Annotated in this window: 47 protein-coding genes (1 of these 47 only partly in view); 41 read left to right on the forward strand and 6 right to left on the reverse strand. The window is 40.4% G+C overall.

All coding sequences use genetic code 11. The features are described from left to right. The first annotated feature begins 34 nt into the window (after nt 1–34). The 21 genes from V7266_RS24120 (at nt 35) to V7266_RS24220 (ending at nt 30,446) form a co-directional block, all read left to right on the forward strand. Nucleotides 35–1,057, forward strand: coding sequence for a LacI family DNA-binding transcriptional regulator (locus V7266_RS24120; protein ID WP_335471674.1), 1,023 nt, complete (start codon nt 35–37; stop codon nt 1,055–1,057). A gap of 100 nt (nt 1,058–1,157) precedes the next feature. Next, on the forward strand, nt 1,158–2,384 hold the full coding sequence (locus tag V7266_RS24125) for an ABC transporter substrate-binding protein (protein ID WP_335471675.1): 1,227 nt from the start codon (nt 1,158–1,160) through the stop codon (nt 2,382–2,384). A 162-nt stretch (nt 2,385–2,546) separates the two neighbouring features. Then, a complete protein-coding gene (locus V7266_RS24130; RefSeq protein ID WP_335471735.1) occupies nt 2,547–3,383 on the forward strand; it encodes a carbohydrate ABC transporter permease in 837 nt (278 codons plus the stop codon). Further along, entirely contained in the window at nt 3,383–4,204 is an 822-nt protein-coding gene (locus tag V7266_RS24135; protein ID WP_335471676.1) for a carbohydrate ABC transporter permease, read from the forward strand. Before V7266_RS24130 ends, V7266_RS24135 begins: the two co-directional genes overlap by 1 nt. A 22-nt stretch (nt 4,205–4,226) precedes the next feature. Next, nucleotides 4,227–6,428, forward strand: a complete 2,202-nt coding sequence (locus tag V7266_RS24140; protein ID WP_335471677.1) for an alpha-galactosidase — start codon at nt 4,227–4,229, stop codon at nt 6,426–6,428. Between the two features lie 377 nt (nt 6,429–6,805). After that, entirely contained in the window at nt 6,806–8,602 is a 1,797-nt protein-coding gene (locus tag V7266_RS24145) for a sensor histidine kinase (protein WP_335471678.1), read from the forward strand. Then, on the forward strand, nt 8,577–10,169 hold the full coding sequence (locus tag V7266_RS24150) for a response regulator transcription factor (protein WP_335471679.1): 1,593 nt from the start codon (nt 8,577–8,579) through the stop codon (nt 10,167–10,169). The genes V7266_RS24145 and V7266_RS24150 overlap by 26 nt, the downstream gene beginning before the upstream one ends. Nucleotides 10,170–10,206: 37 nt before the next feature. Continuing rightward, a complete protein-coding gene (locus tag V7266_RS24155; RefSeq protein ID WP_335471680.1) occupies nt 10,207–11,538 on the forward strand; it encodes an ABC transporter substrate-binding protein in 1,332 nt (443 codons plus the stop codon). Nucleotides 11,539–11,781: 243 nt separating this feature from the next. Then, on the forward strand, nt 11,782–12,684 hold the full coding sequence (locus tag V7266_RS24160) for an ABC transporter permease (RefSeq protein ID WP_420491496.1): 903 nt from the start codon (nt 11,782–11,784) through the stop codon (nt 12,682–12,684). A 24-nt stretch (nt 12,685–12,708) separates the two neighbouring features. Beyond that, nucleotides 12,709–13,593 carry a carbohydrate ABC transporter permease gene (locus V7266_RS24165; RefSeq protein WP_218011287.1) on the forward strand — a complete coding sequence of 295 codons (885 nt, stop codon included), beginning with the start codon at nt 12,709–12,711 and terminating at the stop codon, nt 13,591–13,593. A 39-nt stretch (nt 13,594–13,632) separates the two neighbouring features. After that, nucleotides 13,633–15,267, forward strand: a complete 1,635-nt coding sequence (locus tag V7266_RS24170; RefSeq protein WP_335471681.1) for an ABC transporter substrate-binding protein — start codon at nt 13,633–13,635, stop codon at nt 15,265–15,267. 94 nt (nt 15,268–15,361) lie between these two features. Further along, on the forward strand, nt 15,362–16,351 hold the full coding sequence (locus V7266_RS24175) for a carbohydrate kinase family protein (protein ID WP_335471683.1): 990 nt from the start codon (nt 15,362–15,364) through the stop codon (nt 16,349–16,351). Continuing rightward, complete coding sequence (locus V7266_RS24180) at nt 16,348–17,823, forward strand: glycoside hydrolase family 32 protein (protein ID WP_335471685.1); 1,476 nt, start codon at nt 16,348–16,350, stop codon at nt 17,821–17,823. The genes V7266_RS24175 and V7266_RS24180 overlap by 4 nt, the downstream gene beginning before the upstream one ends. Before the next feature lie 160 nt (nt 17,824–17,983). Continuing rightward, the gene (locus tag V7266_RS24185) at nt 17,984–19,108 is read left to right on the forward strand and encodes a Gfo/Idh/MocA family protein (protein WP_335471686.1); all 1,125 of its coding nucleotides are present in this window, start codon (nt 17,984–17,986) and stop codon (nt 19,106–19,108) included. A 59-nt stretch (nt 19,109–19,167) separates the two neighbouring features. Then, nucleotides 19,168–22,959, forward strand: coding sequence for a GH32 C-terminal domain-containing protein (locus V7266_RS24190; RefSeq protein WP_335471687.1), 3,792 nt, complete (start codon nt 19,168–19,170; stop codon nt 22,957–22,959). Nucleotides 22,960–23,173: 214 nt separating this feature from the next. Continuing rightward, nucleotides 23,174–24,259 carry a Gfo/Idh/MocA family protein gene (locus V7266_RS24195; protein WP_335471688.1) on the forward strand — a complete coding sequence of 362 codons (1,086 nt, stop codon included), beginning with the start codon at nt 23,174–23,176 and terminating at the stop codon, nt 24,257–24,259. A gap of 309 nt (nt 24,260–24,568) precedes the next feature. Continuing rightward, the gene (locus V7266_RS24200) at nt 24,569–25,582 is read left to right on the forward strand and encodes a LacI family DNA-binding transcriptional regulator (protein WP_335471690.1); all 1,014 of its coding nucleotides are present in this window, start codon (nt 24,569–24,571) and stop codon (nt 25,580–25,582) included. 11 nt (nt 25,583–25,593) lie between these two features. Then, nucleotides 25,594–26,907 (forward strand): ABC transporter substrate-binding protein, encoded by a 1,314-nt coding sequence (locus tag V7266_RS24205; RefSeq protein ID WP_420489959.1) that lies wholly within the window; start codon nt 25,594–25,596, stop codon nt 26,905–26,907. A 211-nt stretch (nt 26,908–27,118) separates the two neighbouring features. Next, the gene (locus V7266_RS24210; RefSeq protein WP_335471741.1) at nt 27,119–28,348 is read left to right on the forward strand and encodes an ABC transporter permease subunit; all 1,230 of its coding nucleotides are present in this window, start codon (nt 27,119–27,121) and stop codon (nt 28,346–28,348) included. Between the two features lie 42 nt (nt 28,349–28,390). After that, a complete protein-coding gene (locus V7266_RS24215) occupies nt 28,391–29,218 on the forward strand; it encodes a carbohydrate ABC transporter permease (protein ID WP_098530819.1) in 828 nt (275 codons plus the stop codon). 151 nt (nt 29,219–29,369) lie between these two features. Further along, nucleotides 29,370–30,446 (forward strand): Gfo/Idh/MocA family protein, encoded by a 1,077-nt coding sequence (locus tag V7266_RS24220; protein ID WP_335471692.1) that lies wholly within the window; start codon nt 29,370–29,372, stop codon nt 30,444–30,446. A gap of 342 nt (nt 30,447–30,788) precedes the next feature. Here the strand turns inward: V7266_RS24220 and V7266_RS24225 are convergent, their stop codons facing one another. Further along, the gene (locus V7266_RS24225) at nt 30,789–31,562 is read right to left on the reverse strand and encodes an AraC family transcriptional regulator (RefSeq protein WP_335471693.1); all 774 of its coding nucleotides are present in this window, start codon (nt 31,560–31,562) and stop codon (nt 30,789–30,791) included. 126 nt (nt 31,563–31,688) lie between these two features. Between V7266_RS24225 and V7266_RS24230 the strand changes: the two genes are divergently transcribed. From V7266_RS24230 to V7266_RS24250, 5 genes are all read left to right on the forward strand, one after another. Continuing rightward, entirely contained in the window at nt 31,689–32,456 is a 768-nt protein-coding gene (locus V7266_RS24230) for a sugar phosphate isomerase/epimerase family protein (protein WP_335471694.1), read from the forward strand. Nucleotides 32,457–32,562: 106 nt separating this feature from the next. Then, entirely contained in the window at nt 32,563–33,288 is a 726-nt protein-coding gene (locus tag V7266_RS24235; protein WP_335471696.1) for a ThuA domain-containing protein, read from the forward strand. Between the two features lies 1 nt (nt 33,289). Beyond that, a complete protein-coding gene (locus tag V7266_RS24240) occupies nt 33,290–34,318 on the forward strand; it encodes a Gfo/Idh/MocA family protein (protein WP_335471697.1) in 1,029 nt (342 codons plus the stop codon). A 95-nt stretch (nt 34,319–34,413) separates the two neighbouring features. Next, complete coding sequence (locus tag V7266_RS24245; protein WP_335471698.1) at nt 34,414–35,382, forward strand: sugar phosphate isomerase/epimerase family protein; 969 nt, start codon at nt 34,414–34,416, stop codon at nt 35,380–35,382. 49 nt (nt 35,383–35,431) lie between these two features. Next, nucleotides 35,432–37,102 (forward strand): glycoside hydrolase family 13 protein, encoded by a 1,671-nt coding sequence (locus V7266_RS24250; RefSeq protein ID WP_335471699.1) that lies wholly within the window; start codon nt 35,432–35,434, stop codon nt 37,100–37,102. A 65-nt stretch (nt 37,103–37,167) separates the two neighbouring features. Here V7266_RS24250 and V7266_RS24255 read toward each other — a convergent pair whose 3' ends face one another. Next, complete coding sequence (locus tag V7266_RS24255) at nt 37,168–37,686, reverse strand: DoxX family protein (protein WP_335471701.1); 519 nt, start codon at nt 37,684–37,686, stop codon at nt 37,168–37,170. 297 nt (nt 37,687–37,983) lie between these two features. Here V7266_RS24255 and V7266_RS24260 point away from each other — a divergent pair, with 297 nt between their 5' ends. Continuing rightward, nucleotides 37,984–40,218, forward strand: a complete 2,235-nt coding sequence (locus V7266_RS24260) for a sensor domain-containing protein (RefSeq protein ID WP_335471702.1) — start codon at nt 37,984–37,986, stop codon at nt 40,216–40,218. A gap of 15 nt (nt 40,219–40,233) precedes the next feature. Here the strand turns inward: V7266_RS24260 and V7266_RS24265 are convergent, their stop codons facing one another. Beyond that, entirely contained in the window at nt 40,234–41,595 is a 1,362-nt protein-coding gene (locus V7266_RS24265; protein WP_335471703.1) for an MATE family efflux transporter, read from the reverse strand. A 198-nt stretch (nt 41,596–41,793) separates the two neighbouring features. Beyond that, nucleotides 41,794–42,183, reverse strand: a complete 390-nt coding sequence (locus V7266_RS24270; protein WP_335471705.1) for a hypothetical protein — start codon at nt 42,181–42,183, stop codon at nt 41,794–41,796. Between the two features lie 155 nt (nt 42,184–42,338). Between V7266_RS24270 and V7266_RS24275 the strand changes: the two genes are divergently transcribed. Both V7266_RS24275 and V7266_RS24280 read left to right on the forward strand, forming a co-directional pair. Further along, entirely contained in the window at nt 42,339–42,683 is a 345-nt protein-coding gene (locus tag V7266_RS24275) for a YnfA family protein (protein WP_335471706.1), read from the forward strand. Between the two features lie 82 nt (nt 42,684–42,765). Next, nucleotides 42,766–43,737 carry a bile acid:sodium symporter family protein gene (locus V7266_RS24280; RefSeq protein ID WP_335471708.1) on the forward strand — a complete coding sequence of 324 codons (972 nt, stop codon included), beginning with the start codon at nt 42,766–42,768 and terminating at the stop codon, nt 43,735–43,737. A gap of 37 nt (nt 43,738–43,774) precedes the next feature. Here the strand turns inward: V7266_RS24280 and ade are convergent, their stop codons facing one another. Together ade and V7266_RS24290 are read right to left on the reverse strand one after the other, a co-directional pair. Next, nucleotides 43,775–45,517, reverse strand: coding sequence for an adenine deaminase (gene ade / locus V7266_RS24285; protein WP_420491495.1), 1,743 nt, complete (start codon nt 45,515–45,517; stop codon nt 43,775–43,777). Between the two features lie 18 nt (nt 45,518–45,535). Continuing rightward, complete coding sequence (locus V7266_RS24290) at nt 45,536–46,006, reverse strand: nucleoside deaminase (RefSeq protein WP_335471710.1); 471 nt, start codon at nt 46,004–46,006, stop codon at nt 45,536–45,538. 426 nt (nt 46,007–46,432) lie between these two features. On the opposite strand from V7266_RS24290, the gene V7266_RS24295 reads away from it, so the two are divergent. The 12 genes from V7266_RS24295 to V7266_RS24350 form a co-directional block, all read left to right on the forward strand. Then, nucleotides 46,433–47,503, forward strand: coding sequence for an XdhC family protein (locus tag V7266_RS24295; RefSeq protein ID WP_335471712.1), 1,071 nt, complete (start codon nt 46,433–46,435; stop codon nt 47,501–47,503). Next, complete coding sequence (locus V7266_RS24300; protein WP_335471742.1) at nt 47,496–48,368, forward strand: FAD binding domain-containing protein; 873 nt, start codon at nt 47,496–47,498, stop codon at nt 48,366–48,368. Before V7266_RS24295 ends, V7266_RS24300 begins: the two co-directional genes overlap by 8 nt. 13 nt (nt 48,369–48,381) lie before the next feature. After that, nucleotides 48,382–50,649: a xanthine dehydrogenase subunit D gene (pucD, locus tag V7266_RS24305; protein WP_335471714.1), complete on the forward strand. Its 2,268-nt coding sequence runs from the start codon at nt 48,382–48,384 to the stop codon at nt 50,647–50,649. Between the two features lie 12 nt (nt 50,650–50,661). Next, nucleotides 50,662–51,201 (forward strand): (2Fe-2S)-binding protein, encoded by a 540-nt coding sequence (locus tag V7266_RS24310; RefSeq protein WP_335471716.1) that lies wholly within the window; start codon nt 50,662–50,664, stop codon nt 51,199–51,201. 8 nt (nt 51,202–51,209) lie between these two features. Next, nucleotides 51,210–52,610 carry an allantoinase AllB gene (gene allB / locus V7266_RS24315; protein WP_335471718.1) on the forward strand — a complete coding sequence of 467 codons (1,401 nt, stop codon included), beginning with the start codon at nt 51,210–51,212 and terminating at the stop codon, nt 52,608–52,610. A 22-nt stretch (nt 52,611–52,632) separates the two neighbouring features. Continuing rightward, nucleotides 52,633–52,935, forward strand: coding sequence for an urease subunit gamma (locus V7266_RS24320; protein WP_335471720.1), 303 nt, complete (start codon nt 52,633–52,635; stop codon nt 52,933–52,935). 158 nt (nt 52,936–53,093) lie between these two features. Continuing rightward, on the forward strand, nt 53,094–53,429 hold the full coding sequence (locus tag V7266_RS24325; protein ID WP_335471722.1) for an urease subunit beta: 336 nt from the start codon (nt 53,094–53,096) through the stop codon (nt 53,427–53,429). Further along, entirely contained in the window at nt 53,419–55,131 is a 1,713-nt protein-coding gene (ureC, locus tag V7266_RS24330; RefSeq protein WP_335471723.1) for an urease subunit alpha, read from the forward strand. The genes V7266_RS24325 and ureC overlap by 11 nt, the downstream gene beginning before the upstream one ends. Nucleotides 55,132–55,242: 111 nt before the next feature. Then, nucleotides 55,243–55,689 carry an urease accessory protein UreE gene (gene ureE, locus V7266_RS24335; protein WP_335471724.1) on the forward strand — a complete coding sequence of 149 codons (447 nt, stop codon included), beginning with the start codon at nt 55,243–55,245 and terminating at the stop codon, nt 55,687–55,689. Beyond that, a complete protein-coding gene (locus V7266_RS24340) occupies nt 55,682–56,368 on the forward strand; it encodes an urease accessory protein UreF (protein ID WP_335471725.1) in 687 nt (228 codons plus the stop codon). Before ureE ends, V7266_RS24340 begins: the two co-directional genes overlap by 8 nt. Nucleotides 56,369–56,394: 26 nt before the next feature. Next, nucleotides 56,395–57,006: an urease accessory protein UreG gene (ureG, locus tag V7266_RS24345; RefSeq protein ID WP_335471726.1), complete on the forward strand. Its 612-nt coding sequence runs from the start codon at nt 56,395–56,397 to the stop codon at nt 57,004–57,006. Next, nucleotides 57,007–57,671, forward strand: partial view of an urease accessory protein UreD gene (locus V7266_RS24350; protein WP_335471728.1) — the 5' portion only. 154 nt of this gene lie beyond the right edge of the window; only the first 665 of its 819 coding nucleotides appear in the window; the start codon lies at nt 57,007–57,009; the stop codon falls past the right edge of the window.

Consider the following 57,671-nt stretch of genomic DNA (forward strand, 5'->3'; position numbering starts at 1 on the left):
GTTAATTTAACTAAAAGAGATTGATGGTGAGAGAATGGCGACAATAAAAGATATTGCCGATCAGGCAAATGTATCGACAGCAACAGTTTCCCGGATCTTAAATAATGATTCCACACTTTCCGTATCTGATGATACGAGAAAACGGGTGATTGAAATCGTCAATGAGTTAAATTATAAACCATTGCGAAAAAAGAGTGGGAAAACGGATAAACCTAATGAGAATTTTAATATTGGCGTCATCATGTTAAATGATGAAACGATTGATCCATACTTTCAGTCGATTCGCCTTGGTGTAGAAAGTACCTGTAATCAATATTCTCTATCTATCGCTACGACGATGATGGTAGGAAAAAGCAACATTACAGCAGAATCTTTGAGCGGACTGGATGGGCTGATTGTTCTTGGAGATGTTGATATAGGAGATTTAAAAGAAGTTTACTATGAAAATAACCATATAGTCGCGGTGGACTATTTGCCTCAAGATTCACATGTGGATGTAGTAATTTCAGATTTTGAAGGGGCAACTCAAAAAGTTCTGGATCATTTGCTTGAGCTTGGTCATACGGACATCGCTTTTCTAGGCGGAAGAGGAATGGTATTTGGGGTAAGCCGCCAAAAGTCGAAGGAAAAAGAAGACACAAGAAAAATGATCTTTGAAAAAGTCATGAAAGAAAAAGGATTGTACAACCCAGATAAAGTCTTAATTGACGAATGGGGGCCAACAAGCGGATACACATTAACCAAACAGTTAATTGAAAACGCTCAACTGCCAAGTGCGATTGTAGTCGGCAGTGATCCGATGGCATTGGGCGTGCTTCGTGCCTTACATGAGGCAAATGTCAAAGTACCTGACGATGTTTCAGTGTTCAGCTTTGATGATATCGAAGCAGCGGCCTTTATGAATCCACCCCTCTCAACCGTAAAAGTTTATGGAGATGAAATGGGGAAAACGGCAGTAAAGCTGCTATATGATCGTTTGAAGGGAAGAACAATTCCGCTGAAGGTGACCATTCCAACGGAACTTGTTTTACGTGATAGTGTAAGCGTTAAAAAATAATAAAAGTGCTAGGGGCGGTTAAAGGTTTTTCTTGTGACCGCTCGCCAATCCTTTTGTTAGTTTAAATATTAAACTATTTAAAAATTATGGAGGGTTTTCTATGAAAAAATCAATCTCGTTAGTAGCAACTGGTATGATCGCACTTTCTGTTCTAGCAGGCTGTGGGAGTAACGACGAGGCTTCAGGCGGTTCAAATGGCAAGGTGAAAATTGAGTTTTTTCAGTATAAATCAGAGGCAAAAGGTACGTTTGATGAACTGATTAATAAGTTTGAAAAAGAAAATCCAACCATTGATGTCGTTCAGTCTCAGCCGCCTGATGCTAATACAGTATTAAAAACACGTGTTGCAAAACGAGACCTTCCAGATGTCATCGGAATGGGCGGAGATGTATCGTATGCAGAAATTTCAAAGGCGGGAGCCTTTAAAGATGTTTCAAAAGATAGTGCTTTAAATGATGTACAGCCTGCGTATGTTGGCATGTTAAAAGATATTTCAAAGCAAGAAAAAGTATATGGAATTCCATATGCAGCAAACGCCGATGCTGTTATTTATAATAAAACTATTTTTAAAGATTTAGGTATTGATGTACCGACAACATGGGATGAATTCATCGCTGCTGCGGAAAAAGTGAAGGCGGCTGGTAAAATTCCATTCTACTTTACTTTTAAAGATGCTTGGACAGCCCTTCCTGCTTACAATGTACTTGCAGCCAACACTCAAGGAGAAGACTTTTTTAAAGACCTTGATAAGGGAAAAACTACATTTTTAAAAGGACATAAGGAAGCAACTGAAAAGCTATTAACCTTACTTAAATATGGTCATAAGGATCAGTTGGGTAAAGCATATAACGATGGGAACGTTGCATTTGCAAAAGGTGAATCTGCTATGTATCTTCAAGGGATTTGGGCAATTCCCGAAATTAAAAAAGCAAATCCTAATATTGATTTAGGTGTATTTCCTTACCCAATTAATGATTCAAAGGTTGTTTCAGGAGTTGATTTACTACTAGCTCAATCTGCAACTAGCAAGCACCCGAAAGAAGCCAAAAAGTTCATCGATTTTCTATTAAGTGATGAAAATATGAAAACATATCTAACAGAGCAAAATGCTTTTGCTGCTAAGAAGGGTGTCGTACAGGAAGCACCTGAACTAGAAGGTTTAAAAGCAAGCTTTGACAAGGGTAATGTCGTTGACTTTCCTGACCACTATGTACCAACAGCTGTTGCTCTTGACAAACAATTGCAAGTGTTAACACAGAAAAAGAATGTTGGAGAGTACTTGAAAACATTAGATAGTGAATGGGAAAAAGTAGCAGACCGTAAATAATAATTATGGAGAAATTGGGGATCCCAATTTCTCCAGGTTTAAAAATAGGGAGTGAAAGCAATGAGCAAAGAGGATATTGCCTTGAAAAATCCAACGATTTCTTCCGCTAAAACAAAAGAAAAGAAGACAAAAATCAAACTTAAAAACGTCCCCTTTTATTTAATGACGATTCCTGCGTTTCTTCTTTTCCTCATTTTCCATACCTTCCCAGCCCTTCAGGGTATTTATTATTCTTTTACAAATTGGGACGGTTTAAGTTTTACGTATGACTTTGTAGGTTTGAAGAATTATTTGAACTTATTTAAAGATGGAAATATCCTAAACTCCTACTTATTTACTTTTAAATTTGCAATTGTTTCCACGATTCTTGTGAATGTATTGAGTCTTTTAATCGCAATGGGGCTCAATGCCAAGATTAAAGGTAAGAATTTTTTCAGGGCGGCTTATTTCCTGCCTAATGTACTTGGTGTGCTAATCGTTGGTTTTATCTTTAACTTTATTTTTTCTAATGTCATCCCACAGCTAGGAGACAAATTGGATATGGGGTTTTTATCCACCAATATCTTGGGAAGTGAAAAATTTGCTTGGTTAGGTATCGTCATTGTAGCGGTTTGGCAGGCATGTGCCTTTAATGTCATTTTATACTTATCCGGCCTGCAAACCGTTCCATCTGAATTATACGAGGCATCAAGCCTTGATGGAGCGAATAAGTGGCAGGAATTTTGGAAAATTACTTTTCCAATGATCGCCCCATTCTTTACCATCAATATGGTACTTTCGATGAAGAACTTCTTAATGGTTTTTGACCAGGTTGTTGCCTTAACAGGAGGCGGACCGGGAAGAGCGACAGAATCGATTTCCCTTTTAATCTATAAAGGTGGATTTACTGGGGGAGAGTTTGCATACCAATCAGCAAACTCCGTAGTCTACTTTATTGTGATTGTTGTAATCTCTGTTTTTCAAATTAAGGTTCTCCAAAAAAGGGAGATGGATATGTAATGTTAAAACAAAAGATAAACTGGCCTGTTACGATATTAATTGCTTTAGGGTCTCTATTTATTCTTATCCCTTTGTATATTGCGGTTTCGATTGCGTTAAAAACACCGGATGAAATGGCCAAATCGGTCTTTTCACTTCCAACAGGGTTTCATTTTGAAAATTTTACCCGGGCCATCGAAGCAACTAACTTTTTTGCAGCATTCAAAAATAGTGCGGTCATAACTGTGGTTACAGTAGTTTTTACCATCTTGACAAACTCAATGGTTGCATATGCAATCGCAAGAAATATGCACAAGAAATTTTTCAAAGGACTCTATTACTATTTTGTTAGTGCTATGTTTATCCCGTTTCCAATCATTATGCTGCCACTGGTTAAACAGACTTCATTACTCAATATGGATAATCAAGGCGGACTGATCTTTTTATACATTGTCTATGGGGCGGCATTAAACATCTTTATTTATACAGGATATATTCGTTCAATTCCAAAGGAACTAGAGGAGGCAGCAATTGTCGATGGCTGCAGTACATGGGGAGTTTTTTGGAAAGTTATTTTTCCGCTGTTAACACCAATAAATGCTACAGTGGGAATTCTAACATGCTTATGGGCGTGGAACGACTTTATGCTTCCATTAATTATTCTAAACGATCCAGCGGATGCTACTCTTCCATTAGTTCAGTATATTTTCCAGTCTCAGTTTGGTACGGACTTTAACTTAGCATTTGCATCATATCTATTAGCTCTATCACCGATGGTTATCGTCTACATCTTCGCACAAAAGTGGGTTATTGGCGGTGTGGTAAAGGGAGCTATCAAATAGCCGATTTAGGAGTTGGAGATTCATGGGAATTCATTTTTGTTCAAAAAATAAAACCTTTCACTTGCAGGCAAAGGATACAAGCTATGTTATGGAAATAGTCCGTGACGGCTATTTAGTCCACAATTATTGGGGGCGGAAAATTAGAAGGTATAGCCATTCAAATTTTCTGCAATCGTTAGATCGCGGTTTTTCCGGGAACCCTTATCAGCATAAAGAGGATCGGACCTTCTCCCTGGATACTCTTCCGCAAGAGTATCCACAGTACGGAAACACCGATTTTCGGAAGCCGGCCTATCATATTCAGCTCGAAAATGGCTCAACGGTTACGGACTTGAAGTACCGATCCCATATCATTTTTAAAGGAAAAGCACCTTTAGAAGGACTGCCAGCAACATATGTAGAGAGTGAAGATGAGGCGGAAACGCTCGAAATTACGATGGAGGATTCACTTATCGGCTTAAAAGTAATCTTAAGTTATACTGTTTTCGAACAGTTTAATGTGATTACCCGTTCAGTCCGCTTCGTAAATGAGGGAGAACAATCATTAAAGCTGTTAAGTGCATTAAGTGTGAGTGTCGATTTTCGAGATGCGGATTTTGAATTTTTACATCTTCATGGTGCACATGTTAAAGAAAGACATATTGAGCGCCAGACGCTTCGTCATGGAGTTCAGTCAATTGAAAGTACGAGAGGTGCAAGTTCTCATCAGCATAATCCGTTTATAGCACTGTTAAGAAAAGGTACAACCGAAGATACAGGTGAAGTTTATGCGTTCAACTTTGTGTATAGCGGTAATTTCTTGGCACAGGCGGAGGTAGACCAGTTTAGTAATACCCGTGTCACGATGGGAATTAATCCATTTGATTTCAGCTGGAAGCTGGAAGCGGGTGCGGTGTTCCAAACACCGGAAGTAGTGATGGTCTATTCCTCTGAGGGTCTTGGCAGTATGTCACGAACATTCCATGAACTTTATCGTACACGTTTGGTAAGAGGAACATACCGCGATCAAGAGCGGCCGATTTTAGTGAACAACTGGGAAGCGACATATTTTGATTTCAATGCTGATAAGATCCACGAGATTGCCAAAGCAGGAAGCGAATTAGGGATTGAATTATTTGTCTTGGATGATGGCTGGTTTGGGAAACGGGATAATGATAAGTCTTCTTTAGGGGATTGGTTCGTTGATCGTCAAAAGCTCCCTGAAGGATTAGATAATCTTGCGTTAAATGTGAAGGATATGGGGATGGAGTTTGGAATCTGGTTTGAACCGGAAATGGTTTCGGTTGATAGTGACCTTTATCGTGAGCATCCAGACTGGTGCCTGCATGTTCCAGACCGCCTTCGTTCGGAGAGCCGCAATCAGCTTATTCTCGATTTTTCAAGAGAAGATGTCTGCAATGAAATTACCAAACGAGTTAGCGATATTTTAGCAACTGTTCCAATCTCTTATGTGAAATGGGACATGAATCGCCACATGACGGAAATCGGTTCGGCAGCCCTGCCTGCGGACAGGCAAAGGGAAACGGCACATCGATATATGCTCGGTTTGTATAAAGTAATGGAAACAATTACGACTTCGTTCCCACATATTTTATTTGAGAGCTGCTCTGGCGGCGGAGGCAGATTTGATCCAGGGATGCTCTTCTATATGCCGCAGGTGTGGACTTCGGATAATACCGACGCAGTTTCACGTTTAAAAATTCAATATGGTACGAGTCTTGTCTACCCGATTGTTACTATGGGCTCCCATGTATCCGCGGTGCCGAACCATCAGGTGCATCGGAGCACTTCAATGGAGATGCGCGGTAATGTCGCGATGTCTGGGAATTTAGGGTATGAGCTAGACTTAACCAAGATAACAGGCGAGGAAAAAGAAATCGTCAAACAGCAGGTTGCTCACTATAAAGAAATTCGTAAATTAATCCAGTTTGGTGATTTTTACCGGCTGCAGAGCCCGTTCGAAGGAAATGAAACAGCTTGGCTTTTTACTCCTAAGGACAAGTCTGAAGCCATTGTCTACTATTTCCGGGTATTAGCTGAACCAGCTGCACCAACATCTGTATTAAAGCTAAAGGGAATTGATGATACGAAACAATACCAAGTGATCGGAACTGATAAAGTATTTGGCGGGGATGAGCTGTCATATGTGGGTCTAAGTATACCTGCTAACATTCATGGGGATTTCCAAAGTTACGTTTGGCATTTAAAAGCGTGCAGTGAATAAGAGTCGTATCGTAAACGGTGAACAACAGAAGAAATGTTGTTCATCGTTTTTATGTAATGACCAACTTGTGTAGGGAAATAAATCATCCTTAGGTAGTGGTAAGTTCTTGAGAACTTTTGTAAAAAAAGGGAATTCATCACCTGCTTTTTTGATACATTTTAAAATATTACTCCGTAGACCCAAAAGGATTGTTTTACCTTTTGGGTCACTTTTATTTTTCAGTTAATAAAAAATATTAGGAGAAAAACTACTAATATAGCAATTAAATTACAATGGTATGATGAGAAAGGATATGTTAAATTGAATTAATAATAAAACTAGATTAGAAAAAATGCATAATACTGTAAGGGTTTACTTAAGCCTTCAGGGGGACTGATATGTTTTTTTCCTTACGTAATCGTTTATTTATCGTATTTACTTGTTTATTAACAATCCCGTTAATTATATTGTCCTTTATCATACCAAGCTGGTTTACATCTATCATTGAGGAACAGACTCAGGAACTGACAGTGGAGGCTATGGACCAATATTCGCTTTTTATTGATTCCATCACAACGCAAGCGAAAGATTTAGGGAATCAGGTACTCGTAAACCAAACGACACAAAAATGGATCAAACTAGAAAGCAAGAATGCCAATATATCCGATGGACAGAGACTTCTACAGAAGAATCAACTCAAAATGTTGTTATCGTCGATGATGGTAAACAATTCAAATGGCATGTCGATTTCAGTTGTTTTGAATGATGGCACAGGGACCTGGGGAAATATCTCAAACTTAAATCAAGTAGATTGGTATAAAGACTATTCTCAAAATAAACAGCGATATATTAAGTCGCATATTGATCCATTTCAGCCAACCCAAGGTAACATTAATAGCTATATTTTACCCCTCTTCGATATGAATACATTTGTTTCGTATGGAATGATTAAGGTGAATTTTCCTTCAGAGTTGCTTGAAACATCGTTGAATAAAACCAAGATTGGAAAAAACGGACATGCTTATTTGATCAATCATAATGGCGAGAATATCCTGCCTGGAAAGATCCGAACCCCTAAAAAGGTTTTGAAACAAACCTTAATTAAATTAAGCGATGATAAAAATCAAAAGGGATTAGTCGAAACGGATGATCATGGAGAAAAATATTTAGTTTTTTATCAAAAGTTAGGGGTAGGCGATTGGATTTTAATTAGTGAAGTAACTAAGTCTGAATTATTCGCTAAGGTCACCCGTTTACAACGGAACCTGCTGTTAACTAGTGCGATCGTGTTTTTAATAACGATTGTAGCTTCTTACATGATTTCTTCGAATATTGTTAGCCCCTTAGGTAAGTTGGCAAAAGCTATGAGGTATATAGAAAGTGGAGATTTTTCCGGAGCCAAACGCTTTATGCCGACAATAAAATCAGCTAATAATGAAGTGGGTTACCTAATAACCGTTTTTAATCAGACTATTGATCGGTTGAAGAATTTAATTGAAACCGAATATGAGGCAAATTTACGCCAAAAAGATGCGGAATATAAAGCCTTATTATTACAAATCAATCCACACTTTTTAAATAATACGCTTGAAATTATTGGTGGATTAGCTATGCAAGGAAAAAATAAACAAGTTATGGATGTAAGTATTCACTTAGGCCGAATGATGAGATATTCCTTGAACACGCACAGTGATGTAGTAAATTTGGGAGAAGAGTTAAAGTATATCCGCAGTTACACTGAAATATTAAAGCTAAGATATGAAGATGCTATATCAATTGAGATTGAAGAAGATTTAGAGACAAGAAGTCTTCCTATTATTAAATTTATTTTACAGCCTCTCGTCGAGAACGCAGTGAAATATAGTTTTATCGAAAAAACGTCAGCAGAAATTTTTATTAAAACCAAGCAAAGTAATCATTTAGTATTTATTGTTATTGAAGATAAGGGGATCGGAATGTCTGAAGAAGTGATCTCCGATCTAATGAGTGTCCAGACGAAGAATGATATAAATAGTGTCCTCATGAGTAAAGGAAGCAGCATTGGACTAAGGAATGTACTAAGTCGCTTGAAGCTTAACTATGGTCCAAATTTCTCGTATATGATTGAATCTGAAAGGAATGCAGGCACACGGATTACGTTATGCCTCAATACAGATCGGGGTGATAGACATGTTGAAGGTAATCATCACAGATGACGAGATTCAAATTCGTAAAGGCTTACGGATGAAAGTGAACTGGGAAGAACAAGGATTCCAAATAGCAGGTGAGGCGTCCAATGGGGTAGAAGCGCTTGAATTGCTTCGCGATTTGAATATCGATGTGGTTATTACGGATATGAGGATGCCGATTATGGATGGAATTGAATTAGCGAAACGTTGTCAGCAAGAATTTCCGAACGTAAGGGTAGTTGTTTTATCGGGTTATTCTGATTTTGAATATGTAAGAGGTTCATTGAAAGAAGGGGTAAAAGACTACTTGTTGAAACCCGTTGCCCCTGATGAATTAGTAGAGGTATTGAGTAAGATTCGTAAGGAAGTGGAAGAAGAGAAGCGGATCCAAGCGGAATCAGCTCGATTGCGCAGGCTTGTTCATTCTCAGCTTCAAGAAGTTCAGGAGCAATATTTACTCTACCTTGTAAAAGAGGAATGGCTGGAGCTAAACAAGGTAACAGAGAGATTGCGCCAATTGCAGTTAGAAGATCTTGTAAATAATGACGGAGAAGTACAATTTGTTACGGTAGAAATAAGAGAGAAAGAATACAATCCGAATCGATTAAAGGAACTATGGCTTCCCTTTCAGATGTTATGTAAGGAAATTGCAAAAGATCATCCCAAAACGTATTCGTTTTATGACCCTAATTATGCAAATATGATTCACTTTTTACAGCTTCTCGATTCCGACAATAGAGACAGTCCTTCAAGGCTAGTAAAAGAAATACAACAGACGATTAAGAGACTCTTGAAATTAGAAACGGTTGTTGGAATTGGAAATGTGACTTGTGGAATTACAAATTATAAGACAGGTTATATCTCTAGTTTACTTGCATGGAGTCAAAGTCAACTCGGCTCACAATCACAGGTATTGGATGGGTCGAATGTAAAAGAAGAAGTATTTGAGTTTTCACCTGAGATTGAAAGAAAGTTAACTAATGGAATTGAAAGTGTCAATTACGAGGCATTTAAAGAGAATATATACTTTTTATTGGAAGGGGACCGAAACCTCTCGATTATGTCCTTTACCTTTGCTGCTAATCGTGTGTTGTTTTTGTTAGGCTCACTCGCAAGAAAATATAATATGGAAACAAACGATTTTCAAAAGGTAATGTGGAATTGTCAGCAAAGCATTTGGGAACTCAATTCGCAAACTAAAGTAATCGAGCATCTTCTTCAATTAGCGAAGCTAATTATCGAGAAGGTCCGTGTAGCGCGTTTTTCGAACGGAAAAGTTATCGTAGCTAGTGTTCAGCAATATTTGGAACAGCATTACGCAAGTGAAATTTCCCTTTCCATGCTATCGGAACTCTTCCATATCAATAGTGCACATTTATCCGAAACGTTTAAACATACTGTTGGACAGAATTTCAGCGATTATCTTGTTCAATTACGACTACAGAAGGCCCGACAGTTCCTGAAAGATAAACAGCTTAAAATAATTGATGTGGCAAACTTGACTGGCTTTTCTAACTCAGGGTATTTTAGTACCGTTTTTAAAAAGTATTTTGGACAAACCCCTGTTGAGTTCCGAAACTCACTAGATTCATAAGTTTGATTTTTTAAAGCAGGAAGGTGAGGGAATGTAGATGAAAAAATGGTTATCTTTGATTATTTTTGCCATTTTACTTATAAGTAGTTCCTTGTATGCGCTATCTTTCCTTGGTACATTCTCTAGTAGTAAAACAGAAAATGTTGAAAAACCAAATAAAACCAACCCAATCGTGCTAACCTTCTGGCGCAATAATGGAAATGCAGCAGAAAATAAAGCATATGAAAAATTAGTTTCTTCTTTCGAAGCAGTTCATCCTACTATTAAAGTTCATATGAAATCATTTCCTTATAGTGATTATGAAATAAGACTGCGAACCGAGCTTGCCACTGGAAACCCTCCGGATGTGCTGACAATTGACAGCCCGACCTTGGCGCTTTATGCCAATACAGGTTCATTATTATCACTCGATTCATATATGAGAAACGAGGGAAATATTGAGGATATTCCTGAATCAACATTAAAAGGAATGAGTTTTCAGGGGGACATTTACTTGGCTCCTCTCGTTGAATCTAGTATTGCATTATTTTATAATAAGCGGCTTTTTAAAAGCGCAGGCATACCTTTTCCTTCAGGCGATCCCAATAAGCCAATGACATGGGAGGAAGTGCTGCAGATTGCCAAAAAACTAACCCATCCTGAAAAGGGAGTGTATGGGATTGATCCAGCACAGGGCTTTAATGATGGCGAGTCTCCTGCTTATTTTAAAATGCCTCTCCTTTGGCAGTTTGGAGCGGACGTGCTAAGTCCAGATGGTACAACTGCAAGCGGGTATTTGGATTCAAAAGAGGCATTAAAAGCCCTGCAATTTTATCAAGATTTATATTATAAAGATAAAGTGGCCGGTTTTGAATTACCGCCAGACCCATTTATAACAGGGAAACTTGCGATGACTGTTCTTGGATCTTGGACATTGAAGGATCTGGAAAATAGTTCTGAATTTAAATTAGGTGAAGATTTTGGAGTTGCCCCTTTGCCAGAAGAGAAGTATCAAGTTGTGCCAAATGGAGGATGGGCCCTCGGTATTTCCTCCAAGACTAAATACTCAAAGGAAGCTTGGGAGTTTATCAAATATGTTACAAGTTATGAAGGGATAAAAATGTATGTGGAGGAAACCGGTGATATACCTGCTAGGTACTCTGTTGCTAAAGACTTTCCTGAATTTAATCAGTATCCTAAAAATATCTTTTTACAACAAGCACAAAGATTTTCTAAAAACCGCCCGGTTACCCCAGCTTATCCTGTGATCAGCGATGCCCTAAAGACCTTATTTGAAGAAGTTGGACTTGGCGGAAATGATGTAGGGGCTTCTGCAAAGGAAGCCGTGGAGAAAATTAACACTAGTTTAAAACAAATACAGAATCCATAAAAGGTATCCTCTAGTTCAAAACTAGAGGTTTTTTTATTTGTTAAAATTGTAACCGATTTCAAAGTGCCGAAAATATTAAACACCTTAAACCAAAAATATTGAAATATTCATTAGAGCCATTTTGTTAAAGTAAAGCCAGAAGAAGAAAATACCCCCAGAGAGGAGGAAGCAATTGTGGAACAGATATACCAGAAAGTAGAGAATGGTCCAAACGAAGTAATGAAAGCAGAAGTGGGCACTAAAATGTCGAGGAATTTAAAGTATATGAAGAACAATTATCAATTATATCTCCTTGTTCTTCCAGCGTTAATCCTGCTTATTATTTTTAAATACGTACCCATGTATGGAGCCATTATTGCCTTCAAAGATTTTAATCCATTACAAGGAATCATGGGAAGTCCGTGGATTGGATGGGAAAATTTTGAGAAGTTCATGAGCACACCAGATTTTATGAATCTCTTAAAGAACACCCTAAAATTAAGTTCCTTTGGATTAATATTTGGCTTTCCTGTACCTATTATTCTAGCACTTATGATTCATCGAATTAAAAGAGTGGCCATTAAGAAAAATATTCAATTAGTCTTATATGCTCCAAATTTTATTTCAGTTGTTGTTGTAGTCGGGATTGTTTTTATTTTCCTATCTCCGGTTGGACCTATTAATCGATTCATCACTTTTTTTGGTGGAGACAGTATCTCCTTCATGACAGAACCTAGTTATTTCAGGACGATCTATATTATAAGTGATATTTGGCAATTTGCGGGCTGGGCATCGATTGTTTATTTAGCATCACTTTCCAATGTAAGCTCAGACTTAATTGATGCCGCGAAAATAGATGGAGCTAATATATTGCAGCAAATACGTCATATCGATTTGCCAACGATTAAACCGATTATGGTAATTCAATTTATTTTAGCTGCCGGAAACATCATGAGCCTTGGGTTTGAAAAAGCGTATTTATTGCAAACATCAATGAATCTTCCTACATCTGAAATATTGCCTACCTATGTTTATAAAATTGGCTTGCAGATGGGGGATTATGGTTACTCAACCGCAATTGGGCTTTTCAACGCCGTGATTAATGTCATCTTACTAATCAGCGTTAACCAAATCGTAAAACGGTTAAACGAAGGAGAAGGTATATAAATCTACATGATGGAGGTGAGAGGTATGTTTAAGCATCAAACGAGGGCAGATAAAGTCATTTTAACAACAAACGGGGTTATCTTGGCCTTAATCGTATTTGCTATTTTAATCCCATTAATTTATGTCATTATGGCATCGTTTACAAATCCAGCAACTTTGTTAAACAGTGGGATTACCCTTAATCCATCCAAATGGACACTTCAGGGATACTCACGAGTATTTAAAGATGGATCACTATTAATAGGTTTTAGGAATTCACTTTTTTACTCCACTGCTTTTTCGCTTATTTCAGTTACAATCACGTTATTCGCTGCTTATCCATTATCAAGGAAGGATTTTGTCGGCCGAAAACTGATGATGGCTCTCTTTATTATTACAATGTTTTTTGGCGGGGGATTAATCCCAACCTATTTGTTAGTCAAAAATTTAAATATGCTGGATACCATTTGGGCCATTTTATTACCAGGTGCTGTAAATGTATGGAACATTATTTTAGCAAGAGCCTACTTTCAAGGCATCCCAAACGAATTACGAGAAGCCGCTATTGTTGACGGTACATCGGAAATCCAGTTTTTCTTTAAAATCCTGCTTCCATTAAGTAAACCAATCATAGCGGTATTAGTGTTATATCAATTTGTCGCACAATGGAATTCTTATTTTGATGCCATGATTTACTTGAAAAGCGAGAATTTACAGCCCTTACAAATTGTCCTTCGATCAATTCTTGTTCAAATGCAGCCTAGACCTGGCATGATTCAAGACGCACAAAACACTGCCCAGCTGCAGCAAATTGCTGAAATGGTCAAATATTCAAGTATTGTCATTTCCAGTTTGCCGCTAATAATAATTTATCCATTCTTCCAAAAGTACTTTGAAAAAGGAGTAATGGTGGGCTCAATTAAGGGTTAAAAAATAAATTTTTAAACTATTAAATGGGGTGAAGGGATTATGAAGAAAAAGAAAAAAATGAGTTTTTTAGTAACAGCAGCACTCGTTACAAGTATACTAGCTTCAGGTTGTTCCAATTCAGCCAGTTCGAAAAAAGAGGCTGATGGGGCCAATTCATCACCAAAGTATGAATTGAAGAATATCAATTTTCCATTGGATAAAAAAGTGACCTTAAAGTTCTTAACACAAAGCTCTCCAATTGCTCCAAAGGATCCCAATGATAAATTAATTTGGCAAAGAGTAGAAAAGGATACAAATGTTCATATCGATTGGACGAATTATCCTTGGGAACAATTTGGAGATAAACGAAACTTAGAACTTGCCAGCGGCGACCTGCCGGATGCCGTTTTTCATGCTGGATTAAGTGATAACGATATTTTGAGATATGCAAAACAAGGAGTTATTGTCCCTGTAGAAACTTTAATAGATAAATATATGCCAAATTTCAAGAAAGTTTTAGATACTCGCCCGGAATATAAAAAATTAATCACTGCTTCAGATGGACATATCTATTCCTTCCCATGGATTGAGGAACTTGGAAGCGGAAAAGAAGCTATTCAAGCATTAGATGATATCCCTTGGATTAATAAGAAATGGTTAGATGAGCTAGGTTTACAAATGCCGACAACCACTGAGGAATTAGAAAAAGTATTGCTTGCTTTTAAGGAAAAGAAACCAGAGGGAAAAAATGATATCATTCCGATGTCGTTCATGATCAACCATGGCGGTGAAGATCCAGCTATGCTCTTAGGTGCCTTCGGGTCAGGTGATAACTATGATCATTATGTGGTATCAGAGGATAAGAAAGTTGTCTATACCGCAAACCAAGAAGGATACAAAAAGGGAATCGAATGGCTTCACCAGCTGCAACAAAAAGGTTTAATCGATAAAGAGGCCTTTACACAAGATTGGAATACGTATGTGGCAAAAGGAAAGAACGGCCGCTACGGCTTATACTTTACGTGGGACAGAGCCAATATTTCTGGTAATAATGAAGATTACGTTCCACTTCCTCCATTAAAAGGACCTGATGGGCAAATCAATGTAGCAAGGACCAATGGTTATGGTTTTGATAGGGGCCGAATGGTCGTAACAAGTGCAAACAAGAATCTTGAATTAACAGCAAAATGGATTGATAAGGCTTATGAACCAATTCAATCTGTACAAAATAACTGGGGTACTTATGGGGATAAGAAGCAACAAAATATCTTTGAACTTACCAGCAATGGTTCTCTAAAACATTTACCGCTTGGTTCCACCTCCCCTTGGGATTTAAGGCAAAAAACAAATGTTGATGGGCCTTTGGCAGTTTTAAATAACTACTATGGAACGGTAACAACCATGCCAGACGATGCTGCTTGGAGACTTGATATTTTGCATAAGATATATGTCCCGTCTATGAAGGCCACTTATAATTATCCGCCAATTTTCTTAGATAAAGAGGATCAAGATCAATTAACACAACTTGAGACGGTAGTAAAACCATATGTAGAAAGAAAGAAAGCGGAATGGATTTTAAAAGGCGGTATTGAAAAACAATGGGACGACTATTTAAAACAATTGGACAAAAACGGCCTTCCAAAACTATTAGACATTAAACAAAAAGCATTAGATAAGTATAATGCCGGGGAATAAGTTAGTAGATTATTAAATTAGGGAATGACCATCCAAGCCGAAACAGAATTTCGTTTCTGTTCGGCTTATTTTTCATAAAGTTAGGTGAGTAGACATGTTCGATGTAACGGCACTGGGTGAAGTATTGATTGATTTTACGCCAGCAGGGAAATCAGAAAGTGGTGAAGTTCAATTTGAAAGGAATCCAGGAGGAGCACCAGCAAACGTTCTGGCAGCACTAGCTAAGTTAGGAAAGAAAACTGCGTTTATTGGTAAGGTAGGTAATGATCAGTTTGGTCATTATTTACATTCTGTATTATGTAAGAATAACATCAACACGAAGGGCCTTGTGTTCTCGAATGAGACAAATACGACACTAGCTTTTGTACATTTAGATGAACAAGGGGATCGGTCTTTCAGTTTTTATCGTAATCCTGGGGCAGATATGATGTTAAAGGAGCAAGAAGTCAATCTAGATTTATTAGATCATACGCGTATCTTCCATTTCGGAACGATATCAATGACACATGAACCTGCAGCATCTGCCACTTTAATGGCGATTAAGTATGCGAAAGAAAAGGGCCAACTCATTTCATTTGATCCAAATTTAAGAGTTAATCTTTGGGGAAATCTGATCCGTGCAAAGGAGATGTTTACTATTGGTTTGCGATATGCCAATATCTTAAAGGTCTCTGAAGAAGAGCTTGAATTTATTTCCGGCTCGAAAGATCCTCAAAGGGGTACGGCTTTTATCTATGATCGGTTTCATACCGAATTAATCTTCGTTACCATGGGAGGAGAAGGCTGCTTCTACCGTTTGGGAGAAAAGGTGGGAAAATGCAGTGGCTATAAAGTTGAGTCAATCGATACAACAGGTGCAGGAGATGCCTTTTTAGCAGGCGTTCTTTATCAAATTCTTGAGTTTAATCGTTCGCTATCTGAATTGACTTTAAATGATGTAAAACAAATAGTATTATTTGCGAATGCCGTAGGAGCCTTAGCAACAACGAAAAAAGGGGCAATCCCGGCAATGCCATTAATGGAAGAAATTAGCGCATTAAGAGACAGCCAAGTTTTAATTAAAAGGGGAATGGAATCATTATGATAAACGTTGATATGAAAGAAAAGTTTCGTCCGCAGTATCATTTTTCACCCGAATCGAACTGGATGAATGATCCAAATGGAATGGTTTATTATGCCGGGGAGTATCATTTGTTCTATCAGTACCATCCTTACGGTACGACATGGGGGCCCATGCATTGGGGGCATGCTGTAAGCAAAGATTTAATTCATTGGGATCACCTTCCAATCGCTATGGCACCTGATGAGCATGGAGACATATTTTCTGGCAGTGTGGTGGTCGATTGGAATGATTCAACAGATTTTTTTAAAGGTGCATCTGGACTTGTAGCCATTTTTACACATGCGGATCAATATCCGGATTCAGACCGTCCAAGACAAAGGCAGAGTCTTGCCTATAGTACAGATCGTGGACGTACTTGGACTAAATATGAAGGAAATCCCGTCTTAGTGGAGGAATCAATTACAGATTTCCGTGATCCAAAAGTATTTTGGCATGAAGAAACCAATAAGTGGATTATGATTCTTGCTGCAGGAAACCATGTTCGGTTCTATACTTCACATAATCTAATGTCTTGGGAGTTTGCAAGCGAGTTCGGTTCCCAATCCGGGTCCCATGCTGGTGTATGGGAGTGTCCTGACATCTTCAAATTACCAGTTGTCGGAGTTGAAAATACCAGCAAGTGGGTAATGATCGTTAGTATTGGCAACGACTCCGATTATATCGAAGGATCAAGAACGCAGTACTTTATAGGTCAATTTGATGGTATATCGTTTACAAACGGGAATACGGATGACACTGTTCTTTGGCTGGATCATGGAAGAGATAATTATGCCGGCGTAACTTGGTCTGATATCTCGCGTGAAGATGGACGGCGGATCTTTATTGGCTGGATGAGTAATTGGAAATATGCAAATGAAACACCAACCGTCGGGTGGAGAAGTGCCATGTCCCTTCCGAGGGAGTTAACATTAAAAGAAACCTCTGATGGCGTTAGACTTATTCAAACTCCGGTGGCTGAGCTTGAAAAAATCAGACGGGAAAAACGGACATGGAATCAGCTCATCCTAGAACCAGAGAAAAATGTATCACTTGACGTTGCTGGAGAACAGTTAGAAATTATAGCTGAATTTGAACTGCAGTCAGCAACAGAATTTGGTATCAAAATTCGGAAATCAGATTCGGAGGAAACCATAATAGGATATGACACTGTAAATGAATTCCTATTTGTTAATCGGATTAACTCGGGAGTTACTGAATTTAACGAATATTTTCCTTGTATGCATGGAGCCTCATTAAAAACAGAGAATAATTTACTGAAACTGCACATTTTTGTTGATCGTTCATCCGTCGAGATTTTTGCGAACAATGGCCAAGTGGTAATCACGGATTTAATCTTCCCTGACCCTAAAAGTACAGGGATTGAATTATATACCACAAATAAGAATGTTAAATTAGCCTCGTTAGTCATCGTTCAATTGGCTTCGATTTTTTAATGACTACATCCAGTCTTGTTTTTTCTGAACTGTTGAAGTTAATTGTTATTTCAAATTAAATGTAAATGAATTATTTGAGTAAGGGCAGATTTCAACCTGAGTGAACCTGCCCTTTTTCAGCCATTAATTGAGTATAAAACACTTAATAGGAGGGTATTTCATGCAAATAGGCTTTATTGGATGTGGAGTTATTTCAATTGAGCATGTTGAAGGATTAGCGGAGTTAAAGAACAAAGGACTGGAAACATTTGAATTGTCAGCAGTCTGTGACATTCAGGTTGAAAGAGCTGAAAATTTTTCTATAGAGGTGGAAAAAAGGTTAGGTAAACGCCCTGCTGTATATTCTGATTATCGTGTGATGTTAGAAAAAGAACAATTAGATGCCGTTTCTGTTTTGATTAATCATGATTTGCATCATTCAGTAGCTGAAGATTGCTTTGCTGCGGGAGTAAATGTGCAAATGCAAAAGCCCTTAGCAATTTCCCCTTCTTTTGGTCAGAAAATGATTTCTGATGCCAAAAAGTTTAATCGTGTTCTAACAGTTTCAGAACCAAGTGTGTTAGGTGCAGCAAATATTGCGATGGTGAATGCTGTAAAAGATGGAATAATTGGTTCTGTTTCTTTAATTATGGATTATGCGACAGTTTCTTTAAATCGAGGATTTTTCGCGGGTACTCCGTGGAGGCATATGAAGGGTAAGGCTGGGGCTGGCTGGATTAATGATCATGGTGTACATCGAACACACTTCTTCACTGAAATTAATGGTGCGATTAATGAGGTTTTTGCTTATAAAGAAATTTTTGAAAAAGAATTAAGTAATGGTGAGGTGACAATTAAACCTACTGGAGAAGATACTGCGGTTACTGTATTTAAATTTAATAATGGGGGACTTGGACATTGGATGTGTGCCACATCGGCTCATGGTGAAAGAACCGGAGGTGTATGGATTTATGGGAATAAAGGATGTCTTCGTCCAGGACAGCATGTAGCACTTGATGATGGAAGAAGAATTTTGATACCAGAATTAATAGAAAGATATGCATCGGATATTGTTAAACATCCATTTGCCCATTCCTATGTGGAATTATGGGATGCAATAGTTAAAAATAAGACACCTATTTCTAGTGCTCAAAGAGGCCTAGAAGCATTGGGCGTTGTATTTGCTGCACTAGAATCCGCAACAATTGGCCAGCCAGTCAAAGTTAAAGACATCCTAAATGGTAAAAAGCACAAGTATGAAGATACGGTTTTTGATGAGATGGAATCTAGAGAAGTGAATTTATAATCGAGCTCTAATAAAAATATGAATCTAGTAATTAATGTAATTGGAAGAGAGGGCAAAGGATGAAATCGACTTTGGAAAAATGGACTTTTGTATTTTTGTCAATCGTGCTTATTACGGCTGCAATGGGAACGATTTTTACTCATCCTACGACAGGCAGGGCAACTGAATCGACAGAAAGCGGGGAGGGTTCAACTATTATTAAAAACACAACCAAAGCAAATACGAATCTAACAGACTGGCAAGTGAAAGGGAAAGGCACATTAGAAGACACAGAACAGGGACTTTTGCTCACTTCAGAATCTAAAGAAAATGTCATGGCGATATCGGGTGTTACAACTGAAGATTTTATTTATGAAGCAGATGTAAAAATCATCGACAAGAACGCAGACGCCACAATAGTGTTCCGATCAAATGAAGATGGGTGGGACTCGTACATGCTGCAAATCGTGCCAAATGCGGGGATTATTCGTCTTCGTGATGCTCGTGATGAGTCGAGATTAAAAGTCGAACACCAAGTGAACCTGCAAGAAGGAGAGATCTATCATCTGAAGGTAAAGGCGGTTGGTGAACATCTCCAAGTTTATTGGGGGGATCATTATGCTCCTGTCATTGATGTTCATAACGATTTATACAAGAAGGGGTTACTTGGTCTTAACGTATGGGATGGATCTGCCTTATTCCAAAATGTAAACGTTAGCAAACTATCTAGTAATCTAGGCTCTTCTCAATATAAGGAAGGAAGCTGGGAACCAGCCATCAAAGGTCTAAAGGGAATGGCCGTTGATGGGGGGGAAGCCAAGCAAATCTATAATAAGAGTGAAAGCGACTTTGTTCTTGAAGGAAATATATCATTTGACCAAGATCTATCGGAAGCTGGCCTTTTATTTCGCACAAATGAGCAAGGAACTACGGGTTATCTAGCGGTACTTATCAAAGAAGGAAACTCGGTCAAAGCTCAATTGGAGAAAGCGGACGGTACTGTACTTAAAACATCAGACCACATTTATAAAACTCAAGAAGGTACCATACACCATCTTGAAATTATCACAAACGGCAATCAAATTGAACTTTATGTTGATGGGGATACGGATGCAGCAGTAAAGGCGACGGATGCGAGTTACAGCACAGGCTTTGCTGGTTTTACCGTTGTATCAGGGACTGCATACTTCCAAGATACTTATCTAGTTCCAGCATCAAGCTATTATACGGAAAAATATCGGCCAGACTATCATTATACTCCGGCTCGTGGATCTGTAAGTGATCCGAATGGACTCGTTTATTACGAAGGAGAATATCACTTATTCCATCAAGATGGAGGAACTTGGGCTCATGCAGTAAGTAAAGATTTGATAAATTGGAAGCGCCTTCCTATTGCTTTGCCATGGAATGATTACGGACATGTATGGTCTGGTTCTGCCATAGCAGATGTAACAAATGCCTCCGGTTTATTCACTAATGCTGGTGGTAAAGGGCTGATTGCCTACTATACTTCATTTAACCCAGATGGACCTAATGGTAATCAGCGGGTTGGTCTTGCTTATAGTACTGATCAGGGACGTACTTGGAAATATTCAACAGAGCACCCTATCGTTATCGAAAACCCGGGCAAGAATGGCAACGATCCAGGCGGCTGGGATTTCCGTGATCCGAAAGTTGTTCGTGATGATGCAAACAATCGGTGGGTAATGGTAGTATCCGGAGGAGACCACATTCGCTTTTTTACATCTACAAATCTAATTGATTGGAAGCTTACGGATAATTTTGGTTATGGAGATTATGTTCGTGGTGGTGTCTGGGAATGCCCTGATCTCTTCGAACTTCCGGTCGAAGGTACAGGAGAGAAGAAATGGGTTCTGATGTTCAGTACAGGTGCCAATCCGAAGACGCAAGGATCCGATGCAGAGTATTTTATTGGTAATCTAACATCTGAGGGTAAATTTATTAATGATAATCCAGCGGGTGCAGTACTGAAAACGGATTACGGGAAGGAGTTCTACGCCTCGACGTCCTTCACTAATATGCCAGATAACCGTCGTGTGATGTTGGCCTGGATGACTAACTGGGATTATCCATTTGCTTTCCCAACAACAGGCTGGAAGGGACAACTGACCATTCCGAGAGAAGTAAGATTGGTGAAAACAGACAAAGGGATAAGACTTGCACAAGCTCCGATTAAGGAACTACTGTCGATTCGAAATACTATTTTCCAGACAGAGAACAAGGTAGTCAATCCGATTGATGCTTCAAACGTGCTGAAGGGAATCTCTTCAGGAGCTTTCGAAATAGAAGCTGAGATCGAAATCCCTGCTGACAGTAAAACTAGCGAATTTGGATTTCATGTTCGTGTAGGGGCTGGCCAAAAAACGGTTGTTGGGTACAAAACAGAGGACAAACAATTATTTGTTGATCGTGCCGAGTCAGGAGAGACTGATTTCTCTAGCCTTTTTTCTACTTTACATGAAGCACCTTTAAAACCAAATAATAAACGTATCAAACTGAATATATTTGTAGATGATTCTTCGATTGAGGTATTTGCTAATGATGGCAAAGTAGTTTTATCTGATGTCATTTTCCCTGATCCATCGAGTCGCAGCATGAACTTCTACACAAAGGGTGGAGAGGTGCAGGTTGTATCCTTAAATGTACACTCGTTATCCAATATTTGGAATCCGTACGATGATGATGATACCAGTATTGTCATGGATTCAAATCAAAGAGAGATGAATATTGGTGATTCTCTCACTTTATTTGCTTCCGTGAAAAATGGAAAAGGAAGGGGAACTAAGCCACTTGAGTGGAAATCGAGTAATCCGAATGTAGTGAAGGTTGCCTCCGCAGCTGACTCCAAAGCCGTGCTTAAAGCAGGAAGCAAAGGAGAAGCGACAATTACCGCCACTTTACCAAATGGAAAGGCTTCTGCAAGTGTAGTGGTAAGAGTGTACGATGGTGAATTTAATACAAACCTGACTGGATGGAAATCTGATCTTTCAGCCTCTCACTGGACCGTTACCGAAAATGGAATTCGTGGTACGTATACAAGTGATGCAAACTATGTGGCAAAGGAAGCAGCGGGAGACTTTACGTATGAAACAGATATGATGCTGGGACAATCGGGCGGAGCAGGTTCTATTCTTTTCCGGGCAAGTGAGGATGGCAGAAGCGGTTATTACTTCAATATTGATCCTAATATGAAATCGTTCCGTCTTTTTTACAAGATTGACGGCCGATTTGAGGATCGTATGATCATTGCAAAAGTCCCCACCTTTATTCAACCTGGAAAAACGTATAAGGTGAAAATCGAAGCAAAAGGTCCTCACATCCAGATTCATGTAGATAGTCAGAAAATTATCGATTTACAGGATGGGACCTATGCAGAAGGTCATTTTGGTTTAAACGTGTTTGGAGGTCAAGTTTCCTATCAGAATGTGAATGTCAGCAATCTGTCTTCAGCAGATTTAACTGTTACAAGCTTTACAAATAAAGTGCTAGGCAAAGCGCTTTTTACAGGTAAGTCAGAGAACGGTGAGCCTGTGACAATAACTGATGCCGACAAGGCTACAGATTGGACTTTAATTCCAACTGGTGACGAATACGGTTCTTATTCGATACGTACTGAGGAAGGCAGGGCACTTGACCTTGATACGGGGCAAAATAAAGTTCAGCTCTATAATTATCTGGGCTATAACAATCAGCGCTGGATTCTTACAAAAAATAAGAATGGGACTGTAACAATTACATCTGTTCATAACGGGAGGGCACTTGAAATATCCGCAGAGGGGTTGTTGACACTAAACGATTGGAATCCAGATTTGGAGCGCCAGCAGTGGACCCTTTCATCTGCAATTAGATAATATCCAAAAAAAAGCATTCGAAGTGCGTACCGCGCGGGATGCTTTTTCTTTTTCGTTCGTAGAAAGCTGATGCAAAAATAGCAAAATAGTATATGTTTTCATTAGATGGTCTATGTTTTATTTTCGTTACACGAGATAAGATATGTTTATGATTTTAAGCGCTTACTTAGTAGGAATAGTATAGAGGATGAAAATGGGTTGGGAGGAATAGAACATGACAAAAAAATTACGCGTTGCCATCATCGGGTGCGGTGGAATTGCAAAGGGAAAGCACTTGCCAAGTCTGGCAAAGCTTTCACAAATCGAAATGGTGGCTTTCTGTGATATTGAAGAGGATCGTGCTGTTGAGGCAGCTTCAAAATATGGAACCGAAGATGCTGCGATCTATGTGGATTATCTAGAATTGTTAAAGGACGAGACCATCGACGTAGTCCATGTATGTACGCCTAATGATTCTCATGCAGATATCACCGTCGCAGCATTGGAAGCGGACAAACATGTTATGTGCGAAAAACCGATGGCCAAAACAGCATCAGATGCCAGAAGAATGGTAGAGGCAGCCAAGCGGACTGGGAAGAAATTAACAATCGGTTACCAAAACCGTTTCCGTACTGACAGTCAATATCTGCAAAAGGTATGCGAACGCGGAGATTTAGGAGAAATCTATTATGCGAAGGCGCATGCGATTCGCCGTCGTGCGGTGCCTACATGGGGAGTATTCCTTGATGAAGAGAAGCAAGGCGGAGGCCCGTTAATCGATATCGGAACGCATGCGCTCGATTTAACCCTGTGGATGATGAACAACTATAAGCCCAAAGCAGTTTTAGGAAGTACATTTCATAAGCTTGGGCAGAAGAAAGATGCAGCAAATGCCTGGGGATCTTGGGATCCAGAGAAGTTTAAGGTAGAGGATTCAGCCTTCGGTTATATTACGATGGAAAATGGTGCAACCATCATGCTTGAATCCAGCTGGGCCATTAATATGCTGCAGACAGGAGAAGCCAAATGTACGCTGTGCGGGACAGAAGGCGGAGCAGATATGTGGGATGGCCTTCGCATCAATGGGGAAGATTTCAGCAAGTTGTATACAAATCAAATCAATTTAGATGCAAAAGGTGTTGATTTTTATGACGGGGAAACGGAGGGTGCAGCCGATCTAGAAGCAAGACTGTGGATTGAAAGTATCTTAAATGATACCGAGCCGGTCGTAAAACCTGAGGAGGCACTAGTAGTTACTGAGATTTTAGAAGCTATCTATAAATCGGCGCAAACTGGAGAGGCCGTTTATTTTAATAAATAAACAAGCAGCTGGAGGGAACTCTTACAACCCATTTTTTTAAATCAGTAGCAAGAAGAATTATTCAAAATTAATAGAATTGTAATTAAAAGAAAATGACACTGGTTTGCTTGTTATCAAACTGGGGTCATTTTCTTTTATTTCTAGCTAGATTTTAAAGCATAAAAATATTTTTTGAAATCTATAACTTATCTGAAAATATGTATTGCAATCGGAAGAGTAATCTATTAAAGTAAAAATGTAACCGCTTACTGAAATCGATTACAACTAGAGAGAATATTTTTTAAAAGGAGGGAAAAGGGGGGATTTTGTTTGGCAACAATTGCCGATGTAGCAAAAAGAGCAGGACTTTCAAGGGCTACCGTTTCAAGGGTGCTTAACAACCATCCAAATGTTACAGAAGATAAAAAAAGGTTAGTTCGTGAAGCAATGGAGTCGTTAAAGTATGTTCCAAATACAACTGCTCAGCGGCTCCGGAACCAAAGAACAGACACCATTGCCATACTAGTTCCAGTTCTTACAAATCCATTTTTCGCCTATTTGCTGGAAGCGATGGATATGGTAGCAACTAAGAACCATCTTCAGTTACTTATTTGCCAAACGAGGTATAGCAAACAGAAGGAAATGGATTTTTTAGAGCTATTAAGAACAAAACAAGTAGATGGTTTAATCTTAACTTCCTATGAAAACGAGTGGAAACAAATTGAGCCATATTCAGCGTTTGGCCCCATGGTCTTATGCAATGAATATGAAAGAAACACAAAGGTGCCAATCATTCGTATGGATCAATTTGAGGCAAGCTACATAGGAACACGGCACTTGATTGAACAAGGCCATATAAGAATTGCATGTACCTGTGGTGATAAAAGTAATTTAGCAAAGGATAGACAAGCTGGGTACAGAAAAGCACTTGTGGAAACAGGAATTTCGGTTCAAGAGGACTGGATCTTCTCTAATGTATTCGACATCGAAGACGGTAAAAGGGTATTAAGAACGATTATGAATTTGAAAGAAGCACCTACAGCCGTTTTTACAGGAAGTGACCAGGTGGCAGCCGGAATGATTATGGCTGCCAAGGCGTTAGGTAAAAATGTACCTGATGATATCGCCATCATTGGTTTTGATGACCAGCCGATTGCCAGGGTGGTAGAGCCGGCTCTTACAACCATTAGACAACCAATCGAAGAACTTGGAAAGACAGCAATGGAAGTAATGATTGATTTCATTGCCTTTAAGAAAGAAGTCAACCACCAGGAGATTCTATTACCCTATGATTTGGTAATTAGAGATTCAACTATGTCAAAATTGAAATCGATTTCAATATAGGGGGAATAACGTTGAAAAAGTCGAAAAAAGCAAAACTTCTAGCCGTATTTGCTACATTATCCTTGGCACTTGCTGCCTGTAGTTCCGATCAAACCAGCACAAAGGAAAAGCCAGCTGGCGACAAAACAAAGACAGCAACTGAGCAAAAAGTAAAAATTGTCTATGCACGCGGGAAGGATGTAACTAAAGGAACTGAAAAAGTGGTGGAGGCTTTTGAAGCAACACACCCAAATATTGATATTGAGTTCCGAGAAATGCCCTCTGATACCGGAAAGCAGCATGATGCATATATAACGGCTTTCAATGCAAAATCTTCCGAAATTGATGTTATTGATATGGATGTAATTTGGCCTGCTGAATTTGCCCAGGCTGGCTATGTGCTTCCACTTGACCGTTTTATCCAGCAGGATGGAATTGACCTAAATGAATATAACCAGGGAGCTCTTGGTGCAGCCCAGTTTAACGGGAAACAATGGGCCCTTCCTAAATTTGTTGATGCAGGTCTACTATACTATCGAAAAGACTTAGTTAAAGAAGACGAAGTTCCAAAAACATGGGATGAGTTATTGGCAAAAGCAAAAGACAAGAAGGGACAAGGCAACACAAAATTTGGTTATGTTTTTCAATCGAAACAGTACGAAGGGCTTGTATGTAACGCTGTAGAATTTGTCGCCTCATATGGCGGAGCGTTTATCGATAAAAATGGGAACGTAGCCGTGAATAGTCCAGAAGCAATCAAAGGTTTAAAGAAATTAGTTGAAGTTGCCAAGTCTGATGTAGTACCTGGTAATGTCACAACCTTTACTGAGGTTGAATCAGACCAAGCCTTTATTGAAGGACAAACCGTATTCTTACGTAACTGGCCATATGAATATGCTAGTGCAAATGACAAAGAGAAGTCCAAGATTGTAGGTCAGGTAGGTGTAGCTCCGCTTCCAGCAGGTGACAAAGGATCTGCTGCGGCACTAGGCGGTTGGATGGCTGGTATCAATAAGTATTCCAAGCATCCGAAAGAGGCTTGGGAATTCTTAAAGTTCATGGCGGGAGCAGAGGGTCAAAAGATTGATGCAATCTACGGCGGACATGCTCCAACAATTACAAAGCTATACCAAGATCAAGAGATTCTTAAAGCGAACCCAACTTTTGCTGATAAAGGCTTCGTAGATGGTTTAAGTGCAGCAGTTTCTCGACCGGTCGCTCCTAATTATCCAGAAATTTCAGAGATTATTCAAATTAATATTTCAAAAGCAATTGCAGGGGAACAAACTGTTGAACAAGCGGCTCAAAATATGGAAAAAGAAATGAAGGCAGCCCTTAATAAATAATATTTAAAAGCTAGGATTAGCCTTTTCCTTGGGGGGGGCTAATCCGTTTAAATCCCTAAAAAAAGGAGGGGTTAACGTGAAAAATAGTGCCCTTAAAGTAGAAACTGATGACTATAAAGCATCGGTTAGAAAGACTTCTTTTACCCCGAAAAAGAAAAGAAAAAAACTCTTTACTGAGAAAACGGCCGGGTATTATCTTGTGGCACCTGCTATGATTTTAATCTTCCTCATTGCCATTTGGCCCGTCTTGCAATCTTTTTATTTCAGTTTGTTTGATTTAAGATTAAACAATCCCACTAAATCGGAAGTCCATTTAAGTTATAATCTCGACCTAGAAAGATATCTGAATAACTATCCGTTTTTAATCGGAACCATTGACAATGAAATAAAGAGTGGGAATGGCGCCGAGGAGCTTCAGCCCATAAAAGATCAACTGCAATCCATAGATAAGATGATTCGCAGCAGATCTGAGATCAGCACAAAATATGATTCCGTAAACGATAAGTTAATGAATTTTGAGCAGGTGAACTCTGAGCTTAGCATTGCAAAAATTGATAAAAAAATGGCAAAAGAATATGAAAATACTTCTGAAATTATTAATAATAAAATGAAGAAATTGTCCGGCAATGTTAAGTTCACTCAAGAAAAGAAACTCCTGGGTTTAGCCGCAGGATATGGAGATGCGCTTATTCAGCCTAATTTTATCGGTTTGCAACATTACAAAGATAATTTAACAGCTATCAGAATGTGGAAGGCGATTGGAAATACTACTACATTTACGATTATCTCTGTCCTTGTGGAGCTTGTTCTTGGACTAGCGATTGCCCTTTTGATTAATAAGGCTTTCATTGGACGCGGGCTTATTAGGGCGAGCATTCTGATTCCTTGGGCCATTCCGACTGCGGTATCCGCCCTTATGTGGAAGTTTTTATATGATGGGCAAAATGGCATTGTCGCCAAAATTTTTGCAGATATCGGGTTGGTGGATAAGATGGAAAAACTTCTTGTAACTGACACCGGTGCCATGTTTTCAGTCATCTTTTCTGATGTCTGGAAGACCACTCCATACATGTCTTTGCTGTTATTGGCCGGGCTTCAAACCATTCCAGACTCACTTTACGAAGCAGCTTCCATTGATGGTGCAGGTAAATGGAAGCAATTCATGAAAATTACATTGCCTTTGTTAAAGTCAAGCATACTTGTTGCACTGCTATTTAGAACACTAGACGCTTTTCGTGTTTTTGACTTAATTTACGTTCTAACTGGCGGCGGTCCTGCTAACTCTACTGAAACCATTTCTATCCTCGCTTATAAGGTGATGTTTTCTCAAACTAATTTTGGTGACGGTTCTGCCCTTTCTGTCATTGTATTTATATGCGTAGCCATTATTTCAATGATTTATATTAAGTTTTTGGGCAGAGATTTACTAAATGACAGATAAGGGAATTCGACAGTACACCATTTTTTAGGGGGGAATTTTAACATGCAGAAAAAAGCAAGCCCATTCTTTTATGTGTTTCTTATCGTGTTTGTATTTGTTGTAATGTTTCCATTTTTATGGATGCTGATAAGTTCAATAAAACCAGCTACTGAATTGTTCGGGGACAAGGCATTTACTCCCTACACCTCCCATCCGACAATGGAAAATTATAAATCCGTTTTCTTTGATCATCCGTTTTTAAGATATTTATGGAATAGTACGGTGGTTTCAACTATTACAACTGTGTATGCCGTTACAGTTGCGTCATTTGCTGCTTATGCCATTGCGAGGCTTCAATTTAAAGGAAAAACTTTTATTCTTGGGATTGTACTATCTGTCTCGATGTTTCCACAAATCGCAACCATTACACCAATTTATATCTTTTTAAAGAACCTTGGACTCACCAATTCCTATTTAGGATTGATTATTCCTTATTCAACCTTTACGCTGCCGTTGTCTATTTGGATATTAGTAACCTTTTTCCGCAAAATACCGCTAGATCTTGAAGAAGCGGCAAAAATAGACGGAGCTACTTTAATGCAAACTTTTTGGAAGGTCATCATGCCGCTTGCAGTACCAGGAATATTTACAACCGCTATCCTTGTTTTCATTGCAGCATGGAATGAGTTCTTTTTTGCCCTTACCATCAATACAGATGATAAGTATAAGACGGTACCGATTGGGATTGCTATGTTCCAGGGACAATTTACCATTCCATGGGGTGAGATTGCAGCCGCTACAGTTGTAGTAAGTGTTCCACTGGTTATTATGGTGCTAATCTTCCAACGAAGGATTGTATCCGGTTTAACCTCGGGTTCAGTTAAAGAATAAATAGCAAAATAGTTCATCTTTTAACTATATAATCTATGTTTTAATTCGCATATCCATAATAAGATGGAATCAAATAAGAAATGTTTTTATAAGTTTATGAAAATACCAAAAATGCATGTAGGAGAATAGGTGCAAAAAAGGAGAAAATAAGATGACGAATAAAAACTATCATTTAGTTATTGTTGGTTATGGTGGTATGGGGAGCTATCATGCAAAGCTATTAAAAGAAAACCAAAACATTGAGGTCGTTGGAACCTATGACCTATCTGAGGATAGAAGAACAGCTTCTTTGGCAGATGGCTACAAGGTCTATGAAAGTTTATCTGCTGTTTTGTATGACGATGTTGTTGATTTTGTTCTAATTGCTACCCCTAATGATGTACATAAAGAAATTGCCATCGCAGCTTTGAACGCAGGTAAGAATGTAATTTGTGAAAAGCCGGTGACTATTTACAGTGAAGAGTTACTTGAAATTATGGAAGCGGCAAAAATTAATGACCGTGCCTTTATTGTCCACCAGAACCGCAGGTGGGATGAAGACTTCCTAACGATGAAAAAGATTTACGACGAACAGATCATCGGAGATGTTTTTCATATCGAATCACGTGTTCAAGGAGCAAATGGTATTCCTGGAGACTGGCGTCACTTGAAAGAATATGGCGGCGGGATGCTTCTTGACTGGGGTGTCCATTTATTAGATCAGCTCTTATTTATGGTTGATAGTAAGATTACGAGTGTCTTTGCTAATTTAAGTTATATTTTGGGGGACGAGGTAGATGACGGATTTCAGGTGTTTATCACATTTGAAAACGGTATCACTTCATTGATAGAGGTTGGGACATCCAACTTCATTCAACTTCCGCGTTGGTATACAAAAGGAACCAAAGGTACAGCAGTCATTAACGATTGGGATATTAATGGTAAAATTGTCACTCAGAATCTGGGCGAAGTAGAAGCCCCAAAACCGATTAAAGCTGGACAGGGCTTAACGAAGACAATGGCACCTCCTTCTGAAAAAGCTGTGAGTACATCCGATTTACCTAAAGTAGAAAAAACAATGGAAAGCTTTTATGAAAATGTTGTTTCAGTAGTGGCAGGAAATGCAGAACCAATCGTGAAAAACGAGGAAGTTTTGCGTGTCCTACGATTAATGGAAACGATTTTTAAATCAGCCGAAACTAACCAAGTCATTAAAGACCTTGATCTTGTACCTTCAAAATTGAATTAAGTTAGTTTATAAGAAATGGAAAGGGCTAGAAAACTGGTGTATTCTAGCCTTTTTCAAAAGATAAGAAAGTATAAATTTCGACTTCGAGAATTGTCCAGCTCCAGGCGCCATCGGCTCGAGGTCACAAGCTTATCCAGTTGCGGCTCCTTGGTACTCTATACTTTAGCCACCCCCTGAAGAAGGCAAAAAGCGCCTTCTTGCAGTGTGCGTCTTAGTCTAGGGTCCCAGGGCAGTCGCCTCCACATTTAGGTCAATCCGTCCAAAAGGTTAAGGAACAACCTTTCAGCCGGCTCGTCTTGTGCTTGTCGCTGATAGGCGGGCGCCTTGCGCTTTTCTTATATATTATTCAAGCCGGCGGTACATACCTGGGGCAACCCCATACTTCTTTTTAAATACTCGATGAAAATAGGGATAGGTGCCAAAACCGCAGTCTTCCGCAATTTGTTCGAGTGTATGAGTAGTGTACTTCATCCGTTCAAGGGCAGCTGCCAAACGGATTTCCTGTGTGTATTCCATGATGGTTTTTCCAACACTGCTTTTAAAAAGATGAACAGACCGGGAGACACTCAGTCCTGCATGTCGTGCTACATCCTCTACTTTTAATAAGGTTGTGGCATGCTCCTCAATGTACCTCATCATCCGTGTTACTGGATAGGGATAATGGTAAGAGGGGACTGTTTCACTAACTGCGCGTTCTAGCGTTAAACAAAGGGCTCGGATTAAATAGTCAGCGAGTTCTTCGTTTTGACTAGAGTCAGGGCGGCGTTTTTCAATCATAATTTGGCGCCATAGGAGCAGCAGTTTCTCGTCCAAATCAATTCGAGAAACGGGAGGTTTATCAGAGCGGTTCCACCATTCGTCGAGCCACTTTCCCTCACATCCGATGTGATAGTCTCCGCTGATTTGCCCTTCATTGACTAGAAGTTCGTAATGATCGCCTGGTTTAATTAGAAGGAGATCGCCCTTCATAAGTTCTAGTTTTGTTCCTTTTACGACTACCTCGCATATCCCTTCTGTTTGTAGTCGAAAAAGATAGGATGGGTATCCGGTTTTATGTTGGGAGTGGTATCCCTTTGTATGATAGGAATAGCCGCAAAAAAGTATGTTTGTAGTCATAATTTTCCTCTTCAAAAAAGATAGCAGAATAGTAGATGTTTTAATTATATCATCTATGTTTATTAGTAGAAATACAATATAAGATGTAATCAATTAAGCTAGGTTTTTAGAAACGGAGGACTAAGGATGAGAAAAATTCCAGTAGCAGTACAAATGTTCACATTACGGGAAGAATGTGCAAAAGATTTTGCAGGGACTTTAAAAAAGGTGGCAGAGCTAGGGTTTGATGGGGTTGAGCTTGCTGGTTACCATGGGTTAACAGCGATTGAAATTAAAGAGTTATTAGATCAGCTTGGACTTAAGACAGCTGCCTGCCATGTGCCGCTTGATCAATTAGAAAACAATCTGGCACAGGTTATTGAAGATCAAAAGATATTAGGAAGTAAATATGTTGTGTGTCCATATTTAATGCCAGATCGACGCAGTGAAAGTGACTACATAAACCTAATTTCGTTTTTAGAACATGCGGGTGAAATTTGTCGCCAGGAAGGGATTTCTCTTTGCTACCATAATCACGATTTTGAACTTGAGCGTTTATCTGATGGCAGGATGGCACTTGAAGCCATTTTTGATGAAACAAACCCTGACATCGTAAAAGCAGAGCTTGATATTTACTGGCTGACAAAAGCGGGACAAAAGCCTGCAGAGTGGATCGAACGATATCAAAATCGAACACCGCTGATTCATCTAAAAGATATGACGACCGATGTCGAACAATTCTTTGCGGAACTTGGCACAGGCGGGGTTGACCTAGAAGCTGTGCTTAATAAGGGTGAACAAGTTGATATTCAGTGGTGGGTCGTAGAGCAGGATATGAGCCGGCGTACCCCTCTTGAAAGTATTGAAATTAGTATCAATTATTTGAAAACAAAGCTCTGCGTCTCTAGTAAATAAATTTGTTCAATATTTTTCACCCTATTTGTCAATGTAAGCAGTTTCAATTATTCTGGTATTCTCTAAAATAATAGATAAAGTGAACAATGAGAGGGAGTGTCCAAGCATGTTGAACGTAACTGTATGGAATGAAAATCGACATGAACAAAAAGATCCAGTCGTAAGGGATCTTTATCCTAAAGGTATCCATGGAACCATCGCTGAGTTCCTTCAACCTGAAGGCATTGATACAAGAACCGCTACTCTTGATGAGCCCGAACATGGTTTGACGGATGATGTTCTAAATAACACAGATGTATTAGTTTGGTGGGGGCATGTCGCTCATAGTGAAGTAAACGATGAAATCGTCGAGAAGGTCCGCCAGCGTGTCCTAGACGGAATGGGGCTGATCGTTCTTCATTCCGGACATTTTTCGAAAATTTTTAAGACCTTAATGGGAACAAGCTGTGATTTAAAATGGCGCGAAGCGGGCGAAAAGGAACGCCTTTGGGTCGTGAGTCCGAGTCATCCCATTACAGAAGGAATCCCTGAATATATCGAGTTAGAGCATGAGGAAATGTACGGGGAGCATTTTGATATCCCGCAGCCTGATGAACTAATTTTCACCAGCTGGTTTGAAGGCGGCGAAGTATTCCGCAGCGGCTGTACTTACAAGCGTGGCAACGGCAAAATATTTTATTTCAGACCAGGTCATGAAACCTATCCAACCTACCATAACAAGCAGATTCAGCGTGTCATTATCAACGCGGTGAAATGGGCCGAGCCTGTTAAACGAGAACGGCCGGTCTACGGAAATTCTAAACCACTCGAACTAATTAAGGGAGGAATTTAATTTGAAAAAGATTAGAGTAGGCGTCATTGGCTGCGGCAGTATCGCCCAGTATCGTCATTTACCAGAATATCAAGTTAATCCAAATGTAGAGCTTACAGCCGTTTGTGATATCAATCAAGAGCGGGTAATCGAAACAGCTGAAAAATATGGTGTTCTTTCCTATACAGATTATAACGAGCTGCTGAAAAGTGGTGAGGTGGACGCGGTAAGTGTTTGTACACCAAACTATCTCCATGCTCCGATCACCATTGCTGCTTTAGAGGCAGGTCTTCATGTCCTTTGCGAGAAGCCAATGGCAACCTCTAAAGAAGAAGCTGAAGCGATGATTGCGGCAGCTGAAAAAAACGGAAAAAAATTAATGATTGGTCATAATCAGCGTTTTGTTCCGTCCCATCAAAAAGCCCGCCAGCTGATTGCAAATGGAGAAGCCGGCAGAATTTACAGTTTCCGTACAGCGTTTGGTCACGGCGGCCCAGAAGGCTGGAGCGTTGATGGAAAAGAGAGCTGGTTTTTTGAAAAAGAAAAGGCCTTTGTCGGTGCTATGGGTGACTTAGGTGTCCATAAAACAGATTTATTGCGCTATGTATTAGGGGAAGAAATTGTTGAAGTGGGTGCCTTTGTTGAAACGAACGCAAAGGATTTTGCTGACGTGGATGATAATGCCGTTTGTGTATTGAAAACAGAAAGCGGCATCATCGGTACACTTGCCGCAAGCTGGGCTTATACCAGCAAGGAAGATAACTCCACCATTATTTACGGTGAGAAGGCAATCCTTCGTTTAGAAGATGATCCAATAAATTCTCTTGTTGTTCAATATAGCAATGGCGAAGTAGTCAAATATGAACTAGGTAAAATTCAATCGAATGATGCGGGAGGTCAAAACAATACCCATGTCATTGAGCATTTTGTAAATGCTATTCTGCTAGATGAAGAGCCTGTGGTATCTGGTGAAGAAGGAATGAAATCGCTAGAGGTAATTCTAGCAGCTCTTAAGTCAGACGAAACGAAGCAAATTGTCAAAGTAAGATAACTATTAAAAACTAGAGTTGGCAGCAAACATAGCGGTCAACTCTGTACTATTTAGTGTGATGGATATAACGTTAATAAAAGTGAGGAGATTATAATATGAAACTAGGCGTCTTTACTGTCTTATTTGCTGAAAAAACATTTGAGGAAATGTTAGATACTGTTCAAAAGGCTGGTTTACATGCAGTTGAAATTGGCACCGGCTGCTACCCTGGAAATAGCCACTGTGATTTAGATTTACTGCTAGAAGACGAAAATGCAAGACGTGAATATATCCAAAAAGTGGAGGAGCGTGGATTAACCATCAGTGCGTTTAGCTGCCATGGTAATCCAATTTCCCCAGAAAAAGAATTTGCTCAAAGCTCACATGAAACACTTATAAAAACTATTAAATTGGCATCATTACTGAATGTACCAGTAGTAAATTGTTTTTCAGGTACAGCAGGTGATCATGAAGGAGCAAAGTATCCGAACTGGCCTGTTACCCCTTGGCCAAATGAATATGGTGACGTCAAAAAATGGCAATGGGAAGAAAAGCTGATTCCATATTGGAAGGAAGTTGGCCAATATGCTCAAGACAACAATGTCAAAATTGGACTTGAACTACATGGCGGCTTTTTAGTGCATACCCCATATACATTGTTAAAATTGCGTGAAGAAACCTGTGATGCGATTGGAGCTAACTTAGACCCAAGTCACTTATGGTGGCAAGGAATTGATCCTGTAGCTGCAATTAAGATTTTAGCAAAAGAAAATGCTATCCATCATTTCCATGCAAAGGACACATACATTGATCAAGAAAATGTGAATATGTATGGGTTAACGGATATGCAGCCATATGGAGAAGTACGTTCACGGGCGTGGACGTTCCGTTCGGTTGGCTGTGGACATGGTTTAAAAGAATGGTCTGATATGATGAGCGCCCTTCGCACATATGGCTATGATTATGTGGTTAGTATCGAACATGAAGATCCAATCATGTCGATTGAGGAAGGGTTTACGCGAGCTGTAAGTAATTTAAAATCTATCTTAATTGAGCAGCCTGTTTCACAAATGTGGTGGGTATAACTCATAAGAAAAACATCTAAGAAAAACATCTAAGAATTAGAGGTGCCATATGAATAAAAAGTGGTGGAAGGAAAGCGTGGCCTATCAGGTTTATCCTAGGAGCTTCGTGGACAGCAATGGTGACGGGATTGGTGATCTAAAAGGGGTGACTTCCAAGTTAGATTACCTAAAAGAGCTTGGCATCGATGTGATTTGGTTATCGCCAATGTTCAAATCTCCTAATGATGATAATGGCTATGACATTTCCGATTATCAAGATATCATGGACGAATTTGGCACGATGGCTGATTTTGATGAGCTCCTTGAAGGTGTTCATCAACGCGGGATGAAATTAATTTTAGATTTGGTTATTAATCATACAAGTGACGAGCATCCTTGGTTTATTGAGTCCCGCTCTTCCAAGGATAATCCAAAGCGCGATTGGTACATTTGGCAAGATGGTAAAGACGGTAAGGCACCAAATAACTGGGAATCCATTTTTAGCGGACCGGCATGGAGATATGATAAAGAAACAGAGCAATATTTTATGCACATCTTTTCACCACGCCAGCCGGATCTAAATTGGGAAAATCCTGAGGTTAGAAATGCATTATATGACATGGTCAATTGGTGGCTCGATAAGGGAATAGATGGATTCCGTGTCGATGCGATTTCTCACATTAAAAAAGAACCTGGATTCCCTGATATGCCAAACCCTGAGAATCTAGACTTTGTCCCATGCTTTCCGAAAATGATGAACGTGGATGGTATTGATGAATTCCTAACCGAATTCTCACAAAAAACCATTAAAAACTACGACATTATGACGGTTGGGGAAGCGAACGGTGTTGGGCTGGACGATGCGGATAAATGGGTCGGTGAAGACAACGGCTACTTCAATATGATCTTCCAATTCGAATTCTTAGGTCTCTGGGATAAGGATGCAGATGACCGTGTGGATGTACGTGCCTTGAAGAAGAATCTGACCAAATGGCAAAAAGGGTTAGAAGGCAGGGGATGGAACGCCTTATTCATTGAAAACCATGACCAGCCGCGCAGAGTTTCAAGCTGGGGAAATGATCGCAAGCTTTGGAAAGAAAGTGCCAAAATGCTGGGGGCATTATACTTTCTGATGAAAGGCACACCGTTTATTTACCAGGGTCAGGAAATTGGAATGACCAACGTCCAGTTTCCATCGATAGAAGATTATAATGATGTTGGAATGGTTAACTATTACAAGGTTGAAACGGCAAAAGGCCGTACCCATGATGAAATTATGGAGATTATTTGGAAGCAGTGCCGTGACAATGCCCGGACTCCAATGCAATGGGATGCTACTAATATGGGAGGATTTACAACTGCTAACCAAACATGGCTGGGGGTAAATCCAAACTATAAAGAAATTAATGTCGATTCACAATTAAACGATCCTGATTCTATTCTATCTTATTATAAAAAGTTGATTCAATTACGGAAAGAAAACCCGTTGTTTGTATATGGAACTTATGAGTTGATATTGCCGAATCACAAGCATTTATTTGTTTATATCCGTCGTCTTAGCGGCCGGAAAGCGATTGTAATTAACAATTTCAGTGAAAAATCAACGAGATTTAAGATACCAGCAAGTGTATCTTATTCTGTTTCCGAATTGGTATTAAACAATTATGAAGGAGCAGATAAGAAATTAAGAAGAGAAATAACCCTCAAGCCTTATGAATCAAGGGTATATTTGTTGAAGTAAGAAGGGGAATTTTTCATGATAAAAGACGATTCGAAAATCCGAATCGTCTTTTATTCTATCTTTCTTTACACAGTTGCTTTTGTTTTTTCAGGACCTGCATTTTTATTGCGCATTTTTCTGAAGAAAGGAACCACCCAACGGTCTAAACCGATTCTGCCAGCATTGTAGCCTGCTGTTAAAATGATGAAGCCTAAGAAAATGTCTCTAGGATTATGAGATACTGTTCCCGCTAGGAAGAAAGTGAAGTTCATCACTAGACCAAAGAACATGGCAGCAGTTGTTAAGCAGCCTAAGATTAAGCCTAAACCGATTAAAGTTTCTCCCCAAGGCACGATTACATTAAATACATCCACATTTGGCAATGCAATATGCTTTAAGAAATCAACATACCAGCCGAATACAACCGCACCATCCGGTCCTTTTACTGGATTTGCAATCGCCCCTTTTAAGAACCCAGAAGCATCAAAGCCGCCGCTTGTTAATTTTCCAAGACCTGCAGTGAACCAAGAGTAGCCAAGGTATAAACGTAAAACCGTTAGGATATAAGAAGCAATTTTATTTTCTCTTAAAAACTTGTTAAACATAAATGATTCCGCCCTTCAAATTTTGATTGTTCTTTATGGTTCTACTATATTCTGTTTATCACTTTAAAAACATGGCTATAGTTATTAGTTCAAAGTTTGTTCGAAATGTTATGGCAAACTATTGAACGAGAGAATCTTATGCTTAAAAATAGACATGGAAGCTGCCAGAAGTAATAATGAATCCGCTTACGTTTAGGAAGAAGCGACGATTGTTAATTATGACGATTTTTGTTATTTTAATGATAAACATATAAGAATCATTCACGAGTCAAATGATTGGAACAAGGGAGAAATTAAATGGCAGTGCCAAAGACAAACAGACAACTACAATTAAAGATTTTTTATAGTCTATTCTTCTTTATCATGCTATCGGAAATTTCAATCACCATATTTTTCCCATCCGTGCCGTTTGTTAAGTTGGCAGCTATGATTACGCTTATTGGAACGTTACCACTTATGTATGTAACCTTTAAGGAGTTACGGGGAAAAGATGAAGAATCCGCTCAAAACAAACAAAAGTTAAAAAACATATTCGATACTTTGGATGTGGCGATCTGGTCTCATGATTTAAAAGCGGGAACCTTATTAATTACTCCCGGAATTGAAAAACTTTATGGGTACTCCTATAAAGATTTTTATAAAGATATGGATCTTTGGAAAAAGGTGATTCACCCAGAGGATGTCTATCTTTTGACTGATAGGTCGAAAAGGTTAGCAAGAGGCGAGACCGTCACGAGTGAATATCGGATTATTCGGCCCGATGGTGAGATCCGCTGGATTCAGGACAGAGGTTTTCCAACCCTTGACGAAAAGGGAGACTTTGTTGACTTTAATAGTGTTTTATTTGACATAACTGACCGCAAAGAAAGTGAGGACCGCTATCGCAGTCTGGTGGAAATGTCTCCAGATATCATTGCAGTTGTTAGTCAAAATACGATTGAATATATAAACGAAGCAGGATGCAGACTGGTTGGAGCAAAGCACCCCATAGAATTGATTGGTAAGTCACCATTGGAATTTGTACCTGAAGAAATTGTGGAAGCCTTTAAAATGAAGGGGGCAAAATTGCATAGCCAACAAGTAAGACTCGAATGTCAGGTTAAACGATTAACAGGAGATACGATCTATGTTGAATTGGCATCTGCCCCTATCTATTATGAAGGCAGATATGCGGTCCAGGTAGTTGGAAGAGATATTACGGAGCGAAAACGAACGGAAGAAACGATTAAAAATATGGCGTACCACGATACATTAACTGGATTACCGAATCGAAACCGATTCCGGCAGCATCTTAACGCAGTATTGAATCATTTAGAAAACAATAAGATATTGGCTGTTTTATTCATTGATTTAGATAGATTTAAAATTATTAATGACACCAAGGGTCATACAGTTGGGGATCTGATTCTCAAGGAGGTTGCGGATCGGTTAAAGCTGGTAGTTGAAAAAGATGGATTCGTATCAAGACAGGGCGGAGACGAGTTTATTATTTTATTAGAAAATGTTAATAAAATAAAAGCAGTAGAAGCTGCCCAGCGGATTCTGATGGAGTTTACCAAGCCATTGGTCGTGAATCACCAAGAATTCTTTGTTACCCCAAGTATTGGCATTAGTCTTTATCCAACAGACGGTTTGGACGAGGAAACTTTAATCAAGAATGCAGATACAGCAATGTATCAAGCAAAGGAAAGAGGGAAAAACAATTTTCAGTTCTATTCATCCAGTCTGGACGGTATTTCCGTTCGAAAAATGGAGCTTGAAAATGGCTTGAGAAAGGCCCTTGAAAATCATCAGTTTATCCTTCACTATCAGCCGCAATTATCCTTGTCTACAGGGGAGTTAGTTGGAATCGAAGCATTAATTCGCTGGGAGCATCCTGACCGAGGAATTATCTCTCCTGCCGATTTCATTCCACTCGCAGAAGAGACAGGTTTAATTGTTCCAATCGGGAAGTGGGTGCTGGCGGAGGCCTGCCGGCAGCGAAAATTATGGAAGAATGTTGGCCTATCCGACCAAGTTCCGATTGCTGTCAATGTTTCAGTGCGCCAATTTGAAGATGACTTATTTTTTAAGTATACCGGAAAAGTTTTAGAACAGACAGATTTACAAGGGTATCAATTGGAGCTAGAGATCACGGAAAGTATTATGCAAAACTTGGAGAATTCCACGATTATCCTAAATCAGTTAAAAGAACGGGGGATTTTAATCTCCATCGACGATTTTGGAACAGGCTATTCATCATTAAGTTATCTGAAGCATTTACCGATTGATAAAATCAAGATTGATAAATCCTTTGTTGATGACATCACATCCCATTCCAACCAAGGGATTATGGTAAAAACCATTATTGATATGGGCTTAAATATGAATTTTACAGTCATTGCCGAAGGAATCGAGACAGAGGAACAGCTTTATTTTTTAAAAGATAATCGATGCAAAATTGGCCAGGGCTACCTTTTTAGTAAGCCAATACCCGCCAGTCAAATGGAGAAATATCTTTTAAATAAAAAAAGTGGCAGCCAGTTTTATTAACTGACTGCCACTTTTTTATATAGAAATTTCTGCCTTTGCCAATTTGCGGCGCTCCCATGGTTTCATTAACCAGCGTTTTAAAGCAAAACAGCCGCGCAGCCATTCATCTGCACCCTGTGCAAGCCACACACCTAATAACCCTAGTTCATAGTGTACTCCAAGCAGGTAGCTGAGAGATACGGCAATTCCCCACATCGATAAGACACCAATGATCACTGGGAATCGAACATCACCAGCCGATTTAAGTGAATTCATCAAAACAATATTCATTGCCCTGCCGGGTTCTACAAAAACAATGGCCCATAAGACTGGCAAGCCAACAGCGATGATTTCAGGATTTTTTGTAAAAGTCTCTAAAATCGGCGATCCAATCAAAGCGATTATCAACGATGTTAACGTCGAGGCAGCCATGGCAATTTTTAAGGTCTGAATGCCGCGCTTTAAAGCCCGGTCAAATTGTCTGCCGCCAATGTACCTGGCCACTAACAGCTGCGTACCTTGGGCAATTGCCACTGTAAAAAGAAAACAAATATAGTTTATATTTAATACATATACACGTGCTGCGAGGGAAGCAGTACCCATAGAGACTACAAAGCTAGTAATAATCAGCTGTGAGAACTGATAGGAAAGATTCTCGCCTGCTGACGGGATGCCAATCGCCAGCAGCCCTTTGATATCTTCTTTTTTAGCAGTCAAAACATCTTTTAATTCCAGCCTTAATGCCAGCCGGTTATATACGAGATAAATTAAAGCACAAACGGCAAAGGCACGCGCCGCCACAATGGCCCAGGCCACCCCTGTAACACCGGTAATCGGTAATCCGAAAATACCTGTTATGGCAAGGATATTTCCGCCTATACTGATAAAATCCATCATCATTGTTACGAACATTGATTCTTTTGTATAGCCATGGCTCCGTAAGATAGCACTTAATGCAAGCGAGATTGATTCAAAAAAGAGTGAGATGCCGCAAATACGAAGGAAGGTGAGTCCGTAGTCATATACTTTTCCATGGATATCGAATAGTTGTAAAAGCTGTTCACCGAAGAAGAAAACGATGAATGCCACAAAGATGCCGAACCAAACGTTCAGTCCAAATACCGTGCGCCCTAACTGTCTAGCGTCCTTTAAGCGGCCGGCACCGAGTTTTTGGCTGATTAAGACCGTTCCTCCAATTGAAGTGACGTTAAAGACGAGAATAAATATATTTAATAGCTGATTGGCTACCCCTACACCTGCTGCCGCTGAATCCGAATAATGACCGAGCATGAAGGTGGCGATAATGCCGATTCCCATATGCAAGGAGAGTTCAATAAAAAGCGGCCAAGTAATACTAAATAGGGATTGTTCTTGATATTTATAAGATTTTTCTTCCAAATCTTTATACTCCTTTGCTTCTATTAACTTATTAAAACATAACTTTCATTGTACACCCAACTCCCCAATAAAAATAGTGGGGAAAACTCGAGAGGTCACTTTTACCATATTCGATTTGGGCTTGGATAAGACGTTAAGAAAAAAATGGCTGACTCCATTAATTGAGGAGTCAGCTGGTGGTCTGGAAAATGTATCGGTTTATTGCCCCCACTTCAGGGCAACTGTTAAGGTGCAGCAGTTCATTGGCTGCTGCTGAGTAGTTTGCGTGGTTAGGGTGAAGTTTACGCCGGTCGGTGTAAATTTCGTTATAACAGGGACTTTTAGACCGATCGTTTTAATTAATTGATCGACTTCAGCATTTTTTCCTTGCTGTGCTGCACTCATGACTTTCTGTGCGAATGCTGCATTTCCTAACCGGTCTAACAGGATACTTCCTTGTGCCATTAACAGCCGAAACGATTTGACCGACCCTTCAAAGACTTTCGTGTTGACTGGGGGATACATACGAGGGATTGGATAGTTAACGGTATATGTCGGGTATACCGGCATGGGAGGAACAACCGGATATTGATAAGGGTTGTAGTACATGGTGTCTCTCCTTCCATAATAAAAAACAAGACAATATACGGTATGAAAAATGGGGGGCTTTTGTTCCAAGTGGGCAGGATGAGCAGAAACAGGTTTATATTCTCCTGTTTTCATTTAAATGAAGTATGAACTAAAATGGAATGATGAGGTCAGTTATGAGGAGAGTGATTAACATTAATCAAGCCATTATTTTATTTATTCTTGCTGGACTAGCCGAAATAGGCGGGGGATATTTGATTTGGCAGTGGCTTCGTGAGGACAAGCCCTGGTGGTATGGAATCCTAGGAGGCATTATATTAGTTGTATATGGTGTGATTCCCACGTTACAAAAATTCCCCTCCTTTGGAAGGGTGTATGCTGCATACGGGGGAGTGTTTATTATTCTCGCTTTACTTTGGGGATGGGGAATAGATAAAAAGACTCCTGATTTATACGATTGGATTGGTGCGATCATTTGTCTGATTGGTGTTTCGGTGATCCTTTGGGCTCCAAGGCATTAAGAATTTTATTTTTTCGATTAACGAAGTTTTTAAATCCCTGCATAGAATTTGTGGTATTCTTTGATAGGGAGGAGAGATTTACATGCTGCAAAGTTTAAATAAACGACTTGTCAAAATCATGCCGCTCATCACTCCAGTTAGTGTCATATTGGGCGTTCTCTTAAGCACTTATATAAAGGATTTTTCTTATTTAGTTCCATGGATTTTTGCTTTTATGACCTTTGAGGGCAGTTTGAGTTCCAATTTCCGCTCCTTAAAAGATGTGATTGTCCATCCGTTTCCTATTTTTCTAGCAATGTTAATTTTACACGTCCTTATGCCGCTATGGGCCTGGGGGGTCGGCCATGTTGTTTTTTCAGGAGATGTATTCACGATTACAGGACTTGTTCTTGGCATGGTTATTCCAACGGGTGTTACAAGTTTCATTTGGGTTTCTATTTATAAAGGGAATATTCCCTTGGTGTTATCGATTATATTAATTGATACGTTATTATCTCCGATTATTGTTCCCTTGACCCTGTCCTTATTTATTGGTCAAAAAGTTGAGATGGATACGATTAGTATTATGAAGGGCATGTTGGGAATGGTGGTGATCCCGTCATTAATCGGGATGACTTTGAACCAGCTGACGAAAGGGAAAGTGAAAGAGCAAATAGGGCCAAGCCTTGCTCCTTTTTCAAAGATTTGTTTAGGCATTGTTGTGATGTTGAACGGGTCGGTCGTTGCCCCTTATTTGAAACATATTGACCTCAAGCTGATTAGTATTATAGTTGTTGTCTTTTTCATTGCTTTAACTGGTTATTTGTTTTCCTTCTTTGCAGGCCGATTGATGAAAAGGGGACAGAGTACGGTGATTACACTGACATTTACTGGAGGGATGAGAAATATTAGTGCTGGTGCAGTATTAGCGATCTCCTTTTTTCCAGCAGCAGTTGCCGTGCCGGTTGTGGTTGCAATGCTATTTCAGCAAATCCTGGCTTCGTTAAATGGTCATTTTGTTGAACGTTATTATAGTAAAAGGGAAGTCAATAATCAGAAATCGATTGCTTTATAGATGTTAAAAAAGCCAGTTTGAAAGAACTGGCTTTTTACTATGCATCATTGCTGATATGCTTAAATGTTGAGACCTGAAATAAGCCTTGATCCGTCAGCTTTAACTCCGGAATCACCGGGAGTGATAAAAAGGAAAGCGTTAAGAATGGATTAAATTGTTCGTTCGCTCCTAACGTGCGAAGAGCCAGATTGATCTCATTTAATTGACTGTACACTTCTTGATAAGGGAGATCAGACATTAATCCCGCAATAGACAGCTCTAATGAGGCCATTACTTCCCCTTGATTAACGACGACCATTCCACCATGCATTTTTTTGATTGCGTTAGCGGCAACAACCATATCGTAATTATTAGTGCCCGCAATGATAAGGTTGTGAGAATCATGGGCGATAGTGGTAGCGATCGCCCCAGATTTTAGGCCCAATCCTTTCACAATCCCCAAGCCAATGGCACCTGTCAGATGATGGCGCTCAATGACAGCTAACTTTAACTGATCAGCTTTTATAGATGGTTGGAATAAGCCAAGTTCACATATATCCACATCTTCAATTCGATGAATCGTTACTAGACTGTTAGGAATAATTTCAATAATATTCGCCTTCGTATCCTTCAAAAGGATCTGAAAACTATCCTCTTCTAACTCATGAAAGCGGACAGAATCTTTTATGGATGCAGATATAGAAGTATTTGCATTCCCTAGATCAGCGATTAGCAGGCCATCTTTGACAACAGCCAGCCCATCTTTATAGACATCGGTTATTTGGATCGTTTCCAAATTCTCAAAAAGGATAAAATCAGCTTTGTATCCAGGGGCAATGGCTCCTCTGTCATCTAGACCAAAACATTCAGCAGCATTAATGGACGCCATTTGAATAGCTGTTAAAGGTGGGAGACCAGCGGCAATAGCCTGCCTAACATTATGATCAATACTACCTTCGTGTACAAGGTCATCCAGGTGCTTATCATCTGTCACAAATAGACAGCGGCGGGCATTACGCTCATTGACGACAGGAATTAACTGATTCAAGTCTTTAGCAACTGTGCCTTCACGAATCATCAGATACATTCCCCTGCGAAGCCGGTCTCTTGCTTCATCGATAGTCGTACTCTCGTGATCGGTTCGAATGCCAGCGGACATATAAACATTTAAATCATTACCCTTTAAACCCGCAGCATGGCCATCGATTTTTTTCCCCAAGTGCTTAGCATCAGATAGTTTGCTGATCATGTCTGTATCCGCATTAACCACAGCAGGGGAGTTCATTACTTCCGCTAAACCCAATACACGCGGATGCTGATAAAAAGGCTTTAAATCCTCTGCTGTAAGAATGGCACCGGCATGTTCAAAGGCTGTTGCCGGCACACAGGAGGGAAGCATAAAGTAAAAGTCAAAGGGAAGGTTCTCAGTGGAATTCAGCATATATTGAATGCCAGTCACCCCTGAAACATTCGCAATTTCATGGGGATCCGCTATCACGGAGGTAACTCCATGCAGGAGAAGGACTTTGGCAAATTCCCTTGCAGTTACCGTAGAGGATTCGATATGAACATGGCCATCAATGAAAGCAGGAGAAATATAACATCCTTTTGCATCAATGATTTTTTTTCCACTGTACTTTCCAATCCCTGCAAAATATCCATCAGCGATAGCAATATCAGCTTCCATTATTTCCCCGTTAAAGACATCAACAATTTTCCCGTTCTTAATGACGGTATCCGCAGGTTCTTTTCCAGAGGCCACAGAGATTCTTTTTTCTAATTGATTTCTCTCCATCTTCAACATCCTCTATTTGTCAGATTAGTATTCCACCTTATTTTGTGATTTTTCCCATGTTCTAAACGGAAGGTCGCCATTAGCAGGGAAAATTTGTTTCATAGGAATTTTTCGCGCTTCAAAGGGTAATGCTAGCTGGTCATAAATAAATTGATCATCGAAGCCGATTTTGGCTGCGTCCTCTTTAGTACAGGCATAATAAACGGCTTTCGGGCGCGCCCAATAGATGGCGCCAATGCACATGGGGCAAGGTTCGCAGCTGGTATAGATTTCACAGTCATCCAGCTGAAAGCTTCTAAGATTATTGCAGGCCTCACGGATGGCCTGAACCTCAGCATGGGCTGTAGGATCGTTTAGGGCTGTGACTTCATTACGGCCTCTGCCAATAATTTTCCCATCTTTTACTACTATGGCTCCAAATGGTCCGCCATGACTGGCTATCACATTGGTTAAAGCCTCATCTATGGCTTCCACCATAAATTTATCAGCTGACATCACAATCTCTCCTATCGTCACTGTATTAAACATTTGTCATTAAAGTTGTATGCCAGGAAAGTAAGATTTTCCCTCATAAACTTGAGATATATTATTCTATAACACACGCATATTTTCTTTTTTGTTGTCAGGGTTTCTCACAGACTTTTTCAAAATGTCCATCGTTAAAGATGAAAGGAACAGCCTTTTTATTGCTGTAAATAAGTGCCATGCAGAAACAAGAAAATTTTCTATGTTAGATTATATGACGTCAATGTAGAAGCTATCTCCCCTTTTGGATATTATTAGTGAAAAGCTGATGATAGAAACTTTAACATTATCCTTAGTTACATATTCTCACCTATCCAACTGAGCCCAAATTATAGAAAGATAGAACATGGTTGTTTTTAGGAGGTCTAAGAATAAATAAATTTAAGGGGGTCTTGTATGGACGGGATACATGAGATTCTAGACGCGATTGCCGGGTCTGCTAATGATGGTGTCCTTGCTACAATTATTCAGGTAGAAGGATCAGCTTACCGAAAAGAGGGGACTTCCATGCTGTTTCGAGGGGATGGAACGCAAATAGGTCTTCTAAGCGCCGGCTGCCTTGAGACGGATCTGTCTTTTCAAGTTCAAGAAGTCATAGACCAAAGAAATACAAAAACCGTTGTTTATGATTTAAGGGATGAAGACGATCTGTCATGGGGGCAGGGGGCAGGCTGCAACAGTGTCGTCAGTGTTCTCTTGGAACCGATTGATGCCTGTCTTCGTGAACAACTTTGTAAATTAAAGTTTCACCTTGACAGCGGGAACCGAGTCACAGTTATAAAAAAATTAGCAAAAGACAGCTCGGTCTCTGATTATTTGTTTATCACAGATAATCAGCAGCTATTTGGGAAATGGCATGGAAGAGTACCCCTGCAAATAAAAAGACTCGTAAATGATATCCATCAAAAAATACCAAAAAGCGGAATTACTTTTTCACCCGAATTATCAGCGGAAATTTACATCCACTGCTACGAACCAAAGCCTCGTTTAATTGTCTTTGGAGCTGGAAGAGATGCCGTTCCACTAGTTAAAAATGCCTCACAAGCAGGCTTTTCGGTATTTGTATCTGATTGGCGGCCGGGATTATGTAAGGAAGAGTTTTTTCCAGACGCAGATCAATTAATCGTTGGTTTTCCAAGTGAAGTGATGCAAAGGCTGACATTATCCAGTCTAGATTCCGTTATTATTCTTACCCATCATTTCCAAAGTGATCGAGAACTGCTGCATCTTTTAAAAGATCGAAAGTTAAGATATCTCGGTGTGCTTGGATCAAAAGCAAGGACACAGCGCTTGCTTGATGGGAGAGAAATTCAGACAGAGATTAAAAGCCCAGTTGGACTGTCAATTGGGGCGGAAGGTCCAGAGGAGATTGCTGTTAGCATAGTAGCAGAATTAATTCAGACCAAGCGGGCTGGAAGGAAAGAACAGATGTTTCAATTGAAGGGAGCTGATCGGAGTGATGAGTAGGCAGGGAGCAGCCAGGTTGAATTCACCGTGGGTCTGGATTCCGGATGATCTGGAGGCAGCCTGGGAACTAAAGCAACAGTTAGGTGAGGAGGCTCGCTTTATCGCGGGAGGAACACTCATGCAGACTCAGTGGCAAAAAGGTATGGATTGTCCCCATCATTTAATCAGTTTGGAAAAAATTAAGGAAATGCAGGGCTGTGAGAAAGTCCGTTTCAACGGAGAGGCTGGTACCCGGATTGGCGCCTTAACCAAACTAACTGCATGTAAGGATCATCCTTCCCTCCTAAAGAATATCCCCTTATTAGTAGAGGCTTTAAAAAATGTAGCAGCTCCGGCTGTTCGAAATCGTGCCACACTTGGCGGCAATATTGCGGGAGGATTTGGGGATTTAATTCCTGCCCTTTTGGCGCTCGATGCCACCTTATCCTTTTATGATGACGGTAAAACAAAACTAAAAAGATTATCAGATTGTCTAGGTCAATCAGAAGGTGAAATTATTACCGCCATTTTTGTTCCTGACGATAAAGAGCTTAACGGAGAAAGTTGTTTTTATAGAAAGCTTGGCTACAGAGAAGCATTTACCCCAAGTATTGTAACAATCTCCGGCCGTTGTCAGCTCACTGACCAAAAGGAGATTAAGGACATCCGCCTTGCTGCAGGAGGTAGTACAACGCCCCCTCAAAGATTAGCCGAGTGCGAAAGATTAGCAGAGGGCTCCATTTTATCCCATGAACTCTTAAGAAATCTTTTTCAAAAAATAAAAGAGGAATTCACAGCTTCAACCGATGCGTTTACTACAGCGGAATACAAAAAAACAGCTGCGGCAAATATGATGGTTTCAAGGCTTGCTAGTATTGCTGGTTAAATGGAGGGATCTTATGGCATTACAAACTGACCTTTCAGAGCCGAAAAAAAGGGTACGTCCTGATGGTCCTGAAAAAGTGACCGGCAGAATGAAATACCTTACAGACTTAACCTTTCCTAACATGCTGTATGGAAAAATTTTAAGAAGTGAAGAGCCTCACGCCGAGATTGGATCTATTTCGGTTGGGGAAGCAGAGCAGCTTCCTGGGGTAAGGGCTGTTGTCACTTATAAGGACGTCCCTGGTTTGAACGGTTTTGGCCTTATTTTTCCGGACCAGCCGGTTCTTTGTGAGGATCGAGTCCGCTATGTCGGGGATGCTCTTGCAGCAGTCGCGGCAGATACAGAGGAAATTGCTGAGCAGGCCCTGCGCTTAATTCGGGTGCATTACAAAAAGCTCCCAGTAGTGGATAGTCCTGAAAAAGCCCTCCAGCCGGATGCTCCACTGCTTCATCCAGGAGGAAACGTTCTTCATCATCCCCATTTCATACAAGGAGATGTAGATACCGCTTTTCAAGATTGCGCTATTGTTGTCGAGGAAACCTACGAGCTGCCAAGGCAAATGCATGCCTATATGGAAACCGAGGGCGGCGTAATTGTCCCAGAACCAGATGGGAAATTAACTGTTTATGTGGGGACACAGCATGGTTTTAAGGACCGGTTTCAATTGGCAAGAATCTTGGGAATGTCGGAAGCGGATATTCGTGTGGTTTCTAGCCCTATGGGTGGTTCCTTTGGCGGGAAGGATGAATTAAATATACAGCCATATGGGGCATTGCTTGCCCTCGCGACAAACTGTCCTGTGAAGATTCATAATAGCAGACAGGAATCCGTAAGAGCGGGCATTAAACGCCATCCAATGAACATTACGATGAAAACGGGAGTGGATCAAGCGGGGAATATTATTGCTCACAAGGTGAAAATTATCGCTGATACTGGAGCATATGCCACTTTAGGTCCAGCCGTTTTAGACTTTGCCGTAGAGCATGCGCCAGGTCCTTATATAATCCCTCATATCGAAATCGAGGGATTATCTGTTTTTACCAATAATGGCGTAGCTGGTGAATTCCGAGGCTTTGGCGGGAACCAGATCACGTTCGCTTTAGAGGGCCAAATGGACCGGCTTGCCAATAAGTTGAATATGGATCCAGTCTTATTCCGTTTAAAAAATTTAAGGAAAGCGGAGGACCCCGGACCACTCGGGCAAAAAATAGTTCCGACGAATGGTGCATTGGAAGTCCTTCAAGCGATAAAGCTTTCCCAGGCTGAAAAGGCAAAAGAGTGGAAGGAGGGGCCGTGCGATAAATGGAAGGCGAGAGGGATAGGTATTGCTCTCACGATGCATGGAGGTGGACTTGGAATGGACCGGAATGATCCTGCCGGCGGCCGCCTTTCTTTTACAAAGGAAGGGAAAATTGAAGCCGCCTTTGGTTTTGAAGAGTGTGGTCAAGGTCTTTTGGCCGTGATTGAAACCTTACTAATGGAAGAATTCGAGTGTACAGAAAAAGATATTAAGATTGTCATAGGAGATACTGCATTGGTACCTGTCAGCGGTTCATCGACTGCTTCCAGGTCGACAAGCATGGTGTGGCAGGCACTGCAAAAAATGAAGGATTCTTTTCGAGTCCAAATTCTAGATCTATCACAGCTAATGACTGGGATATCTGCTGAACAGCTCCGAATGGGGCCGGGCGGTATCTGGATGAAGGAAGAAGGGAAAACTTCGAACCCTTGTATTACATTTATGGAGCTTGCGGAACGAATGCCAAGCGGTCGTCCGATCAATGTTCATACGTCATTTAACTTTCCGACAAGTCCCGATGCAACAGTTGGCGGAAGCCATTATCTTTATGCGTTTGCGGCTGTTTTGGCCCTCGTGGAAGTTGATCTGTTAACAGGACGGGTAAAGGTAAATGCCATCGACCAGGCAGTTGCAGCTGGTCCTATTGTCAGCTCTTTGGGTTATCTTGGTCAAATAGAAGGCGGAGGTGTAATGTCCTTAGGCTATACCTTAATGGAGGAGGCCGTCATGGAAAAAGGAATCTATTTAACTGATAACTTTGATAGCTATATTATTCCGACCATTTGCGATGTTCCCTATAAGACGAATGTCGAAGCGATTGAAAAATTAGTGGAAGGCGACCGATTTGGACCAAGAGGGGTAGGGGAAATCGGGACGGTTGCTGTTGCACCGGCAATTGTTCGGGCCATTTTTGATGCAACAGGAAGCTGGGTGAACAAATTACCTGTATCTCCTGAATTCTTATTACAATCTATCGTTTAGGAGAGAGAAAGTATGGATATGAAAAGGATCATCCAAAATTTAGAACAACCGGCACCCAGCCATAAAATGGAGCTTACGCTTACCGTAAATGATGTGCACCATCAGTTAGAGACAGCACCAGCAGCAAGGCTGTTGGATATTTTACGAGAAGACTTAGGGTTAACAGGTACAAAAATATCTTGTGAAATTGGCCGCTGTGGTGCCTGTGCTGTTCAGATGGATGGTCAATTGGTTAACTCATGTTTGGTTATGGCTTACCAGGCAAACCATGCTTCTATTATTACCATCGAGGGATTGATGGAAGAGGAGCTTCATCCCATCCAAAAGGCGTTCTTAGAAGAAGGCGGATTTCAATGCGGCTATTGTACGCCAGGGATGATTATGGCTGTTAAGGCATTACTAGATTCAACCCCCAGTCCGACTAACCAACAAATACAAGAGGCACTCTCAGGAAATTTATGCCGTTGTACAGGATATGGCGGAATTATTCGTGCAGTGGAAAAGGCGATTTCAAGCCTAAGAAAAAACCAGGTTACTAACATCAAGGAGTGATAGATCTGATGGCTAAAGTACTAACTGAAGTAGTTAAGGAGGAAAAAAGGACAAAAGATCTATTAGTAAAGAATGGCTTTGTCTTTACTGAAGAAGGCTTTCGTGAGGTAACCATTAAAATTAGGGACGAGAAAATTGTCTCACTGGTTGAGAGTGAAGCAGGTCCAATTTTGGAGACGGCGGAAAACATTATTGATGCCAGTGGCTGCCTAGTGGTTCCAGGGTTTATTGATGCCCATGTTCATTTTAATGATCCAGGCAGAACGGATTGGGAAGGAATTGAAACAGGAAGCCGTGCCGCCGCAATGGGTGGAACGACGACAATCTTTGATATGCCGCTGAATTGTTCACCATCTACAATTAGCTTGAAAAATTTAGAAGATAAACGAGAGTATTTAACCTCATTATCTCATATCGATTATGCTCTCTGGGGCGGGATGACTGGTACGAACCTAAAGAATAGACAGGAATTAGCCCAAATGAGTGAAGGAGTGATTGCCTGGAAGTCATTTATGAGTGAGAGTGGGATCGAAGACTTTCAATACGTGTCTCCCAAAGAATTGAAACAAGCGATGCAAGCGGCAAAAGAGCATGGAAAAATACTCGCCCTCCACGCGGAATGGGAAAAGGATATTGCTAGACTGACAGCTTTTAATAAACAGCATCCTTGGCTGAATGAACGCAGTGCTTATTTGGCGAGCAGACCGATCTCGGCAGAGGAGAAGGCCGTAAACTATGCATTAGAGCTTGCCGCGAAATATGGTACAGCTCTTCATTTTGTTCATATCAGTTCACCAAAGGTCGTTCGTCTAATTGAGGAGGCTAAAAAAAGCGGTGTGAACGTAACAGTTGAGACGTGTCCTCATTATTTAATTTTTGATGAAGAGGATTTTCTTCGGGAGGGTGCACTCCTAAAATGTGCGCCTCCATTAAGAAAGCGTCAAGAGGTTGAGGGACTATGGGAATGCTTGGCCGACGGGGTGATTGATACGATTGGGTCGGACCATTCTCCATGTCTTTATTCCATGAAGGAAACTGATTCGATTTGGGATGCTTGGGGTGGTATCCAAGGAGTTCAATTTACGTGGCTGGCAATGGCCGATGAGGCCTTGAAGCGTGGTGTGCCTCTTAAACAGATTTTACCGTTAGGAACATCCAATGTCGCAGACCGCTTTGGGATATCCGGTAGAAAAGGAAGAATTAGTCCAGGATTAGATGCTGATTTAGTATTGATTTGTTTAGATGAAACGACTGTTGCCGAGAAAAAGTCGTTTGGATTCCGAAATACCTATTCCCCTTATGAGAACAGGGTATTTTCAACTAAGGTTAAGAAGACGATGCTGCGGGGCAGGGTGATTTATGACGATCAAAAGGGAGTATTAAATGAAAAAATAGGAGTCTGCCTTTAACTAAGGGAGAGAGGTAAAAGAAATGAAACTTACCCAGCGGGAGCAAGAGAAATTAATGGTTGTGGTGGCAGCCGATTTGGCGAGGCGCAGGAAGGATCGCGGATTAAAACTTAATTATCCGGAAGCTGTTGCGCTCATAACATACGAAATTATGGAAGGTGCAAGGGATGGCAAATCGGTTGCGGAATTAATGAGCGCGGGGACTAAAATTTTAGCCGCTGAAGAAGTCATGGAGGGTATTCCTGAAATGATTCGGGACATTCAGGTTGAGGCAACATTCCCTGATGGCACAAAACTAGTAACGGTACATCAGCCGATTCGGTAGAAATTTCGGGTTTTAAGGCTATTCTACGAAACTAAGGCAGTTTTCTACGTTTACTAGGATTATTTCTACAAAAATGAAATGATTTCTGCGTAATAACCCAACTATTCTACAAATTATATAAAAAATTACCATACACCTAATTTTACGGAGTGAAAAGTATGATTCCTGGTGAATACCACTTAAGAAAGGACCCAATTATTTGTAATCAAGGAAGACCCGCTTCAATGGTCATGGTGCTCAATCTTGGAGACCGTCCTATTCAAATAGGGTCACATTTTCATTTTTATGAAGTAAACTCGGCCCTGCAGTTTGACCGCGGCCAAGCATTTGGCAAGCACTTAAATATCCCGGCAGGCACTGCTGTCAGGTTTGAACCCGGCGACGCAAAAGAAGTAGAACTCGTTCCCTTTGCGGGCCGCCGCGAAGTTTATGGATTAAATAATCAAACAAATGGTCCTCTAGATAGCAAAAAGGAGGGACATCATGAGCTTTAGAATGTCAAGAAAGCAATACGCGGATATGTTTGGTCCCACAACAGGAGATGCGATCCGCCTTGCTGACACAGACTTATTTATTGAAATTGAAAAGGATCTTACCGTTTATGGTGACGAAGTGAAATTTGGCGGCGGTAAAGTGATTCGAGACGGGATGGGACAGCATCCGCTCGTAACCCGAGCAGATGGAGCGCTCGATACGGTGATAACCAATGCCATTATCGTGGATTATACCGGAATCTATAAAGCGGACATTGGGATTCGTGATGGACGGATTGCTGGTATAGGTAAAAGCGGGAATCCGCTCCTAATGGAAAAAGTAGATATGATTATTGGAGCCTCAACAGAGGTCATTGCTGGCGAAGGGATGATTGTCACGGCCGGCGGCATTGATGCTCATATCCATTTTATTAGCCCGCAGCAAATCGAAACCGCCCTATCCTCAGGGATTACGACCATGATTGGAGGTGGCACTGGTCCTGCGACTGGAACCAATGCTACAACCTGTACACCAGGTGAATGGAATATCCATCGTATGTTAGAAGCCGCAGAGGAATTCCCTATGAACTTGGGGTTTTTAGGGAAAGGAAATGCGTCAGCACCGGAACCGTTAATTGAACAAATTAATGCTGGGGTCATTGGCCTAAAGCTTCATGAAGACTGGGGGACAACAGCATCGGCAATTGACCATTGCCTAAGGGTTGCAGACCAATACGATGTGCAGGTTGCGATCCACACCGATACCTTAAATGAGGGCGGGTTTGTCGAAGATACCTTGGCTGCGATTAATGGCCGGGTTATCCATACATATCATACGGAAGGCGCAGGCGGCGGGCATGCCCCAGATATTATTAAGGTTGCCAGCTATCCCTACATTCTTCCGTCTTCCACTAATCCAACCCGTCCCTATACAAAAAATACCTTAGATGAACATCTTGATATGCTGATGGTATGTCACCACTTAGACCCTGAGGTTCCGGAGGATATTGCTTTTGCCGATTCAAGGATTCGCAAAGAAACGATTGCGGCTGAAGATATTCTCCATGATTTGGGCGTATTCAGTATGATTAGTTCAGATTCACAGGCGATGGGCCGTGTAGGAGAGGTCATAACCCGTACATGGCAGACTGCGGATAAAATGAGAAAGCAACGAGGAAAGGTGCCAGAGGATATCGGCGTGGGCGACAATTTTCGGGTCAAACGCTATATTGCCAAGTATACGATTAATCCGGCGATTACTCATGGTATTGCGGAGGAGGTTGGTTCGATTGAGGCAGGAAAACTGGCCGACCTCGTCATCTGGGATCCGGCTTTTTTTGGTGTTAAGCCTGAGCTGGTACTAAAAGGCGGGATGATTGCCCACAGTCTGATGGGTGATCCGAATGCTTCGATTCCCACTCCTCAGCCTGTATTATACCGCCCTATGTTTGCTTCCTATGGAAAGGCAAAATATTCTACTTCAATTACCTTTTTGTCAAAAGCAGCGATTCATCTTGGTGTTCCACAGCAGCTCGGATTAAAAAAGCTCATCAAACCGGTCCAGGGAATTCGCTGCTTAAGCAAGACAGATATGAAGCTAAATAGTGAAATGCCCAAAATAGATGTGGATCCACAAACCTATGAGGTTAAGGTGGACGGGGAACTTGTGACCTGCGAACCGGCCGAGATTCTACCAATGGCCCAGCGCTACTTTTTATTTTAAGGCTGTGTAAAAGATTATCGATGATTTTAAAACGATGTTGATTGGAGCGGAAATCAACATCCAAGTTTAACCCAGCCTATTTTAAAAGAAAATCAGTAAAGGGGGATAAAAATGATTATTGAACAAATCGTTGGGAATGTTGAGGATATCCCTGCATCCAGCAGGCATATCGAAAGGGTCTATATAGCAAGCGATGATTTGGTGAAGCGCATCCAGCGAGTGACCACCGACCATGGGAAAGAGGTGGGGATTCGCTTAAAAGAGCCTAAAGACTTAATGGACGGCGATATATTATATATGGATGAACACAATATGATTGTTATAAGTGTCATGAATGATGACTTGCTGGTGATTCAGCCTGCGAATATAAAGCAAATGGGGGAGATTGCTCATCAGCTCGGGAACCGCCATCTGCCAGCTCAATTTGAAGGTGAAGATATGCTTGTCCAATTTGATTACCTTGTTCAGGAGCTCCTGGAACAATTAGATGTACCGTATTCAAGACAAATTAGAAAGGTAAAAAAAGCTTTCCGTCACATTGGTCATCAGCATGGATAATCAGTTATTAGCATTGCTGCAATTTGGCGATTCGAATTTTCCATCCGGTGCCTTTTCCCATTCCTATGGTTTGGAAACCTATATTCAAGAAGGCACGATTCATGATAAAGAGACATTCTTTAGTTGGATAAGAATGTTTTTAGAAAAACAACTGGCTGCCACTGATGGGCTCGCCTGCCGGTTAGCGCTTGATGCCATAAGGCAGAGTCGAGTAAATGAGATTTGGGCCCTCGATCGAAAGCTTTTTATGCAAAATATCCCTAAAGAAACCCGTCAAGCTAATAGGAGAATTGGCGAAAGGCTCATTAAAATGGGAAGGGATTTATATTCGATTCCATTATTAGAGGATTATCAGATGAAAATAAAGCACAGTGAAGCCTATGGACATCCAGCCATTGTATTTGCGATTATTAGTCAATTTTTAAACATAAGTCAACATCAAATTATGTTGACCTATCTATATTCCACTGTCGGCACACTCGTTCAAAATGCGGTACGCGGTATTCCGCTTGGGCAAACAGCGGGTCAACAAGTTCTTTTAGAACTTCAGCCTTATCTCGTAGAGACGGTAAAACGAATTAACAAAATGGATCAAGATGACTTTGGTGCAGTAGCACCTGGAATTGAAATTGCCCAAATGCGCCACGAAAGGCTGCATGTACGGTTATTTATGTCCTAGAAAAATAAAAGAAAGAAGGGGAGAAGATGGAGCCCATTCGAATTGGAATTGGCGGACCGGTTGGAGCAGGAAAAACCATGCTGGTCGAGCGATTAACAAGACATCTTAATGAAGAATTTAAAATGGCGGTCGTAACGAATGATATTTACACAAAGGAAGATGCCCAATTTTTAATTAAAAACAGTGTGTTGCCAGATGACCGAATAATTGGGGTCGAAACCGGAGGCTGTCCGCATACCGCGATACGGGAAGATGCATCGATGAATTTTGCGGCGATTGATGAATTAAAGGAAAAACATCCTGACCTTTCGATTATTTTTGTCGAGAGCGGAGGGGATAACCTGGCTGCTACTTTTAGTCCTGAACTAGTCGATTTTTCTATATACATTATAGATGTCGCTCAGGGGGAAAAGATCCCGCGTAAAGGCGGCCAAGGGATGATTAAATCTGATCTGTTTATTATCAACAAAATCGATCTGGCACCGTATGTAGGGGCTAGTTTGGAGGTCATGGAATCAGATACAAAGGCAGCCAGAGGCACCAAACCATATATTTTTACGAATTTAAAAACTGATACAGGTCTAGACCAGGTAATTGATTGGATAAAAATGAATACGTTGTTGGTAGGATTGGGATAGGTGGAAACGCGGACTGGATACCTAAGTCTATTGGCCGCAAAAAAAGGGGATCACACCATTTTAAAGGACTCTTATTCCGAAGGGGCTTTTAAAATCACTAGACCCGTTTACCTGACCACAAGCGGCGAGGCCTATTTTTATATTATGAATCCTGGTGGAGGCTACGTTGAAGGGGATACCTATAAAATCGATATTGGTGTAGAAGAAGCCGCAAGCGCGGTTGTAACAACCCAATCGTCTACTAAAATTTATAAAACACGAAATCGACCGGCTTTTCAGGAGACAAACATTTATTTAAAAAGTGGAAGTATCTTAGAATATCTTCCAGACTCTGTCATCGCCTATCAGAATGCTCGTTTTAAGCAGACGATGGTGGTGAAGATGGAGAAAGATTCATCGTTTATTTGCTCGGACATCTTTACCCCGGGCTGGGCTCCTGATGGAACTCTTTTTCAATATGATTTCCTCCAGTCCAAAATGGAAATTTATATGGAGGATCGTTTGGTACTTTTTGATCATGTTCAATTACAACCCGACAAAGATATTGACGGGATTGGCATGATGGAGGGTTATACTCATTTTGGGTCAATGATCGTTATTGACCATCGGATTCATTCAGCTGTGGTTGAGGAGCTGCAAGAACGGTTTGATTCGTACTTGGATGC

Source organism: Neobacillus drentensis (genome assembly GCF_036965645.1).
In the GTDB taxonomy this organism is placed as follows: domain Bacteria; phylum Bacillota; class Bacilli; order Bacillales; family Cytobacillaceae; genus Neobacillus; species Neobacillus drentensis_D.

Bases quoted from the DNA above. Each gene is read 5' to 3' on its own strand.
- V7266_RS24235 (WP_335471696.1), top strand. From the start codon at position 32,563: ATGTTGAACGTAACTGTATGGAATGAAAATCGACATGAACAAAAAGAT.
- V7266_RS24140 (WP_335471677.1), top strand. From the start codon at position 4,227: ATGGGAATTCATTTTTGTTCAAAAAATAAAACCTTTCACTTGCAGGCA.
- V7266_RS24215 (WP_098530819.1), top strand. From the start codon at position 28,391: ATGCAGAAAAAAGCAAGCCCATTCTTTTATGTGTTTCTTATCGTGTTT.
- V7266_RS24180 (WP_335471685.1), top strand. From the start codon at position 16,348: ATGATAAACGTTGATATGAAAGAAAAGTTTCGTCCGCAGTATCATTTT.
- V7266_RS24255 (WP_335471701.1), bottom strand. From the start codon at position 37,686: ATGTTTAACAAGTTTTTAAGAGAAAATAAAATTGCTTCTTATATCCTA.
- V7266_RS24170 (WP_335471681.1), top strand. From the start codon at position 13,633: ATGAAGAAAAAGAAAAAAATGAGTTTTTTAGTAACAGCAGCACTCGTT.
- V7266_RS24340 (WP_335471725.1), top strand. From the start codon at position 55,682: ATGGATAATCAGTTATTAGCATTGCTGCAATTTGGCGATTCGAATTTT.
- V7266_RS24145 (WP_335471678.1), top strand. From the start codon at position 6,806: ATGTTTTTTTCCTTACGTAATCGTTTATTTATCGTATTTACTTGTTTA.
- ureG (WP_335471726.1), top strand. From the start codon at position 56,395: ATGGAGCCCATTCGAATTGGAATTGGCGGACCGGTTGGAGCAGGAAAA.
- V7266_RS24310 (WP_335471716.1), top strand. From the start codon at position 50,662: ATGGATATGAAAAGGATCATCCAAAATTTAGAACAACCGGCACCCAGC.
- V7266_RS24230 (WP_335471694.1), top strand. From the start codon at position 31,689: ATGAGAAAAATTCCAGTAGCAGTACAAATGTTCACATTACGGGAAGAA.
- ureE (WP_335471724.1), top strand. From the start codon at position 55,243: ATGATTATTGAACAAATCGTTGGGAATGTTGAGGATATCCCTGCATCC.
- V7266_RS24295 (WP_335471712.1), top strand. From the start codon at position 46,433: ATGGACGGGATACATGAGATTCTAGACGCGATTGCCGGGTCTGCTAAT.
- ureC (WP_335471723.1), top strand. From the start codon at position 53,419: ATGAGCTTTAGAATGTCAAGAAAGCAATACGCGGATATGTTTGGTCCC.
- V7266_RS24320 (WP_335471720.1), top strand. From the start codon at position 52,633: ATGAAACTTACCCAGCGGGAGCAAGAGAAATTAATGGTTGTGGTGGCA.
- V7266_RS24210 (WP_335471741.1), top strand. From the start codon at position 27,119: ATGATTTTAATCTTCCTCATTGCCATTTGGCCCGTCTTGCAATCTTTT.
- V7266_RS24280 (WP_335471708.1), top strand. From the start codon at position 42,766: ATGCTGCAAAGTTTAAATAAACGACTTGTCAAAATCATGCCGCTCATC.
- V7266_RS24175 (WP_335471683.1), top strand. From the start codon at position 15,362: ATGTTCGATGTAACGGCACTGGGTGAAGTATTGATTGATTTTACGCCA.
- V7266_RS24125 (WP_335471675.1), top strand. From the start codon at position 1,158: ATGAAAAAATCAATCTCGTTAGTAGCAACTGGTATGATCGCACTTTCT.
- V7266_RS24195 (WP_335471688.1), top strand. From the start codon at position 23,174: ATGACAAAAAAATTACGCGTTGCCATCATCGGGTGCGGTGGAATTGCA.
- V7266_RS24290 (WP_335471710.1), bottom strand. From the start codon at position 46,006: ATGTCAGCTGATAAATTTATGGTGGAAGCCATAGATGAGGCTTTAACC.
- V7266_RS24225 (WP_335471693.1), bottom strand. From the start codon at position 31,562: ATGACTACAAACATACTTTTTTGCGGCTATTCCTATCATACAAAGGGA.
- V7266_RS24245 (WP_335471698.1), top strand. From the start codon at position 34,414: ATGAAACTAGGCGTCTTTACTGTCTTATTTGCTGAAAAAACATTTGAG.
- V7266_RS24220 (WP_335471692.1), top strand. From the start codon at position 29,370: ATGACGAATAAAAACTATCATTTAGTTATTGTTGGTTATGGTGGTATG.
- V7266_RS24135 (WP_335471676.1), top strand. From the start codon at position 3,383: ATGTTAAAACAAAAGATAAACTGGCCTGTTACGATATTAATTGCTTTA.
- V7266_RS24155 (WP_335471680.1), top strand. From the start codon at position 10,207: ATGAAAAAATGGTTATCTTTGATTATTTTTGCCATTTTACTTATAAGT.
- V7266_RS24150 (WP_335471679.1), top strand. From the start codon at position 8,577: ATGTTGAAGGTAATCATCACAGATGACGAGATTCAAATTCGTAAAGGC.
- V7266_RS24325 (WP_335471722.1), top strand. From the start codon at position 53,094: ATGATTCCTGGTGAATACCACTTAAGAAAGGACCCAATTATTTGTAAT.
- V7266_RS24275 (WP_335471706.1), top strand. From the start codon at position 42,339: ATGAGGAGAGTGATTAACATTAATCAAGCCATTATTTTATTTATTCTT.
- allB (WP_335471718.1), top strand. From the start codon at position 51,210: ATGGCTAAAGTACTAACTGAAGTAGTTAAGGAGGAAAAAAGGACAAAA.
- V7266_RS24185 (WP_335471686.1), top strand. From the start codon at position 17,984: ATGCAAATAGGCTTTATTGGATGTGGAGTTATTTCAATTGAGCATGTT.
- V7266_RS24260 (WP_335471702.1), top strand. From the start codon at position 37,984: ATGGCAGTGCCAAAGACAAACAGACAACTACAATTAAAGATTTTTTAT.
- V7266_RS24190 (WP_335471687.1), top strand. From the start codon at position 19,168: ATGAAATCGACTTTGGAAAAATGGACTTTTGTATTTTTGTCAATCGTG.
- V7266_RS24270 (WP_335471705.1), bottom strand. From the start codon at position 42,183: ATGTACTACAACCCTTATCAATATCCGGTTGTTCCTCCCATGCCGGTA.
- V7266_RS24130 (WP_335471735.1), top strand. From the start codon at position 2,547: ATGACGATTCCTGCGTTTCTTCTTTTCCTCATTTTCCATACCTTCCCA.
- V7266_RS24165 (WP_218011287.1), top strand. From the start codon at position 12,709: ATGTTTAAGCATCAAACGAGGGCAGATAAAGTCATTTTAACAACAAAC.
- V7266_RS24300 (WP_335471742.1), top strand. From the start codon at position 47,496: ATGAGTAGGCAGGGAGCAGCCAGGTTGAATTCACCGTGGGTCTGGATT.
- pucD (WP_335471714.1), top strand. From the start codon at position 48,382: ATGGCATTACAAACTGACCTTTCAGAGCCGAAAAAAAGGGTACGTCCT.
- V7266_RS24250 (WP_335471699.1), top strand. From the start codon at position 35,432: ATGAATAAAAAGTGGTGGAAGGAAAGCGTGGCCTATCAGGTTTATCCT.
- V7266_RS24160 (WP_420491496.1), top strand. From the start codon at position 11,782: ATGTCGAGGAATTTAAAGTATATGAAGAACAATTATCAATTATATCTC.
- V7266_RS24120 (WP_335471674.1), top strand. From the start codon at position 35: ATGGCGACAATAAAAGATATTGCCGATCAGGCAAATGTATCGACAGCA.